We start from the raw sequence: 57671 nt of genomic DNA on the forward strand, positions 1-57671 counted from the left end.
TGGGGCGCAGCCCCAGGGCCCGGCACCCTCCAACCCGCTGCACGGGCGGGCGGGTGGGCAAACCCGCCGGGGTTCGAGGGGCGGAGCCCCTCGGGGGGTCTGGGGCGCAGCCTCAGGGCTCAGCCGATGCAACCCCCTGTACGGGCGGGCGGGTGGGCAAACCCGCCGGGGTCCGAGGGGCGGAGCCCCTCAGCGGGTCTGGGGCGGAGCCCCAGGGGCCGGGCCCCTTCAACCCGCTGCACGGGCGGGCGGGTGGGCAGCTCCCTGGGGGTCTGGGGCGGAGCCCCAGGGCCAGGCACCCTCCAACCCCCTGCACGGGCGGGCGGGTGGGCGAACCCGCCGGGGTCTGGGGCGGAGCCCCAGGGGCTCAGCCGGGTCGCCCCGGGCCGAGCGCCAACCCGCCGCAGGCACCCCGCACCCAGCCCCCCCGGCCCCCCCGATCGGGCGACCCCAGGAGCATGCGCCTCCCATGTGGGGGAAGTGATCCAAAGACGGGGCACGATCACGATGCGGAGGCGGGCATGGCAGGCTTTCTCGACCGGGCCAAGGAGCAGGCGCAGAGTGCGCTGAACCAGGGCAAGCAGAAGGTGGACGAGGTCCAGCAGCAGCGGGCCGGCAACGAACTCCTCAAGCGGCTGGGCGCCGCGTACTACGCCGAGCGGCGCGGCAGCGGAACACCCGACGCCACCCAGCAGGCGCTCACCGCCCTTGAGGCCCACATCACCGCGCACGGAGACGCGTTCCTGCACAGCACCTGAGTCCGAACCCGCCGGGCCCCCAGGCCTCCCCGGAGGCCCGGCCGGGCGGGTTACTTCTTCCCGGCCCCGCCGAGGATCTGGCCCAACAGATCACCAAGCCCACCGGCACCGGAAGCCGCACCGGAACCCGCACCAGAACCGGCGCCACCCGCCCCCGAACCCGCCCCCGGGGCCGAACCCGAACCCGCACCCCCCGACCTCGACCCCGCCCTCCTGGCCAGAACCGCCAGCGCCGCCGGCAGCAACACCTCCAGGGCCCGCGCCACCGTCGCCTCGGGCAGGCCGGTCTTCTTGGAGACCGCCCTCGCCACCGGCCGCGCGGCCTTCCCCAGCACCCCCGCCGCCAGGCCACCGCTGAGCATCCCGCCCAGCCCGCCGCCCAGCGTGGCCACGCCCTGGAGCGGGGTCTCCTCCGGCGCGGCCTCGGCCGGCGCCTCGGCGACCGCCCGGCGGACCTCCTCGTGGGTGTCCTGCGGCAATCCGTCCGAGAGTGCCGACATGGTCGTGCCGACCACGTCCTGGGCGCCCGCCGTGTCCGTGCCGAGCAGACCGGCGATGCGCTGGAGCCCGTCGTCCCCCAGCTCGTCCATGACGTCCTGCTGGAAGGACGGCGGCCGGGACGGGGTGTCGGAGGCGGGGGAAGGCTTGTCGTCGCTCATGCACCGAACGCTACGTTTGGGGCGCTTCGTCGGCATGTCGAGGGGGCCGGAGAGCGGACCGGAAAATTACTGCTCGCAGTCGTACAACCCTTGCGGGGTGACGGAGGTCTAAGGGGCGTCAGTGCTTCAGGGGAGGGATCCGGGGGGATTCGGGAAGCGCTGGCAGGGGAGGGAAGATCAAGGGGCCCGGTCGACGGGCCGGGCCCCCTTGAACCCCCCAGGGCCGAACGCCCAAGGCCGGCCCCCCAGGCCGAACCCCTCGTCCGGGCCCCGCCCAAATTTCCCGCCGTGAGCCCGCCCGTACCTCAGGCCCGAGCTCGGCCCAGACCTGCACCACACCCCCGACTCCCGCTCCCCGCAGCCGTGTTGTCCGGGCTGTCGGTGCGGGGCGGTAGCGTCGGGGCATGTCGAGTCTCACGGGTGCGGCGGTGGTGGAAGGGGTCCTGGAGCGGATCACCTACGCCAATGAGGAGAGCGGCTACACCGTCGCGCGGGTCGACACGGGCCGGGGCGGCAACGACCTGCTCACCGTGGTCGGTTCGCTGCTCGGCGCGCAGCCGGGGGAGTCGTTGCGCATGGAGGGCCGCTGGGGCTCGCACCCCCAGTACGGCAAGCAGTTCACGGTCGACAACTACACGACCGTCCTGCCGGCCACCGTCCAGGGCATCCGCCGCTATCTCGGCTCGGGCCTGATCAAGGGCATCGGCCCGGTCTTCGCCGACCGGATCACCCAGCACTTCGGCGCCGACACGCTCGACATCATCGAGCAGGACATCGGGCGCCTGATCGAGGTGCCGGGGCTCGGGCCCAAGCGGACCAGGAAGATCGCGGCCGCCTGGGAGGAGCAGAAGGCGATCAAGGAGGTCATGGTCTTCCTCCAGGGCGTCGGCGTCTCCACCTCCATCGCGGTGCGCATCTACAAGAAGTACGAGGACGCCTCGATCTCCGTCGTGAAGAACCAGCCCTATCGGCTGGCCGCCGACGTCTGGGGCATCGGCTTCCTGACCGCCGACAAGATCGCCCAGTCGGTCGGCATCCCGCACGACAGCCCGGAGCGGGTCAAGGCCGGCCTGCAGTACGCGCTGTCGCAGTCCACCGACCAGGGGCACTGCTTCCTGCCCGAGGAGCGGCTGATCGCCGACGCGGTGAAACTGCTCCAGGTCGACACGGGGCTCGTCATCGAGTGCCTCGCCGAGCTGATCGCCGAGGAGGGGGCCGTACGGGAGAAGGTGCCGGGGCCCGACGGGGGCGAGCCGGTGGCCGCCGTCTACCTCGTGCCCTTCCACCGCGCCGAGCTGTCCCTGGCCGCCCAGGTCGGCCGCCTGCTGCGGACGGGTGAGGACCGGATGCCGGGCTTCGCCGGGGTCGACTGGGACAGGGCGCTCGGCTGGCTCGCGGGGCGTACCGGCGCCGAGCTGGCGCCCGAGCAGCAGGCGGCCGTGCGGCTCGCCCTCACCAGCAAGGTGGCCGTGCTCACCGGAGGCCCCGGCTGCGGCAAGTCCTTCACGGTCCGCTCGGTGGTGGAGCTGGCCCGGGCCAAGAAGGCCAAGGTGGTGCTGGCCGCGCCGACCGGGCGGGCCGCCAAGCGCCTGGCGGAGCTGACCGGCGCCGAGGCCTCCACCGTGCACCGCCTGCTCGAACTGAAACCCGGCGGCGACGCGGCGTACGACAAGGACCGGCCGCTGGACGCCGATCTGGTCGTCGTCGACGAGGCCTCCATGCTCGATCTGCTCCTTGCCAACAAGCTCGTCAAGGCGGTGGCGCCCGGCGCCCATCTGCTCCTGGTGGGCGACGTCGACCAGCTGCCCTCGGTCGGCGCCGGTGAGGTGCTGCGCGATCTGCTCGCGGAGGGCGGCCCGGTGCCCAGCGTGCGGCTCACCCGCATCTTCCGCCAGGCCCAGCAGTCCGGCGTCGTCACCAACGCCCATCGCATCAACTCAGGCTCTCAGCCGCTCACTTCGGGCCTCGACGACTTCTTCCTCTTCGTCGAGGACGAGACGGAGGACGCGGGCCGCCTCACCGTGGACGTGGCCGCCCGTCGCATCCCCGCCAAGTTCGGGCTCGACCCGCGGCGCGACATCCAGGTGCTCGCCCCCATGCACCGGGGTCCGGCCGGCGCCGGCGCCCTCAACGGCCTGCTCCAGCAGGCGATCACACCCGCCCGGCCCGACCTGCCGGAGAAGCGGTTCGGCGGCCGGGTGTTCCGCGTCGGCGACAAGGTCACCCAGATCCGCAACAACTACGACAAGGGCGCGAACGGCGTCTTCAACGGCACCGTCGGGGTGGTCACCTCGCTCAGCCTCGACGACCAGCGCCTGACGGTCCTGACCGACGAGGACGAGGAGGTGCCCTACGACTTCGACGAGCTCGACGAGCTGTCCCACGCCTACGCCGTGACGATCCACCGCTCCCAGGGCAGCGAGTACCCGGCGGTCGTCATCCCGGTGACCACGAGCGCCTGGATGATGCTCCAGCGCAACCTGCTCTACACGGCGGTGACCCGCGCGAAGAAGCTCGTCGTCCTGGTGGGGTCCCGCAAGGCGATCGGTCAGGCGGTGCGTACCGTTTCCGCAGGCAGACGCTTTACCGCACTCGCGCACCGGCTGGCAGGGGGCACTTTGGTGTGAAAGGTCACCCAGGACTTTCCTAACCGGGGCGAAGGGGGCAGGATGAGCAGGTTGACGGCACTGAGTGCCGTGAATAAGCCCAATGGGCGACCCCGAGTGCACTCTGCTGAGCCAAATGGGGGATGGTAGAGACAGTCAGGGCACCTCGAAGAAGAGGCACTACGTCGGTGAGGGATGACGTGAGCGAGAACGCGAACAACGCTGTAGTACTGCGGTTCGGCGATGGCGAGTACACCTACCCGGTGATCGACAGCACCGTCGGCGACAAGGGCTTCGACATCGGGAAGCTCCGAGCCCAGACCGGACTGGTCACCCTCGACAGCGGATACGGCAATACGGCCGCCTATAAATCCGCCATTACCTACCTGGACGGTGAGCAGGGCATCCTGCGCTACCGCGGGTACCCGATCGAGCAGCTGGCGGAGCGCTCGACGTTCGTCGAGGTGGCGTACCTGCTGATCAACGGCGAGCTGCCGACCGTCGACGAGCTGGCCAGCTTCAAGGACGAGATCACCGGTCACACGCTGCTCCACGAGGACGTGAAGCGGTTCTTCGACGGCTTCCCGCGGGACGCCCACCCGATGGCGATGCTGTCGTCGGTGGTCTCCGCGCTGTCCACGTTCTACCAGGACAGCCACAACCCGTTCGACGAGAAGCAGCGCCACCTCTCCACGATCCGGCTGCTGGCCAAGCTGCCGACGATCGCGGCGTACGCGTACAAGAAGTCGATCGGCCACCCCTTCGTCTACCCGCGCAACGACCTCGGCTACGTCGAGAACTTCCTGCGGATGACGTTCTCGGTGCCGGCCCAGGAGTACGAGCTGGACCCGGTCGTGGTCTCGGCCCTGGACAAGCTGCTCATCCTGCACGCGGACCACGAGCAGAACTGTTCGACGTCCACCGTGCGTCTGGTCGGCTCCTCGCAGGCCAACATGTTCGCGTCGATCTCGGCCGGCATCAGCGCCCTGTGGGGCCCCCTGCACGGCGGCGCCAACCAGTCGGTCCTGGAGATGCTGGAAGGCATCCAGGCCAACGGCGGCGACGTGGACTCCTTCATCCGCAAGGTGAAGAACAAGGAGGACGGCGTCCGCCTGATGGGCTTCGGCCACCGGGTGTACAAGTCCTTCGACCCGCGCGCCAAGATCATCAAGGCTGCCGCGCACGACGTCCTGTCGGCCCTCGGCAAGTCCGACGAGCTGCTCGACATCGCGCTGAAGCTGGAAGAGCACGCGCTGAGCGACGACTACTTCGTCTCGCGCAACCTGTACCCGAACGTGGACTTCTACACGGGTCTGATCTACCGCGCCATGGGCTTCCCGACCGAGATGTTCACGGTCCTCTTCGCGCTCGGCCGCCTTCCGGGCTGGATCGCCCAGTGGCACGAGATGATCAAGGAGCCCGGCTCGCGCATCGGCCGCCCCCGCCAGATCTACACCGGCGAGGTTCTGCGCGACTTCGTGCCGGTCGCGGGTCGCTGACCCTCCTGGTACGCCCGCGCGGCAGCGGCAGCGCGGCTCCCGCGCGCACACTCGCGCGGCACAGCGGCAGGCAGTGAAGCGGAAAGCGCCCCGCTGCCGATCCCCCCACGGGTCGGCAGTCGGGGCGCTTCCCTGTTGCCCGGTGCGGATTCCCCCCACGGGATCCGAGCCGGGGGTCTAGGCGGTCTGCCGGGGTACGTACCTGTCGGGTGGGCCGCTCAAAGCTCCCGACGTACGTGCCCCGGCCAACGCGTTGCCTGGAACGTCCCCCAAGACATTCCATGGACATCCCCCAAGACGTCCGTGGCATCGCCCACTTAGACTCCCGACCCCTCCCGATGGTTACCTCGAAACCTCTGTGATCTAGATCTCTTTGTGGAGGTCAGGTGAAGGAACGCAACCGTAGGCTGTTGGTTACCACGAATACGGAGGAGAGCGCCATAGCCGCGCCCGCGATCATCGGATTCAGCAGGCCGGCGGCGGCCAGCGGGACCGCGGCCACGTTGTAGCCGAATGCCCAGAAAAGATTGCCTTTGATCGTCGCGAGCGTGCGGCGGGCCAGACGGATCGCGTCGGCGGCAACCCGCAGGTCACCGCGGACGAGCGTCACATCGCCCGCCTCGATCGCGGCATCCGTGCCCGTCCCGGTCGCCAGACCCAGATCCGCGGTGGCCAGCGCCGCCGCGTCGTTGACGCCGTCCCCGACCATCGCGACCGTCCGGCCCTGCTCCTGAAGGCGCCGCACCACGGCGGCCTTGTCCTCGGGCAGCACCTCCGCGTACACGGCGTCCGCGGCGATCCCGACCTCTTCCGCCACCGCGAGGGCGACCGTGCGGTGGTCGCCGGTCAGCAGCACCGGGGCGAGGCCCAGCGCCCGCAGCATCCGGACGGCTTCGGCGCTGGTCTCCTTCACGGTGTCGGCGACCGTGAGCACGCCCCGGGCCCGCCCGTCCCAGGCGACCGTCACGGCCGTACGCCCCCCGGCCTCGGCGGCCCTCCTGGCGGCGGCGAGCTCCGGCGGCAGCTCCAGGTCGCCGTCCCGCCCCACGTACACGCGGTGGCCCTCGACCACACCCTCGACGCCCCGGCCCGCGTGCGACCGGAAGTCCTCCACCGGGGGCAGCGGTCCCGCCCGGTCCTCGGCGCCGGCCGCGACCGCGCGGGCGACGGGGTGCTCCGATGCGTGCTCCAGGGCTCCGGCGAGCCGCAGCAGCTGCTTCTCGTCCACGTCCCGCGCGGGGCTGACCTCGTACAGGCTCATCCGGCCGGTGGTCACCGTGCCCGTCTTGTCGAGGACGACGGTGTCCACCCGGCGGGTCGATTCGAGGACCTCGGGGCCCTTGATCAGGATGCCCAGCTGGGCGCCGCGACCGGTGCCGACGAGAAGGGCGGTCGGGGTGGCGAGGCCGAGGGCGCAGGGACAGGCGATGATCAGCACCGCGACGGCCGCCGTGAAGGCGGCGGTGGCGTCGCCGGTCGCCAGCAGCCAGCCCGCGAGCGTGCCCAGCGCGATCAGGAACACCACCGGCACGAAGACCCCGGCGATCCGGTCCGCCAGGCGCTGCGCCCGCGCCTTGCCGTTCTGCGCGTCCTCCACCATGCGCGCCATGCGGGCGAGTTGGGTGTCCGCGCCGACCCGGGTCGCCTCGACGACGATGCGGCCCCCGGCGTTCACGGTGGCCCCGGCCACGGGGTCCCCCACGCCGACGTCCACGGGCACCGACTCGCCGGTCAGCATCGACGCGTCGAGCGCCGAGGCGCCCTCGACGACGACGCCGTCCGTGGCGACCTTCTCGCCGGGCCGCACGACGAAACGGTCCCCGGTGCGCAACTCGCCCACGGGGACGCGCAGTTCGGCCCCCTCGCGCAGCACGGCCACGTCCTTGGCGCCCAGTTCCAGCAGGGCCCGCAGCGCGGCCCCCGACTTCCGCCGGGCCCGAGCCTCCAGATACCGGCCGAGCAGGATGAACGTGACGACACCGGCGGCGACTTCGAGGTAGATCGTGCCGGCGCCGTCCCCGCAGGCGGTGGTGAGGCTGAACCCGTGCCGCATGCCGGGCATCCCGGCCGTCCCGAAGAACAGCGCCCACAGGGACCAGCCGAACGCGGCGAGGGTGCCGGTGGAGACCAGGGTGTCCATGGTGGCCGCGCCGTGCCGCAGGTTGGTCCAGGCGGCGCGGTGGAACGGGAGGCCGCCCCAGACGACCGCGGGCGCGGCGAGGGTGAGGGAGAGCCACTGCCAGTTGTCGAACTGGAGCGCGGGGATCATGCTCAGCGCGACGACGGGGGTGGCCAGCAGCGCGGTGACCGTCAGCCGCGCCCTGAGCGGGTCCCGCCCCTCCGGGTCTGCGCCCCGGGCCCCCTCGGCGTGCGAGCGCCGCCCGTCCTCAAGCGCCGGACGGGCTGACTGGGCCCCGCTGTCGTGGGCGCCCCGGGCCCCGCCCCGCTCGGGGCTCCGCCCCGGACCCGGCTCCTCAAGCGCCGGAGGGGCTGAAGTGGTGCCGCCGGCGGGAGTGGCTGCGGCTTCGGGCGTGCCGGGGGCGTCGGCACTGTCAGCCCGTCCGGCGTTTGAGGACGAGCGCCGTTCAGGCGCGATCGGGGTCCGGGGCGGAGCCCCGGGGGTGGGCGCGGGCCGCGTTTGGGGCGGAGCCCCGGGGGATGAGGGGAGCGGGGCTTGGGGCGGAGCCCCGGGGGATGAGGGGAGCGGGGCTTGGGGCGGAGCCCCGGGGAATGAGGGGGGCGGGGCTTGGGGCGGAGCCCCGGGGGATGAGGGGAGCGGGGTGGCCGTGTAGCCCGTTTTCGCCACGGTGGTGATGAGGTCACCCACCCCCACCCCCTCGCCGAAGGCGACCCGCGCCTTCTCCGTCGCGTAGTTGACCGTCGCGCTGACCCCCGCCATCCGGTTCAGCTTCTTCTCCACGCGCGCCGCGCACGACGCGCAGGTCATCCCGCCGATGGCGAGTTCGACCCGCTGGTCGAGGGCTGGGGCGGGACCGGAATCGGGGCTGTGCACGAGGGGCTCCAGAAAGCGGGCCGGGCCGCGCGGTGCCGGCACGGAGCCGGCCGGGCGCGGCCCGACGGGGGGAAGGGGCGGGGACGCGCCCCGGGTCAGGCGCGGCCGACCAGCTCGTAACCGGCCTCGTCGACCGCCGCGCGTACGGCCTCCTCGTCGAGCGGGGCGGCCGAGATCACGGTGACCTCGCCGGTCGCGGCGACGGCCTTCACCGAACCCACCCCGGCGATCTCGGAGATCTCGGCGGACACCGCGCCCTCACAGTGCCCGCAGGTCATGCCCGCCACCCGGTAGACGGTGGTGACGGTGCCGACCTGGACATCGGCCGCGCCGCCGTCGTGGCAGCCACCGGCGGGCGAGCAGCAGGAACCGGTCGCGGGGGTCTCGGTCTCGGCGGTCATGGCGTTCTCCTCTTCACGGGCGTACGGATCCATGGTGCATCAGGGGGTCACGGGAATGCCGGGGCGCCCTCACCTCTGGCAGAGTATACCCCTCGGGGGTATAAGAACGCGGTGTGCGGCCGGAGTGTTCCGAGCGCGTTCCGGGCGATTCGTGAAGACAACGACGGGGCCGGTCGCCCCGGTGCGGCGTTCAATCGGTCCGCCGTCCGCGATTGCCCGGGCGGCGGGCCACCCAGGTCCGGATGGTGTCCGCGAACCAATAGGGTTTGCCGTTCTCCACGAGGTCCGGCGCAGGCAGCAGTCCGTGTTTGCGGTAGGAGCGCACCGTGTCCGGCTGCACCCGGATGTGCGCGGCGATTTCCTTGTAGGACCAGAGCCTTCGGTCGGTCATGTAGGGCACCTCCCTGCGGGCACCGCAGCGGCGGCCGGACGGTCGTCGGGGGAGCTGCGGCGCGAACGCTTGGCGATCACTCAGCCTGTGCCCGTTGAACGACGGAGAGTGAGGTCGGGGCGGGTCCTGTCGACTGCCTGTGACGCAAGACCCGCGTAATCGAGACATGTGTGACGGGAGGGAGAAGGATGTAACAGGGGTGAGAAAAAGGGCTGTTGGAGCGAATGGGTGAACGGGCGGACCGCGCGCCACCCGCTACGCGTACCGCGCGGACCGCGCCACCCGCTACGCGTACAGCGCGGGGCGCTCCGGCAGGCGCACCTCGACCCGCTCCCCGGACCGCTGCGCCCGTACGCCCGCCTCGCACACCAGCGCCGCGGCGTACCCGTCCCAGGCGCTCGCCCCCTCGGCGCGGCCGGCCCGCACCGCCCCCACCCAGGCCCGCACCTCACGGTCGTACGCCTCGGCGAACCGGACCGTGAAGTCCTGCGGCACGGCCCGGCCCGCGCGGCCCGTGGTGCGGGTCACCAGACCGCCACCGGCGCCGATCGAGGCGGTCCCGCGCTCGCACACCGCCTCGCAGCGCACCTCGTACCCGAAGCCGCAGTTGACGAAGATCTCGACGTCGACCACGGCGCCGCCGGACGTCTCGAAGAGGACCAGCTGCGGATCGCCGAGGTCCCGCGGCGCGTAGGAGGAAGGGCGCGGGCGCAGCACCTGGACGGCGGTGATCTCCTGGCCGAGCAGCCAGCGGGTGGCGTCCGCCTCGTGCACCACCGAGTCGCGGATCAGCATCTCGGTGGTGAAGAAGGACGGCGAGGCCGCGTTGCGGTGGCGGCAGTGCAGCATCAGCGCGCGCCCCAACTTGCCGCGGCGCAGGGTGTGTTGGAGGTCCTGGTACTCCGCGTCGTAGCGGCGCATGAAGCCCACCGTGACCAGCCGGCGGCCGAGCCGCCGTTCCGCTTCCATGACCCGCAGGGCGCCGGCCGGGTCCGGGGTGAGGGGCTTCTCGCACAGCACCGGGAGGCCGCGCGCGAAGGCGTCGAGCAGGGCCGCCTCGTGGGCCGGGCCCGAGGAGGCGATCAGGACCGCGTCCACACCGGGCGCGGCCATCGCGGCGGCCGGGTCGGTGTGCACCGAGCAGCCCTTGATGCCCCGGGCCACCGCCGCCGCGCGGTCCGCGTCCAGGTCGGCCACGGCGGCGACCCGGGCGCCGCCGACGGCGGTCTCGATCCGGCGCACATGGTCGGCGCCCATCCGGCCCGTGCCGATGACGGCGATGCCCAGGGTCATCTCAGGCCCCGCAGGAGCGCAGGAAGGCGCGGGTGCGCTCGGCGATCGGGAGCGGCCTGTCCGGATCGCACGGGTACATGTCCTGCTCGACGATCGCGAAGAGCTCGACGTCCAGGGCCTGGGCCGCGGCCAGGACCGGTTCGAGCGCGGGCACGCCGAGCGGCGGCTCGCACATCACGCCCCGCGCGACGGCCGGCCCGAACGGCGTTCCCTCGGCGCGCACTTGGGCCAGGACCACCGGGTCCACCTGCTTGAGGTGGAGATAGCCGATCCGCTCCCCGTAGGTCTCGATGAGCTTGACGCTGTCGCCGCCGCAGTACGCGTAGTGGCCGGTGTCCAGGCAGAGCGAGACCAGGTCGGGGTCGGTGGCGTGCAGGAAGCGGGCCACGTTCTCCTCGGTGTCGATGTGGGTGTCGGCGTGCGGGTGCACTACGACGCGCAGGCCGTGCACGTCGCGCACCTCGCGGGCCAGGCGCTCGGTCTGACCGGCGAGATCGCGCCACTGCGCGGCCGTCAGGGTGCTGTCCTCCAGGACCTCGCCGCTCTTGTCGTCGCGCCAGAAGGACGGGATGACGACGAGGTGGCGGGCGCCGGTGGCCCGGGTCAGCGCGGCCACGGCCGAGACGTGCGCCCAGGTCTTCTCCCACACGGCGGGGCCGTGGTGCAGGCCGGTGAAGACGGTTCCGGCCGAGACCCGCAGATCGCGTGCGGAGGTCTCCTCGGCGAGCCGCGCGGGATCGGTGGGCAGATAGCCGTACGGTCCGAGCTCGATCCACCGGTAGCCCGCGCCGGACACCTCGTCGAGGAAGCGCTGCCAGGGGACTTGGCGAGGGTCGTCGGGGAACCAGACGCCCCAGGAGTCGGGGGCCGAACCGATCCGGATGCGGGTCTTCGCCGTCGTCATGGGGCCAGCCTTCCGGGGGGCCGGGAGGAGTGTCAAGGCCACGTCCGAATGTAAGGACAAAAGATTGACAGGGGTGGCGGCGGACGGCTAGACCTTGGGTCACCGGCGGCGGGACCTGGGGCCGCCGGTCGTGGCGACCCGGGAGGACGTGCATGGACGAGGCTCCGTACGACCTGATCACGATGGGGCGGATCGGGGTCGACCTCTACCCGTTGCAGAGCGGGGTCTCCCTCGCCGACGTCACCTCGTTCGGCAAGTTCCTCGGCGGCTCGCCCTCCAACGTGGCCGTCGCCGCGGCCCGGCTCGGCCGGCGCGCCGCCGTCGTCACGCGGACCGGGCGCGATCCCTTCGGCGCGTATCTCCGGTCACAGCTGGGCGAGTTCGGGGTCGACGCCCGCTGGGTCACGCCCGTGGACGGGCTGGCGACCCCCGTCACCTTCTGCGAGCTCTTCCCGCCGGACGACTTCCCGCTGTACTTCTACCGGCTGCCCAAGGCGCCCGATCTGGAGCTGCGGGAGGGGGAGTTGGACCTGGCCGCGATCCGGGCGGCCCGGATCTTCTGGATGACCGGGACGGGCCTGTGCGCGGAGCCGAGCCGCGCCGCGACGCTGGCGGCGCTGGGCGCGCGCGGCGGCGCCGGCCCGGGCCCGGCCCCTGCCGGGGCCCGCCGGGGGGAGCACCCGCCCGGAGGCCGGCCGCCGGGCGCCACCGTGTTTGATCTCGACTGGCGCCCCATGTTCTGGGAGGGGGCGGACGGGGGCGTCCCCGAGTACGCGCGCGCCCTGTACCGGGAGGCGCTCGCCCACGCGACCGTCGCCGTCGGGAACGTCGACGAGTGCGAGGTGGCCACCGGGGAGCGGGAGCCGCGGGCCGCGGCCGACGCGCTGCTGGCCGCCGGGGTCGAGCTGGCCGTCGTCAAGCAGGGGCCCAAGGGCGTGCTCGCCGTGCACCGCGACGGCACGGTCGCCGAGGTGGCCCCGGTGCCGGTCGACGTGGTCAACGGGCTCGGCGCGGGCGACGCGTTCGGCGGGGCGCTGTGCCACGGGCTGCTCGCCGGATGGGACCTCGAACGCGTCATGCGCTACGCCAACGCGGCCGGCGCCATCGTCGCCTCCCGCCTCGCCTGCTCCTCCGCCATGCCCCACCCCGCAGAGGTCGACGCCGTCCTGGCCGGAGGCCGGGCGTGAGCGCCCCGCACGGTCCCGGCGGGCTCGCACAGCTCCGGGCGCGGCACCCCGAGGCCATCGGCGAGGCCGCCGCACGCCGGGTGCGCAGACCCCTGCTGCGCGGGGACGGCGCGCGGCTCATGGTGATCGCCGCCGACCACCCGGCCCGCGGCGCGCTGGGCGTCGGCGCGGACGGCCTCGCCATGGCCGACCGCGGCGACCTCCTCGACCGGCTGCGGCTCGCCCTGTCGCGGCCCGGCGTCGACGGCGTACTCGCGGGCGCCGACGTCCTGGAGGACCTGCTGCTGCTCGGCGCGCTCGACGACAAGGTCGTCATCGGTTCGATGAACCGCGGGGGCCTGGCCGGCGCCGCCTTCGAGCTCGACGACCGCTTCACCGGGCACCGCCCCCAGGACCTGGCCCGGCTCGGCTTCGACGCGGGCAAGCTGCTGCTGCGCATCGACCATCAGGACCCGGGCTCGCTCGACACGCTGCACGCCGCCGCCGGGGCGGTCGACGCGATGGCCGAGCGTCGACTGCCGTTGTTCATCGAGCCGTTCCTCTGTCACCGCGAGGACGGCAGGGTCCGCAACGATCTCTCCGCCGACGCGGTCACCCGGTCCATCGCCATCGCCTCCGGGCTCGGCGGTACGTCCGCCTACACCTGGCTCAAGGTGCCGGTGACCGACGACCCGGACGACATGGCCCGGGTTATGGCCACCAGCACGCTGCCCGCGGTGCTGCTCGGCGGCGACGTGGGGGACGACCAGGACGCCGCGTTCGAGAAGTGGCGCGAGGCCCTGCACCTGCCCACCGTGCAGGGGCTCGTGGCGGGCCGCTCGCTGCTCTATCCGGCCGACGGAGACGTGGCGGCGGCCGTCGATACGGCCGTCGGACTGCTGTAGGGGGTAGGGAAGCGGACATGGACCACCAGGAACTGCTCGTACGGGCCGAAGCCGCGGCCCGCGGACCCTACGCCCTCGACCTCGGCCCCGAGCGGGCCGCCCTGGCCTACTCCTCGCTGCGCGTGCTCGACCTGCCGCCCGGCGGCTCGCACGAGCTGGCCGCCGGGGACAGCGAGTGGCTCGTGGTGCCGCTCGCCGGCGGCTGCACGGTGCGCACCGCGGGAACCGACCTCGAACTGCACGGCCGTGCCGACGTGTTCGAGGGGCCCACCGACTTCGCCTACGTACCGCGGGACGAAGTCGCCCACATCGCCTCCGGCGCGGGAGGCCGTTTCGCCCTGGCAGGAGCGCGGTGCGAGCGACGACTCCCCGCTCGCCGCGGCCCCGCGCCGGAGGTTCCCGTCGAGGCGCGGGGGTCGGGCACCTGTGCCCGTACCGTGCGGAACTTCGCCGCCGCCGACGCCTTCGCCTGCGACCGGCTGATCGCCGTGGAGGTGATCACGCCCGGCGGCAACTGGTCGTCGTATCCGCCGCACAAGCACGACGAGCACGTGCCGGGCCGCGAGAGCGAGCTGGAGGAGATCTACTACTTCGCGTTCGAGCACCCCGGGGGCTACGGATACCAGCGCATCGCGCCGTCCCGGCCCGGGGGCGCGGACCTGCTCGCGGAGGTGCGGGGCGGCGACGCGGTGCTGGTGCCGGACGGCTGGCACGGCCCGTCGATCGCCCGGCCCGGCACCGCCATGTACTACCTGAACGTCATGGCGGGCCCGGGGCAGGACCGGGAGTGGAAGATCTCCTTCCACCCCGACCACACGGAGGGATACCAGTGACCGGTACGACGCGCCGACTGACCACCGCACAGGCGCTGATCGCGTTCCTGGCCCGCCAGTACACCGCGTGCGACGGCGTCAACCACCGTCTGATCGCGGCCACTTGGGGCATCTTCGGACACGGCAACGTAGCCGGAATCGGCCAGGCGCTGCTCGAAACCGGCCCCGAAGCCATGCCCTTCCACCAGGGCCGCAACGAGCAGGCCATGGTGCACGCGGCCGTCGGCTACGCCCGCCAGTCGGGCCGCCTCTCGGCCCACGCGGTCACCACCTCCATCGGACCCGGCGCCACCAACCTGGTCACCGGCGCCGCGCTGGCCACCGTCAACCACCTGCCGGTGCTTCTGCTGCCCGGCGACACCTTCGCGGCACGGCCCGCGGACCCGGTGCTGCAACAGCTCGAAGTCCCGTACGCGGGCGACGTGTCCGTCAACGACTGCCTGCGTCCGGTCTCCCGCTACTTCGACCGGGTGGCCCGCCCCGAGGCCCTGATCCCGGCCGCCCTGAACGCGATGGGCGTCCTGACCGATCCGGCCGCGACGGGCGCGGTCACCCTCGCGCTGCCGCAGGACGTCCAGGCCGAGGCCTACGACTGGCCCGAGGAGTTCTTCCGCGAACGGGTGTGGCCGGTCCGGGCCCCCGCCGTGGACGCCGCTGAACTGGCGCTCGCGGCACGGGAGTTGGCGCGCGCCGAGCGGCCCCTGATCGTCGCCGGCGGCGGAGTGCGGCACGGCCGCGCCCAGGACGCGCTCGCCGCCCTAGCCCGGGACACCGGCATCCCCGTGGCGAGCACCCAGGCCGGCAAGGGCGCGCTCGGCCACGACCACCCGCAGGACGTCGGGGGCATCGGCCACACCGGCACGGCCACCGCCGACGAACTGGCCCGCACCGCCGACGTGGTGCTTGGCGTCGGCACCCGCTGGAGCGACTTCACCACCGCTTCCGCCACCCTCTTCCAGCGCCCGGACGTCCGCTTCCTCAACCTCAACGTCCGGCCCCCCGACGCCCTCAAGATGGGCGGCCTGGCGCTGACCGGCGACGCCCGCACGGGACTGACCGCACTGCACGGGGCGCTCGGGGGCCACCGTGTGGCGGAGGCCTACACGGCCGAGTACACGCGCCTGAAGACGGCCTGGGAGGCCCGGGTGGACGCCGCGTACCGGCCGGCGTCCGAGGACGCCCGGCCCACCCAGGCCCAAGTCCTCGGCGTACTCGACACCTTGGTCACCGGGCAGGACATCCTGATCAACGCCGCGGGCTCGCTCCCCGGCGACCTCCACCAGCTCTGGCGGACCCGCTCGCGCGACCAGTACCACGTCGAATACGGCTACTCCTGCATGGGCTACGAGATCCCCGCCGCCATCGGCGTCGCCCTCGCGGCGCCCGGCCGACCGGTCTGGGCGCTGGTCGGCGACGGTACGTATCTGATGAACCCCACCGAAATCGTCACCGCGGTGCAGGAGCGCATCCCCCTCAAGGTGGTGATCCTGCAGAACCACGGGTACGCCTCGATCGGCGGGCTCTCGCAGGCGGTGGGCGGTGAGCGGTTCGGCACCGCGTACCGGTTCCGGGCGCCCGACGGCACGTACGGCGGGGCGCCGCTCCCGGTGGACCTCGCGGCCAACGCGGCCTCGCTCGGGATGCGGGTGCTGCGTGCCGAAACCGTGCGTGACCTGCGGGAAGCCCTCGCCGAAGCGCGGCGCTCCGACGTTCCCACATGTGTCTACACACAGACCGAAACGCCCGACACAGTGTCGGGCCCGCCCCCGGCCCAGGCGTGGTGGGATGTGCCCGTGGCCGAGACCGCGACCCGCACGTCGGCGCTAACGGCCCGCGAGGAGTACGAACGGCACGTCACCGCCCGACGCCGCCATCTGTGAAGGAGCACTTGGACATGACGAAGACCGTCCACCACTGGATCGGTGGCAAGACCGTCGAAGGCACGTCGGGCAACTTCGGCCCGGTGACCGACCCGGCGACCGGCGAGGTCACCACGCAGGTCGCCTTCGCCTCGGCCGAGGAGGTCGACCGGGCGGTGGCCACCGCCAAGGCGGCGTACGCGAGCTGGGGCCAGTCCTCGCTCGCGCAGCGCACCACCGTGCTGTTCGCCTTCCGCGCGCTGCTCGACGCCAACCGGGACGCCATCGCCGAGCTGATCACCGCCGAGCACGGCAAGGTGCACTCGGACGCGCTCGGCGAGGTCGCCCGCGGCCTGGAGATCGTCGACCTCGCCTGCGGCATCACCACCCAGCTCAAGGGCGAGCTGTCCACGCAGGTCTCCAGCCGGGTGGACGTGGCCTCCATCCGCCAGCCGCTGGGCGTCGTCGCGGGCATCACCCCGTTCAACTTCCCGGCGATGGTGCCGATGTGGATGTTCCCGCTGGCCATCGCCTGCGGCAACACCTTCATCCTGAAGCCCTCCGAGAAGGACCCGTCGGCGTCGATGAAGATCGCCGAGCTGCTGGCCGAGGCGGGTCTGCCCGACGGCGTCTTCACCGTGCTGCACGGCGACAAGGTGTCGGTGGACGCGCTGCTCGCGCACCCCGACGTGGCCGCCGTCTCCTTCGTCGGCTCCACGCCCATCGCGCGCCACATCCACACCACCGCCTCCGCCCACGGCAAGCGGGTACAGGCGCTCGGCGGGGCCAAGAACCACATGCTGGTCCTGCCGGACGCGGATCTGGACGCCGCGGCCGACGCCGCCGTCTCGGCCGCGTACGGCTCGGCGGGCGAGCGCTGCATGGCGATCTCCGCGGTCGTCGCGGTGGGCGCGATCGGCGACGAGCTGGTGGCGAAGATCCGCGAGCGCGCCGAGAAGATCAAGATCGGCCCCGGCAACGACCCGGCCTCCGAGATGGGCCCCCTGATCACCGCGGCCCACCGCGACAAGGTGGCGTCCTATGTGAAGGGCGCGGCGGCACAGGGCTGCGAGGTCGTCCTGGACGGCACCGGCCACACGGTCGAGGGCTTCGAGAACGGGCACTGGATCGGCCTGTCCCTCCTGGACCACGTGCCGACCACGGCCGACGCCTACCGCGACGAGATCTTCGGCCCGGTGCTGTGCGTGCTGCGGGCCGAGACGTACGAGGAGGGCCTGGCGCTGATCAACGCCTCGCCCTTCGGCAACGGCACGGCGATCTTCACCCGGGACGGCGGCGCGGCCCGCCGCTTCCAGCTGGAGGTCGAGGCGGGCATGGTCGGCGTGAACGTGCCGATCCCGGTGCCGGTGGGCTACCACTCCTTCGGGGGCTGGAAGGACTCGCTCTTCGGCGACCACCACATCTACGGCAACGACGGGACGCACTTCTACACCCGGGGCAAGGTCGTCACCACCCGCTGGCCGGACCCGGCCGACGCCCCTTCGGGCGTGGACCTGGGTTTCCCCCGCAACCACTGAGCCCCTCTTCGACGCCCCCCGTCGGCCCCGGCCGGCGGGGGGCGCGGCTTTTCCTGGCCCGGGCGCGTCCGTAGCGTGGAAAGTTGGGGAGGAACTTCGGCTCCGGCGCTGCGGTTCCCGTACCCCCCGATCGCGCTGCCTTGACACGTCCTTAACGCCGAAAACCGGCGAATCCAGCGACCGGATCTTCGGATTCCGCAGGTAACCCCCTATTGACCTGCGGTTCTGCGAAGGATTGCATATCGGCACCCGGGAGCCGCCGCAGCACATCACCATCCCCGCCTCTGGAGGCGATACCGCTCCCGCGCATCGGAACCGCACCAGTCGATCGGAACCGCACGATGACGGACACGCTCAGCGCCCCCCAGGCGCTCGCCCCCGCGACCGGCCCCACCCCGCAGAAGCTCAAGCGTTCCATCGGTGTCGTGGGGGGCACCCTGCTCACGCTGTCCTGCGTGACCCCCGCCTCCACCCTGTTCGTCGTCGTGCCCGACCTCTTCGCCACGCTCGGCACCTACACCGCGCTGACCATCGCGATCGGCTCGCTGCTCTGTATCGGCGTGGCGTTCTGCTACTCGGAGCTGGGCACCCTCATCCCCAGCGCGGGCGGCGAGTACGCCATGGTCTCCACGATGGCCGGACGCCTCGCGGGCTGGCTGGTGTTCGTCCTGTCGCTGCTCGTGGTGATGATCGTGCCGCCCGTCATCGCGATGGGCACCGCCGACTACCTCGCGCCCATCGTGCACATACCGGCCCCCGTCGCGGGCGGCGCGGTGATGCTGCTCGCCACCCTGGCCGGCCTGCTCGACCTGCGGGCGAACGCCTGGATCACCGGCGTCTTCCTGGTGCTCGAAGTCGTCGCCGCCGCCGTCGTCGCGGTGCTCGGCTTCGCCCACAGCGAGCGCGGCGGCTCGGCCCTGGTGCACGGCACGGTCGCCGGGGAGAGCGGTACGCCCTCGACGGTCACCGCCATGATGGTGATCTCCGGGCTCGCCATCGCCCTGTTCATCACCCAGGGCTTCTCCACCGCCGTGTACCTCTCGGAGGAGCTGGAGCACCCGCGGCGCAACGTGGCCCGCACCGTGCTCGCCACCCTCGCGATCTCGACTGCCGTGATCCTGGTGCCCGTCGTCGCCATCACCCTCGGCGCCCCCGACCTCGCCGCGCTCACCAGCGGCAACCTCAGCGACATGGTCACCGCCTGGTCCAACTCCGCGGTCGGCACCTTCGTCAGCCTCTGCGTCGCGCTCGCCATCATCAACGCGGGCATCGTGATGGTCATCCAGAACTCCCGCGTCCTGTTCGCCTCCGCCCGCGACAAGGCCTGGCCCGAGCCCGTCAACCGAGGTCTGTCCCGGCTCGGCCGGTTCGGCTCGCCGTGGGTGGCCACGCTCCTCGTCGGCGTCCCCGGCGCGGGCCTGTGCTTCGTCAAGCTCGACACCCTCTACGGCGTCACCGGCGTCTCCGTCACCGCGATGTACCTGCTGGTCGCGGTCGCCGCCCTGCTGTGCCGGCGCGGCGCGCACCGCCACGTGTCCGCCTGGCGGATGCCGCTGTGGCCCGCGGTGCCGATCCTGCTGATCGTCGTCCTCGCCTACATCCTGACCCAGCAGGAGACCCAGTACCTGCTGTGGACCGGCGGCATCACGGCCGTGGCCACCCTGTACTGGGCGTTCTACCTGCGCCCGCGCCGTGAGACCCGCTGGCTCGTCAGCGTCCCCGAGGACACCCAGGCCTGAGGCCCGGCGGGCCGCAGGAGGAACCCGGGACCCCGCCGGGCCCGCGAAAAGGGCCCGGGGCGGCGGTCCGGAAGGCATCCGGGCGGGCCCGGCCCGGGCGGCCGGGCTCGCTGACGGTCCGTCAGGCGGCCGGCTGGGTCAGCTTCTTGAAGGCCTCCGTCATGTCGGCCGTGTCGGAGGCCGTCGGCACCACGACCGGCTTGGTGGCCCCGAACCGCTTGAAGTCCATGGACACCGTGGCGCCGCCGAACTGCTCGTTCACCCGCACCGGCAGGTCGTTCTTGTCCACCCACACCTCGAAGGTGAGCTGGTCGACACCGCCGGTGAACTGCTTCATCAGGCTGTTGCCGTCGTCGCCGGACAGGGCCTTGCCGGCGGCGCCCAGGTCGGCCTTGGACACCACCGCCTTGTAGTGCGTGGTCGACCGGCCGAGGACGGTCTCCTGGCCTATCTGCGCGACGTTCTTGGCGTACCGCAGCGAACGCAGGCCCGCCGTCGGGTCACCACTGCCGGCCACCGCGCTCTCGCCCTGCTCGCCGAGGATCGCGGAGGCCTCGACCTTCATCCAGTGCTTGTTCTCCAGCGGGCCGCTCGGCTGCGCGTCGACGCCGTAGTAGTAGGCGCCCTTCACGTACCGCATCGTCACGGTGCCGTCCGAGACGAGCTGCTGCATGTTCATGCTCTTGGCGTCCGCCTCCACGTCGAAGGCGAGGCCGTTGCCCCAGGTGTACGTGCCCGCCATGGTGGTCGGCGCCGGCTGGTTGGCGAGCTGTGTCGTCACCGACACCTCGGCCGAACCGGCCTTCTGCGAGCGGTCGCCCGCCCGGGTCAGCGCGGCCAGCACCATGCTGTTGGCCTTGTCCGCCGCGCCGGCCGCCTTGTCGGCGGCCTTGCGGCCCGTGTCCACCGCGTGCGACCCGGCCGAACAGCCCGTCACCGCGACCACCACGGCCACGGCGCCCACCGCCCACACCCCCGTGCCACGCCTGCCCATCGTCCCCACCCCTTTTTTGCGGTCCAACGCGAATTTCCGCGGTCCAACGCGAAGTGGGGACTGTATCGAACACCACTGACACCGCCGGAGCGGGCCGGGGAAAACGCCCCGGCTACTCCCGGTGCGGTATGCCGGGGAGCGCTCGTACTCCCCGGGTACAGCAGGCACTTCCACCCAGCGGCAGCTTCGGACGCCGGTGCGGGCGCATACCGTTGGAGCATGGAGATCAGCATGCGCAGACGCCGATGGCGGGTGGCCGCGGGGGCGGCGGCCCTCGTCGCCCTGGCCGGGGCCGGCGTCTGGAGTGCCGCGGGCGCTTCGGGCGCCCCGGCCGTCCACCGCGAGGACCGGGTGCTCGACATGCCCGGCGCGAAGATCGACACCTCGTTCTTCACGGCGGGCGGCGCCGGTGGCAAGCGGCCCGCCGTGCTGATCGGGCACGGCTTCGGCGGCAGCAAGGACGAGGTCTCCGGCCAGGCCGAGCAGCTCGCGCGCGAGGGGTACGCGGTCCTGACCTGGTCCGCGCGCGGCTTCGGCCGGTCCACCGGGCAGATCGGGCTCAACGACCCGGACTTCGAGGTCAAGGACGTCTCGCGGCTCATCGACTGGCTCGCCCGGCGCCCCGAGGTGCGGCTCGACGGCGCGGGCGACCCGCGCGTGGGCGTGACCGGAGTGTCCTACGGCGGCGCGATCTCGCTGCTCGCCGCGGGTTACGACCGGCGCGTCGACGCGATCGCCCCGGAGATGACCTACTGGAACCTGTCGGACGTCTTCTTCCCCGACGGCGTCTACAAGAAGCTCTGGGCCGGGATCTTCGTCTCCACCGCGGGCGGCTGCCAGAAGTTCGAGCCGGAGATCTGCGCCCTGTACAACCGTGTGGCGAGCGCGGGCCGGCCCGACCAGGAGGCCGAGAAGCTCCTGGAGGCGCGGAGCCCGTCCGCCGTGGGATCCAGGATCAAGGTGCCCGCGCTGATCATGCAGGGCCAGACCGACTCGCTGTTCCCGCTCGGCCAGGCCGACGCCATGGCCAGGGCGGTCAAGGCCAACGGCGCGCCCGTCGCCGTCGACTGGATCGCCGGCGGCCACGACGGCGGCGACCGCGAGACCGGCCGCACCCGGGCCCGCGTCACCCAGTGGTTCGACCGCTACCTCAAGGGCGACAAGAGCGCCGACACCGGCCCCGCCTTCCGCGTCACCCGCACCGGAGGCCTCAACTCCACCGATGGATCGGCCCAGTTGAGGGGCGCGTCCGACGACACCTACCCGGGCCTCGCCGCCGGGCCGCACACCGTCGCGCTCACCGGCCGCGAGCAGCGCTTCGACAACCCGCCCGGCGGCGCGCCGCCCGCCATCTCGGCGGTGCCCGGCCTCGGCGCCGGCCTGTCGGGCCTGTCGTCGCTCGGCGTCGGCGTCTCCCTCGACTTCCCCGGCCAGTACGCCCGGTTCGACTCGGCGCGTCTGACCACCGGCCTCCACATCACCGGCTCGCCCACCGTCCGCCTCAAGGTGACGTCGAGCGGGGACAGCGCGGTGATCTTCGGGAAGGTGTACGACGTCGGCCCCGACGGCAAGCAGCAGGTGCTGCCGTCCCAGCTCGTCGCGCCCCTGCGGGTCGACGGCGCCAAGAACGGCAGGAGCGTCGAACTGACGCTGCCCGCCGTGGACCACGCCGTCGAGCCGGGCCACCGGCTGCGCCTCGTGGTCGCCGCGACCGACCTCGGCTTCGCCTCGCCGGCCGCGCCCGCCACGTACACCGTCGCGCTCGACGGCGGCGGCCTGAGCGTGCCGACCGTGCCGGCCGCGCGGACGGCCTCGGCGGGCCTGCCCTGGTGGGTGTGGGGGCTGCCGCTCGGCGGCGCCCTCATCGGCGGGGCGCTCCTGATCACCCGGCGCACCCACACCCCCACGCCCGACCCGGAGCTGGCCCAAGTGCCGCTCCAGATCGCCGACTTGACGAAGAAGTACGCACGGGCCGGTGACCGGTACGCGGTGCGCGAGCTGTCCTTCCGGGTCGAGCGGGGCCAGGTGCTCGGCCTGCTCGGGCCCAACGGCGCGGGCAAGACCACCACCCTGCGCATGCTGATGGGCCTGATCAGGCCCGACGGCGGCGAGATCCGGGTGTTCGGCCACGCGATCAGGCCCGGCTCGCCCGTGCTGTCCCGGGTCGGCGCGTTCGTCGAGGGCGCGGGCTTCCTGCCGCACCTCTCGGGCCGCGAGAACCTGGAGCTGTACTGGAAGGCGACCGGCCGCCCCGCCGGCGACTCCCGCATTGGGGAGGCGCTGGAGATCGCGGGCCTCGGCGACGCCGTCCAGCGCGCGGTCCGCACCTACTCGCAGGGCATGCGCCAGCGCCTCGCCATCGCCCAGGCCATGCTCGGCATGCCGGACCTGCTGATCCTGGACGAACCGACCAACGGGCTCGACCCGCCCCAGATCCGCGAGATGCGGGACGTGATGATCCGGTACGCCGAGGGCGGGCGCACCGTGATCGTCTCCAGCCACCTCCTCTCCGAGGTGGAGCAGTCCTGCACGCACCTGGTGGTGATGGACCGCGGACGGCTCGTCCAGGCCGGTCCGGTCGCCGAGATCACGGGTTCGGGCGACACCCTGCTCGTCACGACCGAGGGGCGGCCCGGCGAGGCCGTCGTCGACAAGGTTGCGGCCCTGCCCGGCATCGGCTCGGCACTGCGCACCGACGAGGGCCTCCTGGTCCGGCTCGACGGGGCGACCGCCACCGAGCTCATCGCCGAACTCCTGCGGCTGGACGTCCAGGTGACCGGGGTGGGCCCGCACCGCCGCCTGGAGGACGCCTTCCTCACCCTGATCGGAGGTTCCGCGTGAGCGCGGTGACACAGTCCCCGGCCGACGCGACGGCCCCGGGCTACCGGGCCCGGCGCACCCTGCCGCTGCGCGTGGAGGCCGCCCGGCAGTTCAAGCGCCGGCGCACGCTCGTGATGGGCGCGGTGCTCGGCGCGCTGCCGTTCATCCTGATCGCCGCGTTCGCCATCGGCGGCAGCCCGAGCAGCCGCAACGGCCGCATCACGCTGATGGACACGGCGACCGCCTCCGGCGCCAACTTCGCCGCCACCTGCCTGTTCGTGTCGGCGGGCTTCCTGCTCGTGGTGCCCGTCGCGCTGTTCTGCGGCGACACCGTGGCCTCCGAGGCGAGCTGGTCCTCGCTGCGCTATCTGCTCGCGGCGCCGGTGCCACGGGCCCGGCTGCTGTGGTCGAAGCTCGCGGTGGCGCTCGGGTTCAGCGCGGCGGCGATCGTGCTGCTGCCGGTGGTGGCGCTCGCGGCGGGTACCGCGGCCTACGGCTGGGGCCCGCTGCGGATCCCGACCGGCGGGTCGCTCGGCGCGGGCGAGGCACTGCCCCGCATCGCCGTCGCGGTGGCCTTCGTCTTCGTGTCCCAACTGGTCACCGCGGCGCTGGCGTTCTGGCTCTCCACGCGGACCGACGCACCGCTCGGCGCGGTCGGCGGCGCGGTCGGCCTGACCATCGTCGGCAACGTCCTGGACGCGGTGACGGCGCTCGGCCACTGGCGGGACTTCCTGCCCGCGCACTGGCAGTTCGCCTGGGCCGACGCGCTCCAGCCGCACCTGGAGTGGGGCGGCATGCTGAAGGGCTCGGCGGTCTCGGTGGCGTACGCGCTCGTCCTGTTCGCCCTGGCCTTCCGCGGGTTCGCCCGCAAGGACATCGTGTCCTAGGGAGTGTCTTCAAAGTGGCGTAGTCCGCCCGAAGGGCGGGGTCGGCGGGGTCTGGTGCGTGCGATCGCAAGGCGGAGGAGGGAGTCGACGCGATGGGGGTCCCTCCTGTTCGAGCGGAGCCGAGACCTCGGGGGAGTCGGCGACCGACGACAACGCCGCGAGCGTGCGTGCCAGACCCCGCCGACCAGACGGGACTTTGAAGACACGACCTAGGGCCCGGACCGCGAGGTCCGGGCTCCCGGCCGGGCGGCGTCAGGCCGCCAGCAGCTTCTCGTAGCCGACGAGCCGCACACAGGCGGTCAGGCCGAGGATCGCCTGCTCCAGCTCCGCGAGGCCCGGGTAGCTGGGCGCGATGCGGATGGTGGCGTCCTTCGGGTCGCTGCCGTAGGGGTGGGTGGCGCCGGCCGGGGTCAGCACGACACCGGCCGCGCCGGCCCGCGCCACGACCTCCTTCGCGCAGCCCTCGGGCACTTCGAGGGTGACGAAGTAGCCGCCCTTGGGCACGGTCCAGCTCGCCAGGCCCGTACCGCCGAGCTCGCTCTCCAGGATGCGCTGCACGGTCTCGAACTTCGGCTGGAGCAGGGCGCGCTGGAGCTCCATGTGGGCCCGCACCCCGTCCGCGTCCTTGAGGAACAGGACGTGGCGCAGCTGGTTGACCTTGTCCGGGCCGATCGAGCGCTTGGAGTTGTTGGCGAGCAGCCACTGCACGTTGGCGGGCGAGGCGCCGAAGAAGGCGACGCCCGCGCCGGCGGCGGTGATCTTCGAGGTGGAGCCGAAGACGAACGCGCGGTCCGGGTGGCCGGCGCCCGCGCACGCGCCGAGCAGGTCCGCGATCTCCACGGGCTCGTCGGTGAGGTGGTGGGCGGCGTAGGCGTTGTCCCAGAAGATCCGGAAGTCCGGGGCGGCGGTCTCCATGCGGGCGAGCCGCAGCACCGTCTCGTCGCTGTAGCTGACGCCGCTCGGGTTGCTGTACTTCGGCACGCACCAGATGCCCTTGATGCCCGCGTCCTCGGCGACCAGGCGCTCCACCACGTCCATGTCCGGGCCCGCGTCGGACATCGGGACCGGGATCATCTCGATGCCGAACCGCTCGCACAGCGCGAAGTGCCGGTCGTAGCCGGGCACCGGGCACAGGAAGGCCAGGCGCTCCTGGTCCACCCAGTGGGAGTCGGCGCCCGGCACCACGCTGAGCATCGCGTGCACCAGGCAGTCGTGCATGAGCTCCAGGCTGGAGTTGCCCGCGGCGAGCAGCTGCCCGGCCGGCACCTGGAGCACCTCGGCGAATATCTCGCGCAGCTCGGCGAGGCCCTGGAGGCCGCCGTAGTTGCGCACGTCGGTGCCGTCCGCGGAGGTGTGGCGGGCGCCGCCGGGCAGGCTGAGCAGCTCCTCGGAGAGGTCGAGCTGTTCGGGCGCGGGCTTGCCCCGGGTGAGGTCGAGCCTGAGGCCGCGGGCCGCGAGGGCCTCGTAGTCCTGCCGGGCCTGGTCGAGCAGCCCGGCGAGGGCGTCGGAGCTCAGCTCGGTGGTCATGGTGTGTCCTCTCGCGGGGCCGCGCGTGCGGGGGAGTGCAGGGGGTGGGTGCGCCTGGTCGAGCTTACAAACAGCGCCCTGAGCACCGGACGACCGCCTGCCCCGGGAGGCCCGGGGCACCCTTCCGCGTTCTGGTGGGCTTCCTCACGCCGCGCGGGCGGCGCGGGCGAGCGGGTGCAGGGCCGCGTACTCCAGCGGGGCGGACGGGTCGATCGAGACGTCGAGCGGAGCGGGCTCGGCGCCCGCCCGGACCAGCAGGTCGCCGACCGCCGCGATCATCGCGCCGTTGTCGGTGCACAGCCCGAGCGGCGGTACGCGCAGGGTGATTCCGGCCTGCGCGCAGCGCTGTTCGGCCAGCGCCCGCACCCGCGAGTTCGCGGCGACCCCGCCCACCACGACCAGGGTCTCGACGCCGTGCGCCCGGCAGGCCGCCACCGCCTTGCGGGTCAGCACGTCGGCGACGGCCTCCTGGAGCGCGGCCGAGCCGTCGGCCACGGGCAGCGGGCCGCCGGCGTGCCGCTCGGCCCAGCGGGCGGCGGCGGTCTTGAGCCCGGAGAAGGAGAAGGCGTACGGGTCGTCGCGCGGGCCGGTCAGCGGCCGCGGGAAGGCCACCGCGCCCGCGTCCCCGCCCCGGGCCGCCCGGTCGATGGCGGGGCCGCCGGGGTAGGGCAGGCCGAAGACCCGGGCGACCTTGTCGAAGCACTCGCCGGCCGCGTCGTCCAGGGTGTCGCCGAGGTGGACGATCGGGTCCCGGGCCAGGTCCCGTACGAGCAGGAGCGAGGTGTGCCCGCCGGAGACGATCAGCACCACGCAGGGGTCGGGCAGCGGGCCGTGTTCCAGGGTGTCGGCGGCCACGTGCCCGGCCAGGTGGTGCACCCCGTACAGCGGTACGTCCAGGGCGTACGCCAGGCTCTTCGCGCCGGCGAGCCCCACCTGGAGGGCGCCGGAGAGCCCGGGCCCCGTCGTCACGGCCACCGCCCCGATGTCGCTCCTGCTCAACCCGGCCTGTTCCAGGGCCCGTTGGACGACCGGGGTGAAGGAGTGGACGTGGGCCCGGGCGGCGATCTCGGGCACGACCCCGCCGTAGCGCGCGTGCTCGTCCATGCTCGACGCCACCGCGTGGCCGAGCAGGCGCCCGTCCCGGACGAGGCCGGCCCCCGTCTCGTCGCAGGACGACTCGATCCCGAGCACCACGGGTCGCTCCATGCGGAGCACCTCCTTCTGCCTGTCATGCGTTATTGCACATGGTTCGCAAGAAGGATACGGCGCGGCGCGTGCCGTGGGCTCCGCCCGGGCGGCGCTGAGGGGCGCTCCGGAGAGGCGGCCGCCGGCGGGACGGCGCCGGCCTGTGGCTGCCGGCGGGGCGGGGCCGGCCTGTGGCCGCCGGCGGGGCGGGGCCGGGGGCGTCCGGTTGTGTAGGGTCGGCGCTCATGCCCCCGCCGGAGTCCCCGACCGAACGCCAGCCACTGCGGCGCGATGCCCAGCGCAACCGGGACCTGCTGGTCGCGGCGGCGCGGGAACTCTTCGCCGAGCAGGGTCTGAACGTCCCGCTGGACGAGATCGCCAAGCGCGCCGGGGTGGGCAACGCGACCCTGTACCGGCGCTTCCCGGCCCGGGGCGACCTGGTGGAGGCGGTCTTCCGCGCGGACCTGACGGCGGTGATGGCCTCGGGGGACGAGGCCCGCCGCGCCGAGGACGCGTGGGGCGCGCTCACCGCGTACCTGGAGGGCGTCTGCGCGCTGCTGGCCCGGGACCGGGGAGTGGGCGACCTGATGACGACCGGCATCCGGGGCGTCCCGACCCTGGACGCGATCCACGTCCACAACCACACGACCCTGAGCGAGCTGATGCGCCGCGCCGCGGCGGACGGCGAGCTGCGCACGGACGTGGTGCCGGAGGACCTCCTGTTCGCCCTGAGCGCGCTCGGCGCGTCCCTGCCCGCGGTCGAAGCGGTCCGCCCCGGCTCCTGGCGCCGCCCCCTGGCCCTCCTCCTGGACGGCTTCCGGGCCACGGCGCAACGCCCCCTGCCGGCCCGCGCCCTGACGCCCCAGGAGACGGAACGGGTGTACCGGGAGCTCGGCGGGGCACCCCCGATGGTGTGAGCAGCAAAAAGGCCCTCCCGAAGGAGGGCCGAGCGCCCGGTTGGGCTGGGCGCCCCCGGCAGGACTCGAACCTGCGGCCAAGCGCTTAGAAGGCGCCTGCTCTATCCACTGAGCTACGGGGGCCGGATGGGGCCTCGGTGGCCTGGAGCCCCGAGCGGGCAGGGGTTCGGGTCCGGGACGGGTCCCGGGCCGGTGGCCTTGCCGGGGACAAGGATAGGGCTCCTGTCACCTCGTCCCGGTTGCTTCACCTGCGTGGCACGATGTGGAGGTTCGGTGAAGCGAACCGATAATCGCAGGCGGGTGCGAATCACGCAGCGCTTTTGACGCTCATGGCGCAGGGTGTTGTGCACTCGTTATGCCTGCGTCCCACTCGTCCCGTGTGCCCCAAGTGTCCGTTCGGCGCGTCTCGGTGGGCTATGGACGCGCGCGGCGGCGCCCATACGCTTCAAAAAGCCGCCAAAATTGGGCATTCTTCGCATGTGGTGACCATGGACGTACGGCCTCAGCTCATCGACGCACTCTCCGCCCTGCGCGACAGTGTCGCCGCCGTGCGTCTCCCACTGCCCCTGCCGGGTGCGCCACGCGCCCGGCAGACGCGCAGTGAGCTGCTCGCACAACTCGACGACTATCTGCTGCCCCGGCTCAGAGATCCCGACGCCCCGCTCCTCGCCGTCATCGGCGGCTCCACGGGCGCGGGCAAGTCCACACTCGTCAACTCCCTTGTGGGGCGCCGGGTCAGTGAGGCCGGCGTGCTGCGGCCCACCACGCGCACCCCCGTCCTCGTGTGCCACCCGGACGACCGGGAGTGGTTCGCGGGACCGAGGGTGCTGCCCGAACTCACCCGCGTATGGCTGCCGCAGCAGCACGAGGACATCGAGGACGACGCCCTGCCGGGGGCCGGCCACGACGGCTCCGTACGCGTCGAGACCACCACCGCGCTGCCGCGCGGCCTCGCCCTGCTCGACGCGCCGGACATCGACTCCCTGGTCGTCGGCAACCGCATCCTGGCCGCCGAACTGATCTGCGCCGCCGACATCTGGGTCATGGTCACCACCGCCTCCCGGTACGCCGACGCGGTGCCCTGGCACCTGCTGCGTACGGCCAAGGAGTACGACGCCACGCTGGTCACCGTCCTGGACCGGGTGCCGCACCAGGTGCTCGCCGAAGTGTCGCGGCAGTACGGCGCGTTGCTCACCCGGGCCGGACTCGGCGAGGTGCCCCGCTTCACCGTGCCCGAACTGCCCGAGTCCGCCGGGGCCTCGCACGGGCTGCTGCCCTCCACCGCTGTCGCCGCGCTGCGCACCTGGCTCACCCACCGCAGCCAGGACCCGGCCGCCCGTCAGCAGGCCGTGGCCCGTACCGCGTCCGGCGCGATCGAGTCGCTCAACGCGCGGATGCCGGAGCTGGCCTCGGCCGTCGCGGCCCAGTACGCCGCCGCCGTGCGCCTCACCGGAGCCGTCGAGGACGCGTACGCCAAGGAGGGCGAGCGGGTCCGGCGCCGGCTGCGGGCCGGTGAGGTGCTCGCCGGGGACGCGCTCACCCGCTGGCGCGCCCACCCCGCCGGCGCCACCTCCGGCGAGGTGCTCGACGCGCTCGTGGACAGCCTCGCCGAACTGCTGCGCTGCGCGGCCGCCGCCGCCGACGAGCGCGTCAGGGAGGCGTGGGCGCGCGAGCCGGCGGCGGGGCGGTTCGCCGGCGAGGTCCGCCACGAGGACCCGGAGGACCGCATCGGGCTCGCCGTGCGGCGCTGGCGGCGGGTGCTCGAAGAGCTCGCCGAGGACGAGGTGCGCGAGATGGAACGCTCGCTCGCCCCCGACCCGGAGACCGTGGCCGCGCTGCTGGCCGCCGCGCTGCTCGGCGGGCGCCGGGCCCGCCGTGCGGGCGAGCGGCTCGCCGAGCGCATCGGCGCCCATGGCGCCCTGCGCCTGCGCGACAAGGGCGGCGAGCTCGTCACCGCGTACATCGACCAGGTGCTCGGCGCCGAACGCGAACGGCGGCTCGCGCCGCTGGACGCCCTTGAGGTACGGCCCGAACCGCAGGCGGGGCTGATCGCCGCCCTGTCCGTAGTGCAGAAGGAGAGGAAGGCCGCATGACGCAGGAGGCCGAGGACCGCTGGGCCGACGGGCTGATCGCGCGGCGCGCCGCCGAGCCCGGCGAGACCACACCCACCGGGGAGGACGAGCAGGCGCAGGACGCCGCGTTCGAGCCCATCGGCGGCCCGTACGTCGGCGCGGTGCGCGGGCGCCTCGACGCGCTGCGCGAACTGGTGGGCCTCTCCCGCACCCGGCTCGACGCCCAGGCGCTCGCCGAGGCCGGGCGGGTGCTGGACGAGGCGTCGGCGCGCCAGCGCCTGTCCGCGCGGCACACTGTCGTCGCCGTCGCGGGCGCCACCGGGAGCGGCAAGTCCACCCTCTTCAACGCCCTTGCCAGAAGCCCCATTTCGGACACCGGACTGCGCCGCCCGACCACCGGCGCCCCCATCGCGTGCAGCTGGACCGACGGCGCCGCGGGGCTGCTCGACCGGCTCGGCATCCCCGGCCGGCTGCGCCGCCGCCCGCTCGACAGCGCGGGCGGCGACCTGGAGGGACTGGTCCTGGTCGACCTCCCCGACCTGGACTCGGCGGTCGTCTCGCACCGCAGGGCCGCCGACCGGGTGCTCGCCCTGGTCGACGCCATCGTGTGGGTCGTGGACCCGGAGAAGTACGCCGACGCGGTGCTCCACGAGCGCTATCTGCGCCCCATGGCCGGCCACGCCGAGGTGAGCTTCGTGGTGCTCAACCAGGTGGACCGGCTGCCCGGCGAGGCCGCCGACCAGGTGCTCGACGACCTGCGGCGGCTGCTCGACGAGGACGGCATGGCGCTCGGCGAACACGGCGAGCCGGGTGCGTCGGTGCACGCCGTGTCCGCGCTGACCGGCCGGGGCGTGGCCGAACTGCGCGAGCAGCTCGGCCGGTTCGTCCAGGAGCGCGGCGCCGCCGCCCGCCGTCTGGCCGCCGACGTGGACGCCGCCGCCGCCGAACTGCGCCCGCTGTACGTGGCGGACGGCAGGGCCGGGCTCGGCGAACGGGCCCGCAAGGACTTCGCGGACCGGCTCGCCGCCGCGGTCGGCGCGTCCGCCGCGGGCGAGGCGGCCGAGCGCGAGTGGCGGCGGAGCGCCCAGCACGCCTGCGGCACGCCGTGGTTGCGCCTGTGGCGCTGGTACGACCGGATCCGGGTGCCCGCGTCACAGCGGCCGCGCTCAGGCGCTCCGGCCGACGAGCAGATCACCGCACGCCAGCGGGTCGAACAGGCGGTGCGCACGGTCGCCGACGAGGCGGCCGCGGGCCTGCCCGTGCCCTGGGCGCAGGCCGTGCGCGAGGCCGCGGTGCGCGGGGCGGAGGGGCTTCCCGAGGCGCTGGACGAGCTGGCGGTGCGGGAGGAGCTGGAACGCGGCACCTCGCCCCGGCCCCCGTGGTGGCCCGCGGCGGTGCTGGCCCAGATGGTCATGACGGGTGTTCAGGTCGTGGGCGGGCTCTGGCTGCTCGGCCAGATCCTCGGGGTGCTCACGCCCGGCCTGATCGTGCCCGCGCTCGTGATGCTGGGCGGCATCGTGGGCGGCCCGCTGATCGAGTGGGCGTGCTCGGTGGCCGCGCGGGGCCCCGGGCGGCGCTACGGGCAGGAGGCCGAGCGCAGACTCCGGGAGGCGGCGGCGGCCTGCGGCCGGGCCAAGGTGCTCGACCCGGTGGCGGCCGAGCTGCTGCGGTACCGGGAGGTGCGCGAGCAGTACGCGGCGGTGGCGGGGGCGCCCGGGTGAGGCGGATCCTTTTGGACGGGTGAGGCGGGTCCCGCCCGCAGGGGTGAGGCGGGTCCTCCCGTACGGGTGAGCGGGTTTTCCACAGGCCGGGGTCGGTCCACAGGCTCCGGCACGAACTCCCCGTCCGGTCCAGCATGGAGATCGACAGCGCAAGGGTTCGATCGACGGCTGGACCGGGCGGGGCTTTTCTGTGCGGCGCCGCCCCGGCGCGGACGCGTTCGGGCCCACGGGTTTGACCGGGCACGGGGGTTGAGGGCAGTGAACGAGACGATGGTGACGCTGGTCGGCAATGTGGCGACGCAGGTCGACTGGCGGGAGACGGCGACGGGCGGGGTGGCCCGGTTCCGGCTTGCGGTGACCGCGCGCCGCTTCGACCGCGAGAAACAGTCCTGGGTGGACGGAGCGACGAGCTTCTACACGGTGTGGGCGTCCAGGACGCTCGGCATGAATCTGACCGGCTCGGTGGCGATCGGCGAACCCGTCGTGGTGCACGGCCGGTTGAAGGTCCGGGACGAGGAACGCGCGGACGGGCCGCGCCGGTTCTCGGCGGACGTGGACGCGGTGGCGATCGGGCACGACATGTCGCGCGGGACCACGGCGTTCCGGCGGGTGTTCAAGGGCGAGGCGGCCCCGGCCGTCCCCGCCGTCCCCGCCGTCCCCGCCGCCCCCGTCGCTCCGGCCGCTCAGGCCGAGCGGGCTGGGCGACACGAGACACGGGGCGGTTCGGCAGTGGTATGGGAATCGGCCATTCCCGCGGCCGAAAAACCGGCCCCGACGGGCGTTGGGGCGGGGGCACTTGAGGGGTGATGGGGCGGGAGGGGAGTGGGCAGGAGAGGAGGGCGGGGTCCGGCCGGAGCGCGGACGGTGCCCCTTAACTCCCCTTCTGTCCCGGGGATTTGTCGACAAGCTCAGCTGGCACACGTGTTCCGGGATAACGATTGCGAATCGGAATGGTTATCTGATGTCATCCCTGCGGATCGCCGACTTCCGTATCCCTAGGATTCCCGCGTACTCACGGGGCACTTGAGTCTGCCGGCGAGGCACTTCCCCCACGCGCACCTCTCGTGCACGCGCACCACATGCGAAAGAGCCTCGCCCGAAGGGGAATTCTGTGTTTTCAGCCGTTCACGGGCCTTCCGCCCGCAAGCGGGGTGCACTGCGCCTCGCCACTGCCGCAGCCGTCTCGGGACTCGTCGCGGCCGGTGCCATAGCCGGCGCGGGTGCGGCCTTCGCTGACACGCCGGACCAGCAGGGTCAGGGCGGGGCCACCGCCACCATCCAGGGCCTTGAGCCCGGCTCGTTCGCCGACGCGACCATCATCGGCAAGCACGGCAAGGAGAAGGACGTCTCCGCCGGGCTGTTCCGCATGAACGTGGACGGCGGCGGCACGCTGCGCACGTACTGCATCGACATCCACAACCCGACGCAGAGCGACGCCAAGTACCGCGAGACGCCGTGGAGCGGCACCTCGCTGGCGAACAACAAGGACGCCGGCAAGATCCGCTGGATCCTGGAGAACTCCTACCCGCAGAAGAACGACCTCGGCCAGCTGGCCGCGGCCGCGGGCATCAAGGGCAAGCTCAACAACGCCGAGGCCGCCGCGGCCACCCAGGCCGCCATCTGGCACTACTCGGACGGCGCGACGGTCAAGGTCAAGAACGACATCGGTGAGAAGCTCGCCGAGTGGCTGATCAGCAACGCGAAGGTCGTCGAGGAGCCCAAGGCCTCCCTGACCCTCGACAACGCCTCGGTCGCGGGCAAGTCCGGCTCGAAGCTCGGCCCGGTCACCGTGCACACCAACGGCGACAAGGTCGCGGTCACCCCGTCCGAGGAGCTCAAGGCCGCGGGCGTGAAGGTGGTCGACAAGGCGGGCAAGGTCGTGACCTCCGCCGCCAACAACAGCCAGCTGTTCTTCGACGTCCCGGCGGGCGCCCAGCCCGGCGCCGGCGCGGTGCGCCTGTCGACCACCACGCAGGTGCCGGTCGGCCGCGCCTTCGCCAGCGACTCCAAGAGCCAGACGCAGATCCTGGCCGGCTCCAGCGACTCGACGGTCAACGCCCAGGCCAAGGTCACGTGGGCCAAGCAGGGTGCCATCCCGGCCGTGACGGTCAAGAAGGACTGCGCCAAGGGCGGCGTGGACATCACCGTCACCAACAAGGGTGACGAGGCCTACCCGGTGACCGTCGGCGGCAAGACCCTCGGGTCCGTCAAGCCGGGCGAGACCAAGACCGTCCTGTTCCCGGTCGCCGAGGACGAGAAGTACGACTTCACCATCGCGGGTCAGCACTTCTCCGGCACCCTCGACTGCAAGACCACCGGCACCGCCACGCCCACCCCGTCCTCGAAGCCCAGCCCGGCCACGGCCGGCGGCAGCTCGACGTCCGGGAACACCGGCGGCACCGGCACCAACCTGGCCGAGACCGGCAGCTCCAGCGCCACCCCGATGATCGCCGGTGCGGCGGTCGTCCTGGTGCTGCTCGGCGGCGGCGCGGTGTTCTTCCTCCGCAAGAAGCGGACCGCGGGTCACTGAGCGAAAGCCCCACGACCCGGAGCTGACCCGGTGACCACCACCCGGTGACCACCGAGCGGCCCCCGACGGCCCCGGTACGCGACGCGTACCGGGGCCGTCGTCGTGCCCCCGAAGCCGGGCCGTCACTCACGGGCGGTGACGGCCCGGCCACCGAAAGCCCCGCAGAACGCCCAGCTCGTGGGCCCCACCCCTTACCCGTTTCCCCCGGGGGGTAGCCGTCAGGCAAGATGGGGTGTATCTGCCCACCCATCGATCTGCCGGACGGTTTCTCTTGGCTGAGTTCATCTACACCATGCGCAAGACGCGCAAGGCGCACGGCGACAAGGTGATCCTTGATGACGTCACCCTGAACTTCCTTCCCGGCGCGAAGATCGGTGTGGTCGGCCCGAACGGTGCCGGTAAGTCCACCGTTCTCAAGATCATGGCGGGCCTTGAGCAGCCCTCCAACGGCGACGCCTTCCTGTCGCCCGGGTTCAGCGTCGGCATCCTCATGCAGGAGCCCCAGCTCGACGAGTCCAAGACCGTCCTGCAGAACGTCCAGGACGGCGCCGCCGAGCTCATGGGCAAGCTGACGCGCTTCAACGAGGTCGCCGAGCTGATGGCGACCGACTACTCGGACGCGCTCATGGAGGAGATGGGCAAGCTCCAGGAGGACCTGGACCACGCCAACGCGTGGGACCTGGACGCCCAGCTGGAGCAGGCCATGGACGCGCTGGGCTGCCCGCCCGGCGACTGGCCCGTCACCAACCTCTCCGGTGGCGAGAAGCGCCGCGTCGCGCTCTGCAAGCTGCTCATCGAGGCCCCGGACCTGCTCCTCCTCGACGAGCCCACCAACCACCTCGACGCCGAGTCGGTGAACTGGCTGGAGCAGCACCTCTCGAAGTACTCCGGCGCCGTCGTCGCGGTCACCCACGACCGGTACTTCCTGAACAACGTCGCCGAGTGGATCCTCGAACTCGACCGCGGCCGGGCCATCCCCTATGAGGGCAACTACTCGACCTACCTGGACAAGAAGGCCACGCGCCTCAAGGTCGAGGGCAAGAAGGACGAGAAGCGCGCCAAGCGGCTCAAGGAAGAGCTGGAGTGGGTGCGGTCCAACGCCAAGGGGCGCCAGACCAAGTCCAAGGCGCGTCTGGCCCGCTACGAGGAGATGGCCGCCGAAGCCGACAAGATGCGGAAGCTGGACTTCGAGGAGATCCAGATCCCGCCGGGCCCGCGTCTGGGCTCCATCGTCGTCGAGGTCAACAACCTCTCGAAGGCCTTCGGCGACAAGGTCCTCATCGACGACCTGAGCTTCACGCTGCCGCGCAACGGCATCGTCGGCGTCATCGGCCCCAACGGTGCCGGCAAGACCACGCTGTTCAAGATGATCCAGGGCCTGGAGACGCCGGACAACGGCTCCATCAAGGTCGGCGACACCGTCAAGATCAGCTACGTGGACCAGAGCCGCGCCAACATCGACCCCAAGAAGACGCTGTGGGCCGTCGTCTCGGACGAGCTGGACTACATCAACGTCGGCCAGGTCGAGATGCCGTCCCGCGCCTACGTCTCGGCGTTCGGCTTCAAGGGTCCGGACCAGCAGAAGCCCGCGGGCGTGCTGTCCGGCGGTGAGCGCAACCGTCTGAACCTGGCGCTGACGCTCAAGGAGGGCGGCAACCTGCTGCTCCTCGACGAGCCCACCAACGACCTGGACGTCGAGACGCTGTCCTCGCTGGAGAACGCGCTCCTGGAGTTCCCCGGTGCCGCCGTCGTGATCTCCCACGACCGCTGGTTCCTGGACCGGGTGGCCACCCACATCCTCGCCTACGAGGGCGAGTCCAAGTGGTACTGGTTCGAGGGCAACTTCGAGTCGTACGAGAAGAACAAGGTCGAGCGCCTCGGTGCGGACGCGGCCCGTCCGCACCGCGCCACGTACAAGAAGCTCACCCGGGGCTGATCGTCAGTGAGCCGTCACATCTACCGCTGCCCGCTGCGCTGGTCGGACATGGATGCCTTCGGGCACGTCAACAACGTGGTCTTCGTCCGCTACCTGGAGGAAGCCCGCATCGACTTCATGTTCCGTCTGGAGCCGGGCGACGGGTCGCCGTCCTTCCAGGGCGGGTCCGTCGTGGCCCGCCACGAGATCGACTACAAGCGGCCCCTGGTGCACCGGCACGAGCCGGTCATCATCGAGTCGTGGGTGACGAAGATCGGGGCGGCATCCCTGACCATCTCGTACGAGATCAAGGAGCCCGGCGACGGCGGGCTCGTCTACGTCACGGCGTCCACCGTCGTCGTGCCCTACGACCTGGCGGAGGGGCGGCCGCGGCGGATCACCGCCGAGGAGAAGTCCTTCCTCAGGGAGTACCTGGACGACGGCTCCCGTACCGGCGGGCAGGAGCGCGCCGCGGCATGAGCGCCGTGCTCCGTTTCGACGACGCCAGGGAGGCGGCGGACCTCGCCGCCTTCCTCGGTCGTCTGATCCATTACGACCGGGCCGCCGCGGTCCGCCTCCAGGCGGGTGGCGGCGCGCTCGCCGTCTTCGGCAGGCCGCCGTCCTTCGAGGTGCTGGCGATCCGCACGGCGCGGCTCAGCGACGACGCGCTCGTCCTGGACGTGACGGTCTCCGCCGGTGAACTCCTCGAATCCCTCGACGAGTCCGCCTCCCGCGCGTCCGTCCCGGGCGCCGTCACCGGGCCGCCCTGGGCCGGAGTGCTGCCGCCGCGCGGCGGCTGGCAGCCGGTGACGGGGCTGCCCGAGCCCGAGCGGATGCGGGGCGCGGTCGCGGCCGCCGTCGCCGAATTCCGTTCCCGGGACGAGGCGTTGCCCGAGGAGGCGCGTACCCGCGCCGAGCGCGAGCGGATCGGACGCGAGATCTGGTCGCGCACGCTCGGCTCCACCGAACTGCCGCTGCGGGCCGTGCACGCGGCGCAGTCGCTCGGCTTCCTGCGCCCGGTGCGCGCCCTCGCCGCCGCGGGGGGTCCCTCCGGGGTCGAGCAGGTGGGGCTGTTCGTCTCCGGGCCCTGGTTGCGGCTGCGCACCCCGTACGGATCCATCGCGCTCCGCCGAGCAGGCCTGGGCACCCTGACCGTCACCCCGACCTGACCGCCCCGGCGCCGCAGCCGAACGACCTGATCGCCCCCCAGGGGCGCGGGGAACTGCGCGAGCAACCACGTCCGATCCGCAGCCGAACGACTTGACCGCCCCCCCCAGGGGCGCGAGGAACTGCGCGAGTGACCCAGCACGGTCTGCGGACCAAGGCCCCCGGGCCGGGGTGGTTCGCTTCCGCGTGCGGGTGGTCGGCCGCGGCCCGTGGAGGGCTGGTCGCGCGGTTCCCCGCGCCCCTGACGGGGCCCGCCGTGCCCAGCGCCGGTAAGCCCCCGGCGCCGGGGTTCCAGGCCCCCTGAACTCCGGCCCCCCGCAAGGGAGTTACTGCTGGTCCGGCCAGATTTGGATGTGGTCCGGTTCCAGTTCCAGCGCCACCCGGTGCTCCATGTTCAGGGCGCGGGTGTACTCCGCGGGCAACTGGAGGCGGCCCGCGCGGTCGAGCATCGCGTACTCGCGGGCCACCAGGGACTCCTCGCCCGTCGCCGCGTCCACCTGGGTGCGGCGCAGGACCTCCGTCGAGGTGCGGCCGTCGCGGATGGCCACCGTGCGGCGGACCTCGCCCGCCACCGCCTGGTCGTGGGTGACGATCACGATCGTCGTGCCCAGCTCCTCGTTGGCCCGGCGGAACGCGGCGAAGATCTGCTCGCCCGTCGCCGAGTCCAGCTCGCCCGTCGGCTCGTCGGCGAGCAGGACCGAGGGGCCGTTGGCGAGGGCCACCGCGATCGCGACGCGCTGCTGCTCGCCGCCCGACATCTGGTGCGGTCTGCGGTCACGGCAGTGCGCGACCTCCAGGAGCGCCAGCAGCTCGTCCGCCCGTTCGGCCTTCTTCCTGCGCGGCTGCCTGCTGCCCAACTGCATGGGCAGCGCCACGTTCTGAGCTGCCGTCAGATACGGCAGCAGGTTGCGGGCGGTCTGCTGCCACACGAAGCCCACCACGTCGCGGCGGTAGCCGAGCCTGGCCCGCGCGTCCATCGCGAGCAGGTCGCGCCCCGCCACCCGGGCCGCCCCGGCGGTCGGCACGTCGAGGCCCGCCAGGATGTTCATCAGCGTCGACTTGCCGCTGCCCGACGCGCCCACCAGAGCCATCAACTCGCCCTCGGCGACCAGGAGATCGAGACCCTGCAGGGCCTGCACCTCCACGCCGTCGGTGGTGAAGACGCGGACCAGGCGGTCGCAGGCGATCAGCGCGTCGTGGCCGTAGGCCGGCCGCTCGCGGTGGGCCGTGGCCCGGCGCTCCAGGTCTTCGAGCGATGTGGTCATCGAGCGTCTCCTGCCCTGAGTTCGGTGATGGTTCCGCGCCGGACGCTCCACCAGGCCTGGGCCGCGGCCACACCGGCCGCGAGCAGCACCACGCACCCGGCGGGCAGCCACAGCGACGCCGGATCCGTGCGCAGGGGGGAGTCGACCGGCGCGAGCCCGGCGGTGGTGGCGAGGGCCAGGCCCGCGAGGTCGATGCCCGGCGCGAGCAGCGCGATCGAGGCCCAGCCGGTGAGCGCCCCGCCCACCGCCGCGAGGACGGCCTGCGGCAGGGCCTCCAGGACGAGCAGGGCCCGGCTCTGGCGGCGGGTCAGGCCCATGGTGCGCAGCCGGGCCAGCAGCGCGGAGCGTTCGGGTGCGCCGCGCAGCAGCGAGAGGACCAGGGCGAGCACGGCGAGGCCCGCTCCGGCGGCGACGGCCGCGGCGTAGATGTGCCCGGCGCCGGTCTGCAACGGCGAGCCGGCGTACTCCTGCCGGGCCTCGGACCGCAGCCGTACGCCCGCGTGACCGCTCTGCGCGGTCGTACGCAGCGCCTTCGCGTCGATGGAGGCCCCGCCGAGGAGCAGCGTCGTCGGGTCCTTCGCGCCGAGGCCCGCCAGGTCCACCAGGATGTAGTCGCTCTGCGGCACGGCGGCCGAGCCGTCCTGGGTGGCGATGACCCGTACCGTCACGTCGTAGCCCGCCACTCGCAGCCCGACCGGGCCCCTGCCCAGGCGCTGGGCGACGGAGGGGGAGGCGATGGCGGGCAGTACGGCCTTGCCGGGGGCGCCCGGCGGCGCGGTGAGCCGGGCGGCGTCGATGCCGAGCGCGGTGCCGGCGGTCAGCCGGGCGTAGGAGGCGGGGTCGACGCCCGCGACGGTGGCACGGTCGCCGCCGGGCAGCGGCACCGAGTACTCGATGTGGACCGGGGAGACGCCGTGGACGCCGGGCACCCGGGCCACCCGGGCGGCCAGGTCGCCGGGCAGGGCGAGATCGCTGTCCACCCGGGCGTCGGTCCCCGTGGCGTACAGCGCGGCCCGGTCGCGCGCGTCGTCGGAGCCGGCCAGGACCGAGCCGCCGAACGCGGCCGTGGTCAGCGCCGTGAGCAGGGCGAGCAGGGGCAGCACCCCGCCGTCCGAGGCGCGCCCGGCGCGGGCCAGGGACAGGAAGCCGACCGTGCCGCGCAGCCGGGCGGCGGGCCGGGCCGCCCAGCGCAGCGGCAGCGGGTGCAGCCGGATCAGGACGAACGCCGCGATCACCCCGATCAGCACCGGGGCGGCGCTGACGAGCGAGTCGGCGGAGGCGCCCGAGGTGCCGCGGCGGCGCAGCGCGAACACCGCGCCCGCCGCGAGCACGAGCAGGGTCAGTTCGGCCACCGTGCGACGCGCGGAGGGCTTCTGCCGCACCAGATCGGTGCGTTCGGCCGCCGAACGGACCGTGCGGTGGGTGAGCGCCGCCCGCACCGGCAGGGCCAGGCAGGCGAGTGCGGCGACGGCGCAGGCCGCCGCGAGGGCGGGCAGGAAGCGGCCCTGGGGCACCGCCAGCACGGCGAGCAGCAGACCGAGGCCCGCGGCCGGGACCACCACGACCGCGCACTCGCCGAGCAACCGCCCGGCGATCTGGCGGAGCGAGCCGCCGCGGGCCCGCAGCAGGGCGAGTTCGGCGGCGCGCCGGGACGCCGCGAGCCCGCCCGCCATGAGCAGCACCACGGCGGCGACCGTCGCGGTGCCGAAGCCCGCGACCGCCACCACGGGGCTGATCGAGTCGCGCACCGTCCGGTACGACAGGAGCACGCGGTCGAGCTCGGTGTAGACGTCGGCGGACGCCGCGAAGAGGATCCGCATCCGCGAGAGCGCGGGACCGCTCTGCAAGGACGCGACCGCGGACGTGAGACCGTCGAACTGACGGGCACTCAGATCGCCTGTGTCGGGCGCCAGTTGGACGTACATCTCGGGCTTGCCGGTGGTCGCGAGCAGGGCCGGCGCGGCGCCCGGGGCGAGCAGCACACCGCCGTGCCAGTACTTCGGCGCGTCGGGGTCCTTGCTCGCGGGCAGCAGCTGCGGGGTGCGCAGGACCGGAAGGACCGCCCAGTAGCCGCTCTCCGGGAGCAGGGGTTCCACCACGCCGGTCACCCGCACCGCCAGCGGCGGACGGCCGAGCGCGTCCACGTGCAGGACGGAACCGGCCGTGATGTTCAGGGTCTTGGCGGTGGCGGTGGTGACGGCGGCCTCCGCCTCGGCCGACGTCTGGTCGGCCCGCCCGGCGGGCAGCCGGCCCGACACCAGACGCGCGTGCGCGGCCAGGTCCGAGGGGGTCGCCACGGTGAACCGCGGCGGCAGCCGGAAGGGCCGGGCCAGATAGGGCTCGTCGGACGTGAGCTTCTGGGTGGTGCGCAGCCCGTACACGGACTGTGCGGGGTCGCTGGTGAGCGGGCGCGGCAGGGCGCCGACCACCGTGTCGAAGCGGCGCTTCATCGCCTGCGGGGAGACCAGCGGGGCCCGCTGTGCGTCGGGCAGGGCGAGGCCGGGCGCTCCGGCGCTGAGCTGCACGGCGGTGCGGCCCGGCGCGGCGGTCGACACCGTGCGGCGCAGCCCCTCGTCCTCGTACGCGTCGACGCCCCGCGGGTAGGCGGCGGCCAGCCACGCGGTCACCAGGACCAGCAGGGCGAGGGCGGCCGCGGCGCCCGGCGCCGTCCGCAGCCGGGTGCGCACCCAGGGTGCGACTGCCGTGCCGGTCATGTCAGTTGCCCCCCTGGGTGCGGAGTGTGGCGGCGGGATCGGTGCGGCGCAGGGCGATCGCCGCGACGATCAGGACCGGCACCGCGGCGACCCCCGCGAGCAGCAGCGCCACCCGCGCGCCCGGCAGGTCCACCAGGACGGGGGGCACCGGCTGGGCGGCCTGGTCGGTCAGCACGATCAGCGGGACCACCGCCCGGGTCAGCACTTCGCCGAGGGCGAGCCCCGCGACGAGCGCGATCCCGATCAGGACGCCCTGCTCGGCGGCGATCAGCCGGGCCAGCTGGCGGCGCGGGGCGCCCAGCGCGCGCAGCACGCCGAACTCCTGGCCGCGCTCGCGCAGCGACCCGGTCGCGCTCACCGAGAAACCGACCGCCGCGAGCGCCGCCGCCACCAGGGAGGCGGCGGCCAGCGCGGACTGCGGGCCCGCGCCCAGCGGGTCGTCGCTCAGCTCGCGGGCGATCTCGGCGCGGGAGACGACCTGGGCGGGGTCGGTGTCGGCGCGGTTCTTCAGGACGGCGGTGGCCTCGTCCGAGCGGCCCGGCTCGGTGCTGAGCCACCACTCGGTGGCGGGCAGGCCGTTGCCCGCGTCCTGGAGCACGCGGTTGACGGCCCGCAGGTCCAGCAGCAGGCCTCCGCCGTCGGTGGCCGAGGCGCCCGTGACCGTACCGCCGGCGTCGACGGAGCCGCTGCCGGTGGTGGGCAGCCGCGTGACCCGGCCGGCGATGCGGACCTTGACGCTCTGTCCGCCGACCGGCACGTCGATGACCGCGCCGACCTTGCTGCCGCTCGATGCGAGGAACCGGTCGTCGGCGACGGCGGTCGGAGCGGGCGGGGCCGGGCGGGGCGCGGTGAGCTTGACGGTGCGGATCACCGACGACGTGCCCGTCTCCCAGTTCGTCTCGCCGGGTGCGTCCGCGCTGTCCGCCCTCCAGCGGCCGGCCGGCGGCACGGCGACGGCGCTCTGCCGGCCGCCGGGGCCCGTGGCGCGCAGCGCGTCGACCACCACGGCCTGCCGTTCGGCCGGGCCCTCCGGCAGGGTGCGCACCACGTCGAGGCCGGTCAGGAGCAGGGGCCCGGCGGGCCGGCCGATCGGGGCGCCCGCGGCGGCGGACAGGTCGAGGTCCAGGGTGTGGGGCAGGCCGTCCGACGCCAACTCGCCCAGGCCGAACCGGTACTGCGTACCGAAGCGGTCCTCCAGGGCGAGCGTCACCGTGCCGGGCGGCCCGCCCGGGGCGCCGCCGGTCAGCCGCAGCGTGAGGCCGAGGCGCTCGGTGTCGAGGGGCAGCGCCGTGCCGGCCGGGGCGTTCTGCTCCGGCGTGAGCAGGTCGAGCAGGTGGCGGCCGGTGCGGTCCGCGAGGTCCTCGCGGAGCAGGAAGCCGTCGGCGTGCCGGGTGTCGAGCGCGAGCACGGTGCCCGAGCGCCCGGCGCTCAGCGACATCGTGCCGCGGGCGGCGGGGGCGACCGAGCGGACGCCCGGGACCGCGTCGTAGGAACCGGCCTGCCCGAGCGGGCTCGTGGTGGAGCCGAGGACGCGGATGTCGGTGCCCGCGCGGAAGTCGGCCTGGTCGCTCTGCGAACGGTTCCAGGACGCGGACTGGCCGAGGGTGAGCAGACCCATCGCGACCGCGAGGACCAGCAGCAGCACCGGGCCCGCCCCGCGCAGCGGCCGGCGGCTGAACTGCCAGCCGGCGAGCGCCGTCGCAAGGCCGCGCCCGCCGGCCGCCCGTCGTTCGGCGAGCCGTGCGGCGGGCGGCAGCAGGCGCAGGACGAGAACGGTCCCGGCGAGCAGGGCCAGCGCCGGGGCCGCCACGAGCAGCGGGTCGATGCCGAGGGCGCCCGAGGCGTCGGTGTTGACGGCGCCGGTGCCCGAGGTCTGCCGGTCCAGCTGCCAGTAGGCGACGCCCGCGATCACCAGGAGGCCGATGTCGGCGCCCGCGCGCACCGGCGCGGGCAGTGCGCCCTCCCGGCCGCCGCGCCGCAGCGGGCCCGCCGCCAGGGCGGGCGCCACCACCGCGGCGGCGCAGCCGAGCGCCACCAGGACGGCGACCAGGCAGACCGGGAGCGTGAGCGAGGTGTCCAGGTGCAGCCCGGACCGCGACAGCGCGCCCTGTCCGGCGAGCAGCCGGGTCAACGGACCGGCGAGCAGCGGCGCGATCAGCGCGGCGGGCACGGCGAGGAGCAGTGCCTCGGCGGCGGCGAGCAGGGTGATCTGGCGCCGGGATCCGCCCCGGGCGCGCAGGAGTTCGGTCTCCCCGGCCCGCTCGCTGCTGAGCAGCCGGGCGACCAGCAGCAGTGCGTATCCGGCGAGCAGCACCAGTTGGAGCGCCACGATCAGGAGCGTGGAGCGCGAGACGAGCAGGGAGCGTTCGGCCCGCTCCAGGATCTCGGGCAGCGAGGTGACCGCGGTGGCGTTGCCCCCGAACACCGGTTGCTTGACGAGGGACTTGGGGCCTTCGCTCGCGCTCCTGCGCAGCGCGTCCATCCGGCCGGTGTCGATCCCCGAGAAGTCGGCGCCGGCGAGCCAGGCGCTCCGGCCCGCGCTGACCCGGCCGCCGGCGAGCACCGCGTCGTCGGTGAGCAGGGGGCCGTAGGTGGTGAAGTCGAGCTTGTGGGTGCCCCGGCCGCCGAGGTCGTCGAGCCGCCAGTACGCGTCGGACACGTCGGCCGCCCGGTAGACGCCGGTGATGCGGACGGTCAGGCCCGGCCCGCCGAGGCGGTCGGCGAGCGCGAGCGTGGCGCCGGGACGCAGGTGCAGCAGGGTGGCCGCGGACTCGGGCAGGGCCGCCTGGATCTCGGAGCCGGGCGCCGCGGCGGGGGCGGCGGGCCAGGCGCCCGCCGTCAGGCGGACCCGGGAGCGGTCGAGCGCGGCGAACAGGGTGAGGTCGGGGTCGCCGCCGCGGGCGTCGGGCGACTGCAGGGAGCGCGGCAGGGCGTACGGGCCGGACTGGCTCAACTCCCGCAGGGTGAAGGGGAGTTGGTCGAAGGTGGCGCGGGCCGCTGCGCGCACCGCCGCGACCGCCTCCGGCCGCTGGGCCGGCTTGATCGATGCCTTGACGGTGAGGGCGGCGGGCGCGGCGGAGCGGGTGGCCAGGGTGTGGCGCAGCGCCGCGTCGGAGACCGACCCGGAGAACGCGGTCAGCGCGGCCAGCACCGAGGTGGTGAGCAGCACGGCGAGCAGCGCCGCCAGGAGCAGCAGGCGGTGCGCACGCACGCGCAGAAAGACGAACCCCGGCACACGGCCCCCCTCGGCTTTTCAGCCATCCCCCCCGAAATGTGTCCAGATGCTTTCAGGTGGTGTGGTGCCGTGGAAACCGCTTGCCAACCGTTCTTGCCCGATCGTGATCGGAATGCGACCACGGACGACCGAATTCCGGTCGCAAGGGCAGATTTCGGAGGTGTATATGGGCAGCCGTGGGGGTTCCGCGCCGGGGCCGCCGCCGGTTCAGCCCTCGGAGTTGACCATCGAGGCCGCCGCGTACGTCAGGTAGTTCCAGAGCGTCTGCTCGTGCTCGGGGGACAGGCCGAGCTCGTCGACCGCCGTGCGCATGTGGCGCAGCCACGCGTCGTGCGCGGCCCGGTCGACGGTGAACGGCGCGTGCCGCATCCGCAGCCGCGGGTGGCCCCGGCCGTCGCTGTAGGTGCGCGGGCCGCCCCAGTACTGCATCAGGAACAGGGCGAGGCGCTCCTCGGCCGGGCCCAGGTCCTCCTCCGGGTACATCGGCCGCAGCAGCGGGTCGTCGGCGACCCCCCGGTAGAAGAGGTGGACGAGCCGCCGGAAGGTCTCCTCGCCGCCGACCTGCTCGTAGAAGGTCTGCTCCTGGAGCGTGCCGCGCGGAATCTCGGTCACGTTGAACACCCTCGCAATGTCAGTCGGGCCTGCCACGGAACGCCGCCCTGGTCCAGGGTCCGTCCCCCGGCGAAGCAGCACTCCTCCATGGTCTCAGACGCGGCGGCCGAGGACCGGGGGCGTAGGACCACTCGCCCCCGGGGCCCCGGCGCAGCACAGTGGACGTATGAGCACGGACCTGGCACTGAGGCGGGCCCTGGTACGGCGGATCGCGGCGGGCGGAGCCCTCACCGACCCCGCCCTGCGGGCCGCCTTCGACGCCGTGCCGCGCCATCTGTTCGTGCCCTACTTCTACGAGTACGGCGCAGCGGCAGGCGGCCACGTACGGCTGTGGGGCGAGGACCCCGATCCGGTGCGGCGCGAGCGCTGGCTGACCGGCGTGTACGACGACGTCCCGCTCGCCACCCGGATGCGCGACGGCGAGCTGGTCTCCTCCAGCAGCCAGCCCTCCCTGATGGCCCGCATGCTGGAGGCGCTGGACCTCGGTGACGGCGACCGCGTCCTGGAGGTCGGCGCGGGCACCGGCTACAACGCGGCGCTGCTCTGCCACCGGCTCGGCGAGGAATGTGTGACGACCATCGACCTCGACCCGGAGATCACCGAGTCCGCCCGGGCCCATCTGGACGCGACCGGCTACCACCCCGCCGTGCTCACCGGGGACGGGGCGCGCGGCGCTCCGGCGCGTGCCCCCTTCGACCGGATCGTGGCGACCTGCACGATCGGCTCGGTGCCCCCGGACTGGCCGGACCAGTGCCGCCCCGGCGCGCTGATCCTGGCCCCGCTCGCCACCGGTCTGATCCGGCTGCGGGTCAGCGGGCCCGGCCGCGCCGAGGGGCGGTTCCTGCACACCCCCGCCTACTTCGTGCCGCTGCGCGGCTCCGGGCCGCCGGGCCGCGGCGCGCCCCGCACCGGCGGGCTGCCGCGCGAAAGCGTCAGCGACGAACTGTTCCGGTTCCTGCTGGAGCTGACCGCCGGCAGCCTCGACCCGTACGAGGCGCACGCGCTGTGGCGGCGCGAGCAGCGGCCCCGGCGCGAGCGCTTCGGAGTGACGCTCCACGACGGGGCCCAGTGGGCCTGGCTCGACGATCCGCAGGGGCCCTACCTCTGGCCCCTGCGGGAGCCGCCGGTCAGCCCCGGCGCACCGTGATCGTCGTCCAGGCGCCCACGTGCACCCGGTCGCCGTCCTGGAGCGGCACCGGCACATAGGGCTGGATCGGATCGCTCGCGCCGTTGACCGTGGTGCCGTTCGTCGAGTTCTGGTCGACGACCGCCCAGGTGCCGTCCGGCTGCTGCACCAGCACCGCGTGCTGGTGCGAGACGCCCGGGTCCTCCGGCGGCACCGACAGGTCGATGTCGGGAGCCTCACCGGTGGAGTGGCGCCGGCGGCCGATGGTGATCTGGTTGCCGGACAGCGCGCGCTGCTGCTCGGGGGAGTACGCGGGCAGATTGAGCCCGGCCGCCTCCGGGCCGCTGCGCTGCATCATCGCCAGGAAGTAGTCCCGGTCGGGTCCGATGGTGATGGACCAGTTCGCCGGGGCGGGCGGTGTGACGGGCCGCGGCCACTCCTCACCGTGCTGCTCGGGAGCGGCCTGCGGGGCCGGGGCCTGGGGAGCCGAAGCCTGCGGGGCCTGGGCCTGCGGGGCCGCACCGTGCGGCGCGGGCTGCCCGCCGGTCGGCAGCGGCCAGTCGTCACCGGCCCGGTCCGGTGCGGGCTGCGCCGTCGGCATCGGCCAGTCGTCGCCCGCCCCGCGCTCGGGCGCGGGCGGCGGGGTGGGCCGGGGCCAGTCGTCGTCGGCGCCGCGCTCGGGCGCGGGCTGCGGCCAGTCGTCCGCGCCCCGGTCCGGGGCCGGGCGGCGGTTCGGGCCCGGAACGGGCTGGGAGGGCGGCGGCAGCATCCAGTCGTCCTCGGCCTGCGGCTGAGGCACCTGCGGCTGAGGCACCTGCGCCTGAGGCACCTGCGGCGGGGCGGGCGGGCCCTGCTGGAAGGCGGGCGGCGGCGGGGGCGGACCACCCTGGCCGCCGTCGAACGGCCGCGGCGGGGCCGGCGGCTGCTGCTGGAAGGCGTTCGGCGGCGCGGGAGGGCCCGGGCGGCGCGAGGGCTCGGCGGCCAGCGGTTCGGCGGGCCGGTTGACCTGCGAGGGCCGCGAGCTCTGGTACTCGTACGGGTCGCGCGGCGCGGGCGGCGGGCCCTGCTGGAAGGCGGGCGGCTGATGGGGGCCGGGGGCCGGGCCGGGCCCGGGGCCCTGCGGCGGCATCGGCTGCTGCGGGGCCAGCGGGGTGTACGAGGTCGCCGTGTTGGTGAGGAAGTTCCAGCGGCACTCCTCGCAGAACGGCGCACCGGGCTCGCGCGGGGTGCGGCACTGCGGGCAGAGCTCGGCCTGCGCGGTGGCGTTCGGGTCCCCGGGGCCCGGGTAGCCGTACGCGGGCGGCGGCGGGGGAGGCGGCGGCACGGCGCCCATGCGATGGCCGCAGATCTCGCACCAGTCGTCGGAACCCGACTGGTGTCCGTTCGGGCAGGTCGGCATGGAGTCGCTTCCCCCTCTCATCGTCCGGCCCGGCGGGCCGCGGCACTTCGGTGGTGCTCGGTTCTGGTGGTGCTCTCGTTGCTTCTTGCTGCTTCTTGCTGCTTCTTGCTACTTCTTGACGCGAACGGTCTTGGTGGAGCGCGTTTCGAGGGTCATCTCGTCCGCTTCCGCGACCTTCGCCTTCAGTCGCACAGTACCTGTCGCCTCGTCGACGACGTCCACCACCTTCGCGAGCAGTTTCGCGGTATCGGCGTTGCCCGAGGCGGCGGCCAGCTGCACCGCCCGGCCGAGCTTGGCGGTCGCGCCGTCCACATCGCCCGACTTGCGGGCATCGAGGCCCTGCTGGATGACCTGTGCCAGTTCGGCCTGGCCCGTGTAGTGCGCGACCTGCGGGTTGATGGAGGTGGAGGCCGCCATGTCGTCGGTCCACACCGCCCGCACCAGGCCCTGGGACAGCAGCTGCGGCGTCCCGCCCTCGCGGTCGGGCACGATCAGCGAGACCCGGGCCGCCAGCATCTCCTGGCCGACATTGGCCTGGGGGACCTGGACGCAGACGTGGTAGTCGCGGGACTCGTCGCCCCACGATCCGGTCGGGTAGTCGCCCGCGCGCGGCCCCGCCTCGGTGCGCCGGTCCGTCAACTCCTCGACGGTGGGCGCCACTTGCTTGACGAACTTGATCTCCACGCCGACCGGGGTCCACAGCCGCAGTGCCACGTCCGCGACCTCCTTGCCCATCGCGTTCTCCATCATCTGCGTGAAGTCCGCGGCCAGGTTGGCCGGATCGGCGACGATGTCGGCGGTGCCGAGCAGGGCGGAGGAGATCGAGGTGACCTCCTTGACCTCCCAGTCGGTCCCCACGCCGCGCGCGTCGCAGGTGAACCGCCCGGCGCAGGCCGCCAGGGCCGAGCGCAGGTCCTCGGGCGACTCGTGCTCGTTGCGCCCGTCGGTCAGCAGGATGCCGTGCCGGATGGGCACGTCCGCCGTCGCCAGCAGCCGGTCCGCCAGCCGCAGCCAGGTGCCGATCGCGGTGCCGCCGCCCGCTTTCAGCTTGCGCAGGGCCTGCTTGGCCTGGGCGCGCGTACCGCTGTCGGCGGTGGCCAGGCGGCCGTTGCCCGGGTAGACCTCGCGGGCGATGTGCGTACCGTCCACCACCGCGAAGGCCACGCCGTCGCGCAGGGTGTCGATGGCCGCGGCCGTCGCGTCCCGCGCATTGCGCATCTTGGTGGGCGGATAGTCCATCGAGCCCGAGCAGTCCACCATGATCACCACGGCGGCCGTGGGCGTCTGCCCCGGTATGTGCGACGGCGAGGGTGCCGCCGTCGTGAACGGGGCGCCCCCCAGGGTGCCGCCGCCGGTGGAGGCCACCGTGACGATCGCGTTGACCTCGCGGCCGCCCTCGGGCAGGAACTCGTTCTGGTACACCTCGACGGAGAACTGCGGCACGGTGGACTTGGAGAAGTTGGCCATCGAAAGGGCTCCTTGAGGCTCCATGGACCTGAGGTGAGGAAAGTCGGGCGAGTGGCGCGATGAGGACGGTGGCCTAGGCGTAGGCGGATCCTGCCCCTTGCTGCTCCACCGCGAACGGCAGCACCGCCACTGTTACGTTGTCGTGGCCGCCGCCGTCGAGCGCGTGCCCCACGAGCACCTGCGCACTGTGCAGAGGCCGTTGGGCGGCGTCCGGCGGCAGCACCCGGGCCAGCTCCTCGGCGGCCTCCGCGTAGTTCCACAGGCCGTCCGTGCAGACCACCACCACACCCGGGCGGTCCGGCTTGAACGAGGCGGTGTGCGGGTCGAGTTCGTAGGCGTCGGCGCCCAGCCATCCGGTGATGGCGTGCGCCCGCTCGTCGGCGTAGGCGTCGGCCTCGCTCATCAGGCGGGCCGCCACCATCTGCGCGGCCCACGAGTCGTCCTCGGTGAGCCGGGCCGGGGCGGCGCCGCGGTCGTCCGGCACCCAGTACGCGCGGCTGTCGCCGACCCAGCCCACCACGAGCAGACCGCTCGCCGAGACCGCCCCCACCAGCGTGCAGGCAGGGGCGTTCTGGTGGCGGCGCTGGTCGTCCCCGGGCGCCTGGGTGCCGTCCGCCGCAAGGGAGTTGACGGCTTCGGCGGCGGCCAGGATCGCGTCGTGCATGGCCTGCTGGGGGTGGGTGCCCTGGGGCAGCGCCGCCAGCAGCGACTCGTTGGCGGCGCTCGCTGCCGCCGCCGACGCCTCGTCGGGACGGGTCGCCGACGACACCCCGTCGCAGACGATCGCCACCACGGCGGGCGAACCGTCGGGCAGGGCCGTGGAGGACAGCGCGAAGGAGTCCTCGTTGCGGTGGTGGCGCAGTCCGCGGTCGCTCACCGCGGACACGGCGCCCAGTTCCTGCTCCATGTGGTCGCGCTCGCGCGGCTGGGCGTGCCCGCAGTTCTCGCAGTACCCGTCGTCGTCGACCCGCCCGGCCCGGCAGGCCACGCACACCTTGGCGCCCGGTGCGGGGGGCCTGGCGACATGGGTGTCCGGATCGGGTTCGGCGGCCCGCGGGTCGGGCGCGGGCAGCGGGTACTCGCCCGCCGCGTGCTCGCCCGCCGCGTCCGCGGCCGGCGCGGCCCCGGGCCCGTCCGTCCGTACCCCGTAAGGGAGTTGGTCCGCCGCGGCGGCCGTGGGAGCCCCGGCGGCCGGTGGTGCGGGGGCGGCCGGGGGCGGGGGAGGCGCTGCCGCCGGGGACGCCATCTCGATCGTCGGATGGTCGAGCGGCGGCTGCGGCACGGCCGACAGGTCGTACCCGCAGGCCCCGCAGAACAGGTCTCCCGTCTCCAGCGGCTCTGCGCAGCCGGGGCAGGCGGAGAGCTGATGCGTCTGCGACATCGTCACACCCATGTCCGGGGGCGGAATCGGTTGGCCCGTTCCACCAGGTCGATCCTTTCCTCGCCACGCTGAGCGAGCCGGGCGAGCACCCGGTACGAACGTTCCAGACCGAAGCGCAGGCCCCGCTCGTCGACGTCGCTGCCGAGCAGTACGGTCCTCGTCCGCCCGGCCCCGGTGCTCCCCGACAGTACCCAGTCCAGGGCGGTGCCCAGGACCTCGGTCGTCAACTGTTCACGTCGCACCGCGTCGAGACCGAAGCCTTCGAGCGCCTCGACCTGGGCGGCGGCCGCCAGCAGGTCGTCAAGGAGCGGGTCCCGCGGGTCCCGGCTGCGCAGCCGGGCGCGGACCGCGGCGACCCGTGCCGCGGTGTAGTGGATGGAGGCCTCGGGCACCGACTCCAGCGTGCGCACCGCGCTGGTGCGGTCCCCGGCGGCGAGCTGCACCCGGGCCAGGCCGAAGGCGGCGCTGACGAAGCTCGGGTCGGTCGCCCACACCAGGCGGTAGTACTCGGCCGCGTTGTCGAGCTGGCCGAGCACCTCCGCGCACACGCCGAGGGCGAGCTTGGGCGCGGGTTCGCCGGGAAAGGCGTCGTAGACCGCGTCGAACGACAGCGCCGCGTTCTCGTTGTCCCCGGCGGCCAGCGAGGCGAGCCCGCGGTACCAGACCACCCGCCAGTCGTCCGGGTGGTCGGCCTCCAGGGCGTCGAGTGCCTTGCCCGCCGCGACCCGCTCGTCCATGTCGAGCCGGGCCCGCAGCTCCCGCAGCCTGCGTTCGATGGAGTGGGCCGGGGCCGAGCGCAGCGCGGTGATCAGCTCGGCCGGCGCGGCGGCCATCAGACCCGCGAGGAACCCCGCGTTGGGGTCGCCCGGATCCACGTGCGGCACGGGCAGCGCGAGCGCGGTGAGACGCGCGTCGAGCGCGACGAGCAGCGGAGCGCCGCCGGGTGCGCCCCCGGCGCGCGGCACCGGGACGGCGCCCTGGGTGGCCGGATGGGGCGCCGGGGCGGGCTGCGAGGCGGGCTGCGGCGCGAGGGCGGGCAGCGGCGGGGCGCCGGCCGGGACGGCGGCGGGCGCGGGCGCGGCGGACGCCGGCGCCGCCGCGAGCGCCCTGCGGGCGCGTCTGCCCACCGGGGTCGTCCGCGCGCCGAGCCGCGAGACGTCACCGTCCTCCGGGGCGAACAACTTGGCGTCGGTGACGCGCAGTTCGGTGCCGAACAGGGTCGAGAGCGCGGGCCTCGGGCGTCCCGTCTGGAGCGCCACCACCTCGCGCAGCACTCCCGTCAGCTGCTCCGCCATCTCCTGGGCCGAGGCGAACCTGCGCGCCGGATCCGGGTCGGTGGCCCGCACCAGGAACCGGTAGAACGACTCGTACCGGCGGAAGACGTCGATGTTGTCCGGGTCCGGCAGGCTGTCCGCGTAGACGTTGGTGTAGCCCTGGAAGTCGAAGGTCATCACGGCGAGCGTCCGGGCCACCGTGTACAGGTCGGAGGCGACCGAGGGGCCCGCCTCGGCGACCTCGGGGGCCTGGTAGCCCACCGTGCCGTAGATCGCCGACTCGTCGTCGTCCATGCGGCGCACCGCGCCCATGTCGATCAGCTTGAGCTGGTCCTCGGTCTGTATCGCGTTGTCCACCTTGAAGTCGCAGTACAGCAGGTTGCGGCTGTGCAGGTGGCCGAGCGCCTCCAGGGCCTCGATGCCGTACGCGCAGGCCTGCTCCACCGGCAGCGGGTCGCGCTTCCCAGCGGTGGTGCGGCGGTCGTTGGCGATCTCCTTGAGCGACTTGCCGCCGACGTACTCCATCACGATGTAGCCGTCGAGCGAGCCGGTCCGCTGGTCGAGGTGCTCCACGAAGTTGTAGATCCGCACGATGTTGGAGTGCTCGATCTCGGCGAGGAAGCGCCGTTCGGAGATCGCCGCCGCCATCGCGTCCTGGTCGCCCGTGTCGAGCAGGCCCTTGAGCACCACCCAGCGGTCCGAGACCGCGCGGTCCACCGCGAGGTAGACCCAGCCGAGGCCGCCGTGCGCCAGACAGCCCACCACCTCGTACTGGCCGTGCACGATGTCGCCGGCGTGCAGCTTCGGCACGAAGGAGTAGGGGTGGCCGCACTTGGTGCAGAAGCCCTCGGTGCGCCCGGGCCGCTCACCGCGCGAACGGCCCACCTGCGCCCCGCAGTCCGAACGCGAGCAGAACCGCTTGCGCTCGGGCACCTCCGGGCGCTCCATGACCGCCGAGCGCGGATCGGGGCGCGGCACCTCCGGCACCGAGACCAGGCCGGCGCCCAGTCTGCTGCGCGCCGAGGAACTGGCCGCCGCGCCCGAACTGCGCACCGAGACCGAGCGCGAGGTGGCCGAGCCGCTCAGCGACGACAGGCGCCCGGAGACCGAGCGGCGCGAGGTCGAGGAGCGTGAGGAGCGCGAACTGCGCGCGGAGGAGCGCGAGGACTGCGAGGCCGAGCGGTGGCCGCCCCCGGTGATCCCGGTCGGCGGTGAGGACACCATGCCGGTCGGCGAGACGACGGGCGCCAGGCCGCAGGTGTCGCAGTACAGCTCGCCGCCGCCCATGTCCTCGTACGAACCCGTGCAACCGGGGCGCTGGCACTGGGTGTTCTCGGTCATGATTCCCCCCTCTGGTCAACGGGCCCGGACTGTCTCGGGACCAGTGCGTCGGCCGCCGCCCGCTGGTAGCGCAGCACCGCCTCCTCGGCGACGCGCAGGTCGCAGGGCGCGGACCACAGCATCCGGCGGGCCGCGTCGTACCGCTCGATCAGGAACGGGTCCTCGGCCAGGCCGTGCCGGGCGACCTTCGCCTTGTACGCGTCGAGCCGGCCGCGCAGCTCCGCGCGGACCGCGAGCGGCGCGGTGACCGCCGTCAACGACTCCCGGGCGCGCAGGAGTTCGTCCTCCGCCTCCCGTTCCAGGGATTCGAGCAGGGGGGACAGGCGGTGCCACTGGGAGTGCCGCCGGTACTCGGCGGCCAGGGCCAGCTGTTCCTGGAGCGCGATGGAGGGGCCGCTCACGGCGGGCACCTCACTCGCGGCGATCTTCGCGAGCACCTCGCCGCGGGCCGAGCGGGCCTCGGCCAGGGTGCGGTCGGCCCGTGAGAGCACGTCCCGCAGCCGCACCAGGCGCTGCTCGGCATCCTGACGAACCGTCAATACGGCGTCGATCTCCCGCCGTACGTCCTCAAGGGCACGCGCCGCACGGTCGTAGCGCCCGGTGTCGGGACGGCCGCCGCCCGGCGCCGAGCTGCCCGGCGCGGGCACCCAGAACGCGAGCGGGTCCGAGACCACCTCGGCGCGCAGCGCGGTCAGTTCGGCCGTGATCGACTCCAGGTCGTCGCCCGAGGGATGCTCCCCGGGCCGCACGCCCACCGAGTGGGCCAGGCTGCGGGTGCGGTGCAGTTCGGCGGCCAGCAGGTCTATCCGGGCGGGCAGCGCCGACCACACCGCGTCGGCGGCGACCACCAGGTCGAGCGAGCGGGCGTACAGCTCGTTCATCCGGTCGACCAGCTCGGCCAGGGTGAAGCGCTCGGTCAGCCGGGCCGGGCCGCCGGCGATGGTCGGCGCGGCGTGCAGGGCGGCGCCCGACAGCGTCACGGACGGGCCGCGCAGCCGCTCGGTCAGCTCCGCCAGGTCCTCGCGCCCAGGCCAGCGCCGCCGGGCGCGCAGCTCACGCACCGAGGTGAGGGCCGCCGCGTACGCGTCGAAGTACGCCCAGAGCAGCGAGATGGACTGCTCGGTGGCCGCCCAGCGCTCCTTGGTGACCCCGGTCAGGCCGGCGCCTTCGAGGAGCCGGCGCCCGGCATGGTCCTGGAGGGCGAGCAGCGAGGTCTCGACGGCCTCGTGCTCGGCGTCGAGGCGGGCCAGCGCACGGTCCACCTCGTCCCGGTCCATGACCGGCTCCGGGGGTCCCCCGGTGGAGCTGGGGGAGGGTCCCGCGCCCATCGATCACCTCTCCGCTCTGTGGTACGGCCGTGGCCTCGACATGCTCATCCGGTGCGGTACTTGGGGGCGGGCGGGCCCGTTATGCCGGGCAGGTCGGCGGCCAGCCACTGGCGGTACGCCCGCATCCAGGGGCTGTTGTCGCCGCCGCCCCGGTAGTCCACCAGGACCTGGTTGATCCGCCGCACCAGATCGGTGTTGCCGAGCTTGACGGCGACGCCGTAGTACTCGGTGGTGAACGGGCTGCCCTTCAGCTGCACCGCCGGGTCCTGGGCGGCCTGGCCGGCGGCGAGCGCGTTGTCGGTGACGACCGCGTCCACCAGGTTCTGCTGGAGACGGACCAGGCAGTCCAGCTGGTTGGGGACCGTGAAGTCCTGGTAGTCGGCGCCGTGCGCGTTCGCCTTCAGGGCGTCGAAGGCGGTGGAGCCCGCCGCCACGCACACCCGCTTGCCCTTGAGCGAGTCGTCGAAGCCGGTGATCGCCGAGGTCTTGGGGGCGAGCACCTGCTGGCCGGCCTCGAAGTAGGCGGTGGAGAACGACGCCTGCTGGACGCGGGCGCAGTTGACCGTCATCGTGCGCACCACCACGTCGACCGTGCCGTTGCGCAGGGCGGGGATGCGCTGGCTGGTGGGGATGGCGCGGTAGATCACCGCGTTCTCGTCGCCCAGGATGTTCTTCGCGATCGCCTTCACCAGGTCGATGTCGAAGCCTTCGAGGGTGCGGGTGGCGGGATTGCGGTAGCCCCAGCGGAAGCTGTTCTGGTCGACGCCCGCGATCAGCTTGCCGCGCTGCTTGATGGCCTCGATGTTCGGCCCGTCCGCGCCCGACGGGGCGAGACTCGCCTCCGGGTCCGCGCAGTCGCCCGCCTTGGCCTGCACCGCCCGCGCCGTGCCCGGCCCCGCGAGGCCGGCCGCCGCGGCCTCGCCGCCGTGCCGGGTCAGCGGGACGAGCGCGCCGGCCGCGAGCGCGAGGGCGAGCGCCATCCCGGCCACCCCGCCCCAGCCGCGCAGCCGGGCCGCTCCGCGCCGCCCGGCGCGCCGGGCCCCGTCCGGGGTGCCGGTGGTGGCGCCGGGGGCGGCCGGGTGGGCCGGATCCGCCGAGCTCTTCGCGCCGCTCATCGCGACCCCTCTCGCCCATCCGCCGCTGCTCGCCGGCCCGTTGCCGCTGTCCATGCCGCTCACCTGTACTCCGCGAGCCTGCGGCTGACGCCGACCCCCGCGCCGGCCGCCGCAAGCACCGACAGGAGCGCGGCGCCCAGCGGGAGGCCGGTGAGGGCGCCGTGCCCGTCGGAGGCGGCGGTGGTGAACTGGCGCTGCTCGTGGGCTATCGCCGCGTCCAGCTCCTTGTCCACCTGGTCGAAGCACTCGCCGGTGGAGCCCTTGGCGCCGATGACCTGGGTCAGCGCGCCGTCGTAGTCGCCGCTGTCGTCGGTCGTGCGGGCCGCCGTGTGGCGCTTCTGCCACGCCTCCATGTCCCCGACGGCCTTGGCCACCGGGGCCTTGCCCGCGTCGTCGTCCGCGAGGCCGCGCGCGGCGCCGAGCCGGCCGGACAGCGACGCCATCTCCTTGGTGAACTCCGCCTCGTACAGGTCCTTGCCGTCGGCGGTCAGCACCGCGCCGCGGGCCACCAGCGTCAGGTTCTCGTTGGCGCGGGCCTGGAGCGAGCTGATCCGGGCGTCGTTGAGGACCTTCAGGGACTCCTGGCCGTGCTCGCGCGAGTCGGACAGCTCGGAGACGGCCACCGCGTGACCGACCACCAGCCAGAGCAGCACCACCGTGGAGGCGGCCGTCGCGGCGAGCAGCCCGTGGTTGAACACCCGGTTGGTCCGCAGGTAGCTGCGGCGCTGCGCCCAGACGAGGCCGCCGAGCGCGAGCAGGCCGAGCACGGTCGCCGCGTACGGCCAGGTGTCGGCCTGGTCGTAGTCGTCGTAGAGGCGGCCCGTCTCGGCCTCGTACAGCTTCTGGGCCGCGGGCAGCAGGCTGGCGCTCATCTTCTGGTTGGCGTAGCGCAGATAGGCGCCGCCGACCGGGAAGCCCTGCCGGTTGTTGGCCCTGGCCTGCTCGACCAGGCCGTTGTACAGCGGGAGCTGCTCGTTCAGCGTGGCGATCTGCCGGGCCGACTCGGCGGAGCCCGTGGTGTTCGCCGCCGCCTTGACCAGGAGGCGGGAGGCGGTCGCGATGTCCGTGTCGTACCGCCTGCGCACGTCGAGCGGCTCCTGGCCGCCGGCCAGGAAGCCGCTCGCGGCCGCCGTGTCGGCGTCCGCGAGCGAGCGGTAGATGGAGGCGGCGTCGGCGCTCAGCGGCTGGCTGCGGCTCACCACGTCGCCCGCCGCGGCCGAGCGGTCGGAGACCTCCCAGGCGGTGACGCCGCCGAAGGCCACCACGAGCACCGCCACCACCGCGCCGATGAGCCACAGGCGCCCCGGCTCGGTCGTCGCGGCGGCGCGCAGCCGCCGCCGGACCTGCGGCCGGCCCCGGAGCGCCCCGGGGCGCGGCTGCGGCGCGGACCGGGCCGCGGGCTCCCGCGTCTCCGGTTCGCGCACGTTCGGCGGATTCGCCACCTGACCTCCCCCTCGGTCGCTGCGTAGGCAGTATGGCCGCAGGGACCGACAACCATCCAGGGTTGTCTGGATCTTGTTACCTGCCGCTCCGCGCCCCTTGCCCCTGCCCCACGTCCCCACCATGTATACGCGGCGGGGATCCTTTCGGTTCCCCGGGGAGCGGGCGGCTCACGGGCCGGGCGTACTGGGCGCGCAGCCGGGCGTGCACGGCGTCGGGCGCCGCCAGCCGGTCGAGACCGAGCAGTCCCGCGCCGAGCACGGGCGAGGTGGTCACCACCCGGGGCTCCGCCTTGGGCGCCCGCTCGGCCAGCAACTCCCGGACACGGCCGTCCAGTTGGGGGTGTCGGGCGGCGAGCACGCTGCCGCCGAGCAGTACCGGCGTCGGCGCGTCGAGCAGCCCGAGCCGGCCGAGCGCGACGGTGGCCAGGGCCACGATCTCCTCGGCCTGCCGCTCGACCAGCGAGCGCGCCACCGCGTCCCCGGCCGCCGCGACCTCGAACAGCACCGGGCTCAGCTCGTGGCGCCGGGCGGCCGGGATCCTCTCCAGGTGCAGCGCCTCGATCAGCTCGTACATCGAGGAGAGCCCGAAGTGCGCGGGCAGCGCCGCGGCCAGCGCGGTCGGACCGCCGCGGCCGTCCTCGGCGCGGGCCGCGAAGAACAGTGCCTCCTCGGC

At 73.7% G+C, this 57671-nt stretch carries 41 protein-coding genes and 1 tRNA gene (1 of these 42 running past the window's edge); 20 read left to right on the forward strand and 22 right to left on the reverse strand.

The window, feature by feature from the left end:
* Positions 1-521: 521 nt before the first annotated feature.
* Positions 522-758, forward strand: coding sequence for a hypothetical protein (locus tag ACGF3I_RS18325; protein WP_393133198.1), 237 nt, complete (start codon positions 522-524; stop codon positions 756-758).
* 50 nt (positions 759-808) lie between these two features.
* Here the strand turns inward: ACGF3I_RS18325 and ACGF3I_RS18330 are convergent, their stop codons facing one another.
* Positions 809-1417, reverse strand: a complete 609-nt coding sequence (locus ACGF3I_RS18330) for a DUF937 domain-containing protein (RefSeq protein ID WP_393133200.1) — start codon at positions 1415-1417, stop codon at positions 809-811.
* Between the two features lie 404 nt (positions 1418-1821).
* Between ACGF3I_RS18330 and ACGF3I_RS18335 the strand changes: the two genes are divergently transcribed.
* Together ACGF3I_RS18335 and ACGF3I_RS18340 are read left to right on the forward strand one after the other, a co-directional pair.
* On the forward strand, positions 1822-4044 hold the full coding sequence (locus ACGF3I_RS18335; protein ID WP_393133202.1) for an ATP-dependent RecD-like DNA helicase: 2223 nt from the start codon (positions 1822-1824) through the stop codon (positions 4042-4044).
* Between the two features lie 179 nt (positions 4045-4223).
* Positions 4224-5522, forward strand: coding sequence for a citrate synthase (locus ACGF3I_RS18340; RefSeq protein WP_393133204.1), 1299 nt, complete (start codon positions 4224-4226; stop codon positions 5520-5522).
* Positions 5523-5904: 382 nt separating this feature from the next.
* Here ACGF3I_RS18340 and ACGF3I_RS18345 read toward each other — a convergent pair whose 3' ends face one another.
* From ACGF3I_RS18345 to ACGF3I_RS18365, 5 genes are all read right to left on the reverse strand, one after another.
* On the reverse strand, positions 5905-8535 hold the full coding sequence (locus ACGF3I_RS18345; protein ID WP_393133206.1) for a heavy metal translocating P-type ATPase: 2631 nt from the start codon (positions 8533-8535) through the stop codon (positions 5905-5907).
* 95 nt (positions 8536-8630) lie between these two features.
* Positions 8631-8936: a heavy-metal-associated domain-containing protein gene (locus ACGF3I_RS18350; RefSeq protein WP_393133208.1), complete on the reverse strand. Its 306-nt coding sequence runs from the start codon at positions 8934-8936 to the stop codon at positions 8631-8633.
* A 190-nt stretch (positions 8937-9126) separates the two neighbouring features.
* Positions 9127-9327 carry an AlpA family transcriptional regulator gene (locus tag ACGF3I_RS18355; protein ID WP_161253648.1) on the reverse strand — a complete coding sequence of 67 codons (201 nt, stop codon included), beginning with the start codon at positions 9325-9327 and terminating at the stop codon, positions 9127-9129.
* 285 nt (positions 9328-9612) lie between these two features.
* The gene (locus tag ACGF3I_RS18360) at positions 9613-10620 is read right to left on the reverse strand and encodes a Gfo/Idh/MocA family protein (RefSeq protein WP_393133211.1); all 1008 of its coding nucleotides are present in this window, start codon (positions 10618-10620) and stop codon (positions 9613-9615) included.
* A 1-nt stretch (position 10621) separates the two neighbouring features.
* Positions 10622-11524 (reverse strand): sugar phosphate isomerase/epimerase family protein, encoded by a 903-nt coding sequence (locus tag ACGF3I_RS18365; protein ID WP_393133213.1) that lies wholly within the window; start codon positions 11522-11524, stop codon positions 10622-10624.
* Positions 11525-11676: 152 nt separating this feature from the next.
* Here ACGF3I_RS18365 and ACGF3I_RS18370 point away from each other — a divergent pair, with 152 nt between their 5' ends.
* The 6 genes from ACGF3I_RS18370 (at position 11677) to ACGF3I_RS18395 (ending at position 19564) form a co-directional block, all read left to right on the forward strand.
* The gene (locus ACGF3I_RS18370) at positions 11677-12711 is read left to right on the forward strand and encodes a PfkB family carbohydrate kinase (protein ID WP_393133215.1); all 1035 of its coding nucleotides are present in this window, start codon (positions 11677-11679) and stop codon (positions 12709-12711) included.
* Positions 12708-13595 (forward strand): deoxyribose-phosphate aldolase, encoded by an 888-nt coding sequence (locus tag ACGF3I_RS18375; RefSeq protein WP_393133217.1) that lies wholly within the window; start codon positions 12708-12710, stop codon positions 13593-13595. Before ACGF3I_RS18370 ends, ACGF3I_RS18375 begins: the two co-directional genes overlap by 4 nt.
* A gap of 17 nt (positions 13596-13612) precedes the next feature.
* Positions 13613-14428 carry a 5-deoxy-glucuronate isomerase gene (gene iolB / locus ACGF3I_RS18380; protein WP_393133219.1) on the forward strand — a complete coding sequence of 272 codons (816 nt, stop codon included), beginning with the start codon at positions 13613-13615 and terminating at the stop codon, positions 14426-14428.
* Entirely contained in the window at positions 14419-16308 is a 1890-nt protein-coding gene (gene iolD / locus ACGF3I_RS18385; RefSeq protein WP_393133512.1) for a 3D-(3,5/4)-trihydroxycyclohexane-1,2-dione acylhydrolase (decyclizing), read from the forward strand. The genes iolB and iolD overlap by 10 nt, the downstream gene beginning before the upstream one ends.
* Before the next feature lie 14 nt (positions 16309-16322).
* Positions 16323-17825 carry a CoA-acylating methylmalonate-semialdehyde dehydrogenase gene (gene mmsA, locus ACGF3I_RS18390; protein WP_393133221.1) on the forward strand — a complete coding sequence of 501 codons (1503 nt, stop codon included), beginning with the start codon at positions 16323-16325 and terminating at the stop codon, positions 17823-17825.
* A gap of 341 nt (positions 17826-18166) precedes the next feature.
* Positions 18167-19564 carry an APC family permease gene (locus ACGF3I_RS18395; RefSeq protein WP_393133223.1) on the forward strand — a complete coding sequence of 466 codons (1398 nt, stop codon included), beginning with the start codon at positions 18167-18169 and terminating at the stop codon, positions 19562-19564.
* A 121-nt stretch (positions 19565-19685) separates the two neighbouring features.
* On the opposite strand, the gene ACGF3I_RS18400 is transcribed toward ACGF3I_RS18395, so the two are convergent.
* On the reverse strand, positions 19686-20558 hold the full coding sequence (locus ACGF3I_RS18400) for a hypothetical protein (RefSeq protein ID WP_393133225.1): 873 nt from the start codon (positions 20556-20558) through the stop codon (positions 19686-19688).
* A 219-nt stretch (positions 20559-20777) separates the two neighbouring features.
* Here ACGF3I_RS18400 and ACGF3I_RS18405 point away from each other — a divergent pair, with 219 nt between their 5' ends.
* Entirely contained in the window at positions 20778-23399 is a 2622-nt protein-coding gene (locus ACGF3I_RS18405; protein ID WP_393133227.1) for an alpha/beta fold hydrolase, read from the forward strand.
* A complete protein-coding gene (locus tag ACGF3I_RS18410) occupies positions 23396-24265 on the forward strand; it encodes an ABC transporter permease (protein ID WP_393133229.1) in 870 nt (289 codons plus the stop codon). The genes ACGF3I_RS18405 and ACGF3I_RS18410 overlap by 4 nt, the downstream gene beginning before the upstream one ends.
* Before the next feature lie 252 nt (positions 24266-24517).
* Here the strand turns inward: ACGF3I_RS18410 and ACGF3I_RS18415 are convergent, their stop codons facing one another.
* Both ACGF3I_RS18415 and tsaD read right to left on the reverse strand, forming a co-directional pair.
* Positions 24518-25792, reverse strand: coding sequence for an aminotransferase class I/II-fold pyridoxal phosphate-dependent enzyme (locus ACGF3I_RS18415; RefSeq protein WP_393133231.1), 1275 nt, complete (start codon positions 25790-25792; stop codon positions 24518-24520).
* A gap of 144 nt (positions 25793-25936) precedes the next feature.
* Complete coding sequence (tsaD, locus tag ACGF3I_RS18420) at positions 25937-26998, reverse strand: tRNA (adenosine(37)-N6)-threonylcarbamoyltransferase complex transferase subunit TsaD (RefSeq protein ID WP_393133233.1); 1062 nt, start codon at positions 26996-26998, stop codon at positions 25937-25939.
* Positions 26999-27222: 224 nt separating this feature from the next.
* Here tsaD and ACGF3I_RS18425 point away from each other — a divergent pair, with 224 nt between their 5' ends.
* Positions 27223-27894 carry a TetR/AcrR family transcriptional regulator gene (locus ACGF3I_RS18425; RefSeq protein WP_393133235.1) on the forward strand — a complete coding sequence of 224 codons (672 nt, stop codon included), beginning with the start codon at positions 27223-27225 and terminating at the stop codon, positions 27892-27894.
* Positions 27895-27944: 50 nt separating this feature from the next.
* Here ACGF3I_RS18425 and ACGF3I_RS18430 read toward each other — a convergent pair.
* Positions 27945-28017 (reverse strand) — tRNA-Arg (locus tag ACGF3I_RS18430).
* A 365-nt stretch (positions 28018-28382) separates the two neighbouring features.
* On the opposite strand from ACGF3I_RS18430, the gene ACGF3I_RS18435 reads away from it, so the two are divergent.
* The 7 genes from ACGF3I_RS18435 (at position 28383) to ACGF3I_RS18465 (ending at position 37301) form a co-directional block, all read left to right on the forward strand.
* The gene (locus tag ACGF3I_RS18435; protein WP_393133237.1) at positions 28383-29987 is read left to right on the forward strand and encodes a dynamin family protein; all 1605 of its coding nucleotides are present in this window, start codon (positions 28383-28385) and stop codon (positions 29985-29987) included.
* Positions 29984-31687 carry a GTPase gene (locus tag ACGF3I_RS18440; protein WP_393133239.1) on the forward strand — a complete coding sequence of 568 codons (1704 nt, stop codon included), beginning with the start codon at positions 29984-29986 and terminating at the stop codon, positions 31685-31687. Before ACGF3I_RS18435 ends, ACGF3I_RS18440 begins: the two co-directional genes overlap by 4 nt.
* 258 nt (positions 31688-31945) lie before the next feature.
* The gene (locus ACGF3I_RS18445) at positions 31946-32494 is read left to right on the forward strand and encodes a single-stranded DNA-binding protein (RefSeq protein ID WP_393133241.1); all 549 of its coding nucleotides are present in this window, start codon (positions 31946-31948) and stop codon (positions 32492-32494) included.
* Between the two features lie 304 nt (positions 32495-32798).
* Positions 32799-34217: a Cys-Gln thioester bond-forming surface protein gene (locus tag ACGF3I_RS18450; protein ID WP_393133243.1), complete on the forward strand. Its 1419-nt coding sequence runs from the start codon at positions 32799-32801 to the stop codon at positions 34215-34217.
* Between the two features lie 271 nt (positions 34218-34488).
* Positions 34489-36153 (forward strand): energy-dependent translational throttle protein EttA, encoded by a 1665-nt coding sequence (ettA, locus tag ACGF3I_RS18455; protein ID WP_393133245.1) that lies wholly within the window; start codon positions 34489-34491, stop codon positions 36151-36153.
* A gap of 6 nt (positions 36154-36159) precedes the next feature.
* Complete coding sequence (locus ACGF3I_RS18460) at positions 36160-36612, forward strand: acyl-CoA thioesterase (RefSeq protein WP_393133247.1); 453 nt, start codon at positions 36160-36162, stop codon at positions 36610-36612.
* Positions 36609-37301 (forward strand): hypothetical protein, encoded by a 693-nt coding sequence (locus ACGF3I_RS18465; RefSeq protein ID WP_393133249.1) that lies wholly within the window; start codon positions 36609-36611, stop codon positions 37299-37301. Before ACGF3I_RS18460 ends, ACGF3I_RS18465 begins: the two co-directional genes overlap by 4 nt.
* Before the next feature lie 324 nt (positions 37302-37625).
* Here the strand turns inward: ACGF3I_RS18465 and ACGF3I_RS18470 are convergent, their stop codons facing one another.
* The 4 genes from ACGF3I_RS18470 to ACGF3I_RS18485 form a co-directional block, all read right to left on the reverse strand.
* Positions 37626-38564 carry an ABC transporter ATP-binding protein gene (locus ACGF3I_RS18470; protein WP_393133251.1) on the reverse strand — a complete coding sequence of 313 codons (939 nt, stop codon included), beginning with the start codon at positions 38562-38564 and terminating at the stop codon, positions 37626-37628.
* Entirely contained in the window at positions 38561-41278 is a 2718-nt protein-coding gene (locus ACGF3I_RS18475; RefSeq protein WP_393133253.1) for an FtsX-like permease family protein, read from the reverse strand. Before ACGF3I_RS18475 ends, ACGF3I_RS18470 begins: the two co-directional genes overlap by 4 nt.
* Before the next feature lies 1 nt (position 41279).
* Positions 41280-44513, reverse strand: a complete 3234-nt coding sequence (locus tag ACGF3I_RS18480) for an FtsX-like permease family protein (RefSeq protein WP_393133255.1) — start codon at positions 44511-44513, stop codon at positions 41280-41282.
* A gap of 207 nt (positions 44514-44720) precedes the next feature.
* Entirely contained in the window at positions 44721-45125 is a 405-nt protein-coding gene (locus tag ACGF3I_RS18485) for a globin (protein WP_393133257.1), read from the reverse strand.
* Between the two features lie 166 nt (positions 45126-45291).
* Between ACGF3I_RS18485 and ACGF3I_RS18490 the strand changes: the two genes are divergently transcribed.
* Positions 45292-46272: a methyltransferase domain-containing protein gene (locus ACGF3I_RS18490; protein ID WP_393133259.1), complete on the forward strand. Its 981-nt coding sequence runs from the start codon at positions 45292-45294 to the stop codon at positions 46270-46272.
* Here ACGF3I_RS18490 and ACGF3I_RS18495 read toward each other — a convergent pair.
* From ACGF3I_RS18495 to ACGF3I_RS18530, 8 genes are all read right to left on the reverse strand, one after another.
* Positions 46253-47650: an FHA domain-containing protein gene (locus ACGF3I_RS18495; protein ID WP_393133261.1), complete on the reverse strand. Its 1398-nt coding sequence runs from the start codon at positions 47648-47650 to the stop codon at positions 46253-46255. The genes ACGF3I_RS18490 and ACGF3I_RS18495 overlap by 20 nt on opposite strands.
* 108 nt (positions 47651-47758) lie before the next feature.
* Entirely contained in the window at positions 47759-49117 is a 1359-nt protein-coding gene (locus tag ACGF3I_RS18500) for a VWA domain-containing protein (RefSeq protein ID WP_393133263.1), read from the reverse strand.
* 73 nt (positions 49118-49190) lie between these two features.
* Positions 49191-50504 (reverse strand): PP2C family serine/threonine-protein phosphatase, encoded by a 1314-nt coding sequence (locus tag ACGF3I_RS18505; RefSeq protein ID WP_393133514.1) that lies wholly within the window; start codon positions 50502-50504, stop codon positions 49191-49193.
* Positions 50501-53113 (reverse strand): tetratricopeptide repeat protein, encoded by a 2613-nt coding sequence (locus tag ACGF3I_RS18510; protein WP_393133265.1) that lies wholly within the window; start codon positions 53111-53113, stop codon positions 50501-50503. The genes ACGF3I_RS18505 and ACGF3I_RS18510 overlap by 4 nt, the downstream gene beginning before the upstream one ends.
* On the reverse strand, positions 53110-54390 hold the full coding sequence (locus ACGF3I_RS18515) for a hypothetical protein (protein ID WP_393133267.1): 1281 nt from the start codon (positions 54388-54390) through the stop codon (positions 53110-53112). Before ACGF3I_RS18515 ends, ACGF3I_RS18510 begins: the two co-directional genes overlap by 4 nt.
* Before the next feature lie 95 nt (positions 54391-54485).
* Complete coding sequence (locus ACGF3I_RS18520; protein ID WP_393133269.1) at positions 54486-55556, reverse strand: glutamate ABC transporter substrate-binding protein; 1071 nt, start codon at positions 55554-55556, stop codon at positions 54486-54488.
* A 59-nt stretch (positions 55557-55615) separates the two neighbouring features.
* Positions 55616-56998 carry a hypothetical protein gene (locus tag ACGF3I_RS18525; RefSeq protein ID WP_393133271.1) on the reverse strand — a complete coding sequence of 461 codons (1383 nt, stop codon included), beginning with the start codon at positions 56996-56998 and terminating at the stop codon, positions 55616-55618.
* A gap of 76 nt (positions 56999-57074) precedes the next feature.
* On the reverse strand, positions 57075-57671 hold the 3' portion of the coding sequence (locus ACGF3I_RS18530) for an N-acetylglucosamine kinase (protein WP_393133273.1). 477 nt of this gene lie beyond the right edge of the window; 597 of the gene's 1074 nt are visible here — the last part of the coding sequence; its start codon lies beyond the right edge, outside the window; its stop codon occupies positions 57075-57077.

The organism is Streptomyces sp. NPDC048111 (assembly GCF_043202815.1).
In the GTDB taxonomy this organism is placed as follows: domain Bacteria; phylum Actinomycetota; class Actinomycetes; order Streptomycetales; family Streptomycetaceae; genus Streptomyces.

What these genes read in the sequence shown, in the direction of transcription:
- ACGF3I_RS18325 (WP_393133198.1), top strand. Translation starts at nt 522, where the DNA reads ATGGCAGGCTTTCTCGACCGGGCCAAGGAGCAGGCGCAGAGTGCGCTG.
- ACGF3I_RS18330 (WP_393133200.1), bottom strand. Translation starts at nt 1,417, where the DNA reads ATGAGCGACGACAAGCCTTCCCCCGCCTCCGACACCCCGTCCCGGCCG.
- ACGF3I_RS18335 (WP_393133202.1), top strand. Translation starts at nt 1,822, where the DNA reads ATGTCGAGTCTCACGGGTGCGGCGGTGGTGGAAGGGGTCCTGGAGCGG.
- ACGF3I_RS18350 (WP_393133208.1), bottom strand. Translation starts at nt 8,936, where the DNA reads ATGACCGCCGAGACCGAGACCCCCGCGACCGGTTCCTGCTGCTCGCCC.
- ACGF3I_RS18355 (WP_161253648.1), bottom strand. Translation starts at nt 9,327, where the DNA reads ATGACCGACCGAAGGCTCTGGTCCTACAAGGAAATCGCCGCGCACATC.
- ACGF3I_RS18360 (WP_393133211.1), bottom strand. Translation starts at nt 10,620, where the DNA reads ATGACCCTGGGCATCGCCGTCATCGGCACGGGCCGGATGGGCGCCGAC.
- ACGF3I_RS18365 (WP_393133213.1), bottom strand. Translation starts at nt 11,524, where the DNA reads ATGACGACGGCGAAGACCCGCATCCGGATCGGTTCGGCCCCCGACTCC.
- ACGF3I_RS18370 (WP_393133215.1), top strand. Translation starts at nt 11,677, where the DNA reads ATGGACGAGGCTCCGTACGACCTGATCACGATGGGGCGGATCGGGGTC.
- iolB (WP_393133219.1), top strand. Translation starts at nt 13,613, where the DNA reads ATGGACCACCAGGAACTGCTCGTACGGGCCGAAGCCGCGGCCCGCGGA.
- mmsA (WP_393133221.1), top strand. Translation starts at nt 16,323, where the DNA reads ATGACGAAGACCGTCCACCACTGGATCGGTGGCAAGACCGTCGAAGGC.
- ACGF3I_RS18395 (WP_393133223.1), top strand. Translation starts at nt 18,167, where the DNA reads ATGACGGACACGCTCAGCGCCCCCCAGGCGCTCGCCCCCGCGACCGGC.
- ACGF3I_RS18400 (WP_393133225.1), bottom strand. Translation starts at nt 20,558, where the DNA reads ATGGGCAGGCGTGGCACGGGGGTGTGGGCGGTGGGCGCCGTGGCCGTG.
- ACGF3I_RS18405 (WP_393133227.1), top strand. Translation starts at nt 20,778, where the DNA reads ATGGAGATCAGCATGCGCAGACGCCGATGGCGGGTGGCCGCGGGGGCG.
- ACGF3I_RS18415 (WP_393133231.1), bottom strand. Translation starts at nt 25,792, where the DNA reads ATGACCACCGAGCTGAGCTCCGACGCCCTCGCCGGGCTGCTCGACCAG.
- tsaD (WP_393133233.1), bottom strand. Translation starts at nt 26,998, where the DNA reads ATGGAGCGACCCGTGGTGCTCGGGATCGAGTCGTCCTGCGACGAGACG.
- ACGF3I_RS18425 (WP_393133235.1), top strand. Translation starts at nt 27,223, where the DNA reads ATGCCCCCGCCGGAGTCCCCGACCGAACGCCAGCCACTGCGGCGCGAT.
- ACGF3I_RS18435 (WP_393133237.1), top strand. Translation starts at nt 28,383, where the DNA reads ATGGACGTACGGCCTCAGCTCATCGACGCACTCTCCGCCCTGCGCGAC.
- ACGF3I_RS18440 (WP_393133239.1), top strand. Translation starts at nt 29,984, where the DNA reads ATGACGCAGGAGGCCGAGGACCGCTGGGCCGACGGGCTGATCGCGCGG.
- ACGF3I_RS18465 (WP_393133249.1), top strand. Translation starts at nt 36,609, where the DNA reads ATGAGCGCCGTGCTCCGTTTCGACGACGCCAGGGAGGCGGCGGACCTC.
- ACGF3I_RS18470 (WP_393133251.1), bottom strand. Translation starts at nt 38,564, where the DNA reads ATGACCACATCGCTCGAAGACCTGGAGCGCCGGGCCACGGCCCACCGC.
- ACGF3I_RS18475 (WP_393133253.1), bottom strand. Translation starts at nt 41,278, where the DNA reads ATGACCGGCACGGCAGTCGCACCCTGGGTGCGCACCCGGCTGCGGACG.
- ACGF3I_RS18490 (WP_393133259.1), top strand. Translation starts at nt 45,292, where the DNA reads ATGAGCACGGACCTGGCACTGAGGCGGGCCCTGGTACGGCGGATCGCG.
- ACGF3I_RS18495 (WP_393133261.1), bottom strand. Translation starts at nt 47,650, where the DNA reads ATGCCGACCTGCCCGAACGGACACCAGTCGGGTTCCGACGACTGGTGC.
- ACGF3I_RS18500 (WP_393133263.1), bottom strand. Translation starts at nt 49,117, where the DNA reads ATGGCCAACTTCTCCAAGTCCACCGTGCCGCAGTTCTCCGTCGAGGTG.
- ACGF3I_RS18510 (WP_393133265.1), bottom strand. Translation starts at nt 53,113, where the DNA reads ATGACCGAGAACACCCAGTGCCAGCGCCCCGGTTGCACGGGTTCGTAC.
- ACGF3I_RS18515 (WP_393133267.1), bottom strand. Translation starts at nt 54,390, where the DNA reads ATGGACCGGGACGAGGTGGACCGTGCGCTGGCCCGCCTCGACGCCGAG.
- ACGF3I_RS18520 (WP_393133269.1), bottom strand. Translation starts at nt 55,556, where the DNA reads ATGAGCGGCGCGAAGAGCTCGGCGGATCCGGCCCACCCGGCCGCCCCC.